A 57,671-nucleotide genomic window follows, 5' to 3' on the forward strand; every position below is an offset into this window, starting at 1 on the left:
ATGGCAAATGTACCAGAGAAAATTCAGACATGGCAAATGGTAACCCCTTTTAGAAAAGACAGGGAAACAGGAGAGGTAACCCCCGGTAAAATTGAAAAGACCGAGATTGATGTGCCGGAACTGAAAGCCGGAGAAGTCCTGGTCCAGGTGGCAGGGTGCGGTGTCTGTCATACGGATCTGGGGTATTATTATGATGGTGTTCCCACAGTGAACAAACCCCCGTTGACACTGGGCCATGAGATTTCAGGCACCGTTGTGGCCGGGGATGAAAAATGGATGGGAAAAGAAGTCATCATTCCGGCGGTTATGCCGTGCAGGAAATGCCTGCTGTGCAAGACCGGAAAAGGAAACCGCTGCCTGGCCCAGAAAATGCCGGGTAACAGCATGGGCATCTATGGCGGATTTTCCAGCCATATCCCTGTTCCCGCCATTGACCTGTGTGAGGTCAAAGATCGGGGAGATATCCCCCTTGAGCACCTGGCCGTTGTGGCAGATGCTGCCACATCTCCGTTCCAGGCCATCCTTCGATCCGGTTTCAAGATGGGCGACAATGCCATTGTCATGGGTATCGGCGGTATTGGCCAGTACCTGGTGCAGGAACTCAAAGCCATGGGTGCCAACACGGTGATTGCCCTGGCCCGTCGCCAGGAACCCCTGGATAAAATGCTGCTGAATGGTGCGGATTATGCGGTGAATATCAAAGATAAATCTTCAAGAGATGTGTCCAAAGAGATCAAGGGCATTCAAAAATCACAAGGCCTTGCCAACACGGACTGGAAGATCTTTGAAGCCACGGGTTCCAAACCCGGCGCTGAACTGGCCCTGTCCCTGTTAAGCTTTACCGGCACACTGGTCATCGTGGGATACGGCGGATATAAGGCTGATTTTGCCTTCAGCCGCCTCATGGCCTTTGATGCGGAAGTCAAGGGAAGCTGGGGATGCCTGCCGGAATATTACCCGCTGGTATTGGGTATGGTCACCAGTAAAAAGATCAACCTGACCGATTATGTCCAGACCAGACCCATGAGTACCATTAATGAGGTGTTTGAAGAAGCACACGCCCAATCACCGGAAAAGAGAATTGTTCTTGTCCCTGATTTCTAACCCCGTATGAGGTGAATATGAAACTTGAAGGAAAAAAAGCCATCGTTACCGGTGGCAGTCGCGGCATCGGAAAAGCCATTGCCCTGATGTATGCAAAAGAGGGTGCAGATGTACTGGTGAACTACCATTCCAATGATGCGGCGGCACGAGAAACCGTAGCAGAAATCGAAGCCCTGGGCCGCAAAGCCGTGGCAGTGGCCGCAGATGTGGCGAATTACACCAGCGCCCAGAACATGGTGGATGAATGTGTGAAACAGCTGGGCGGCGTGGATATTGTCGTCAACAATGCCGGGGTTTCCAAACCCTCCATGCTGCTGAAAATGAAGGAAGAAGACTGGGATGCCATCATTGATATCCATTTGAAAGCCGCCTTTAATACCACCCAGGCAGCCGGTCGGTATATGAAGGAAAAAAAATACGGCAAAATCATTAACGTGATTTCCACCGCCGGTATTTTCGGCACCATCGGCCAGATCAACTATGCCTCTGCAAAAGCCGGTATCATCGGGTTTACAAAATCCGCGTCCCGGGAACTGGGCAGATACAATATCAATGTAAACGTCATCTGTCCGGGAATTACAAAGACAGAAATGACTGGCAAGCTTCAGTCTGATGAAAAACTTCGAAAAATCTATGAAGGCCGCATTCAACTGGGCCGATTTGCAGCACCGGAAGAAATTGCCCCGGCGTTTGTTTTCCTTGCATCGGATGATGCCAGTTATATTACCGGCCAGGTCCTGGGTGTGGACGGCGGATATATCGGTTAACCCAAGTATATGAATAACTCAACTTTCGGAGGTTAGCATAAATGGCCAACCCCGAAAGTTGAGTTAATAAACAACCCATTTAACATGGTAAATTTAAAAACAATAATTAGTAAAGGAGAGTTAAAATGAGTCTTGAGTGGATGCCAAGAGAAAATGAAGTCAAAGATCATGCCTTGCACAGAAACCCCCATTGGGGAACAGAAGCACCCTGCGTAGTGTATGAGAAAAGACCGTTAACAGATCCCCAGGGAAATGTTACGGACAAATTGTTTGTGGCATGGATTACGTTGAACAACCCAAGACAGTTCAACTCTTATACCACAGACATGGTAAAAGGCGTTATTGCCGGATTTGAAAATGCATCTCTTGACAGAAGTGTTGTGGCTGTTGTTTTCACTGGTACAGGTCCCTATGCGTTCTGCACCGGTGGCAACACCAAAGAATATTCAGAATTCTATTCAAAAAGATGTGATGAATATGGTCAGTACATGGAGCTGTTCAACCACATGGTGGATTCCATCCTGGCCTGCAAAAAACCGGTTATTTCCCGGGTGAACGGCATGAGAGTCGCCGGTGGCCAGGAAATCGGTCTGGCATGTGACATTGCCATTTCTTCCGATCTGGCCATTTTCGGTCAGGCAGGACCCAAACATGGTTCCGCCCCTGCCGGCGGTTCCTCAGATTTCCTTCCCTGGTACCTGAGTGCAGAAGATGCCATGTACAACTGCGTATCCTGCGAGATGTGGTCTGCCTATAAAATGAAAGCCAAAGGCATGCTCTCCAAGGTTGTTCCGGTTCTGAAAATTGATGGCGAATGGGTCAGAAATCCCACCGTCATCACGGACACCTATGTCCAGGACGGTGAGATTGTTTACGGTGATTCTAAATCCGGCCAGGCTCTCAAAGACGGCCGTGCCATCCTGAAACAGCACCAGGCCAATGCAGATTTTGAACTGCTTGACAAAGAAGTGAACGCGATTATCTGGAAGTTCGCCAACCTGTTCCCGGGCTGCCTGATTAAATCCATTGACGGTATCCGTCAGAAAAAGAAATTCTTCTGGGATACCATGAAAAATGATCACAGACACTGGCTGGCAGCCAATATGTCCGGTGAAGCCTTCCTTGGATTTGGTGCGTTCAATACCAAGAAAATAACCGGTCAGGATACGGTTGATTTCATCAAATTCCGTCAGAACGTTGCCGATTCCAGACTGTGGAATGATGACATGTTTGCGGAAGTATTGGGCAAACCCAAAGAATAAGATGAGACAATAATTCTGATCATTGATCAGAAGGAATTGATAAACGCGTAAAAATAATTTATGGTTCAAAGCTGATGTCAGGCTTTGAACCATAAATTTATTTGGGGGGATACAATGGAAAGAGCAATGGTATGGTTTAAGTGTGCGGCAGTGCATGACCCTGTCCGTCCGGTGGTGAAGAGACCAGCAGCCATCGGCTGGGAAGCCAAGCACCGCCAGGTGGATCTGGTCATCGAAGGTCCCTTAAAAGGGGAGGAGCTGCTCCGCCGGATGAAGGGGTGGTTTACCGCAGATGTGTATCAGGCCATCGACGTTTTTCAACAGCATGGGAAGCTCAAGGTTCTGGATGAAAAGGACCTGGTTGTGGAAACCCGGGACATGGATCAAATGGAGTCGCTTTCAAATACGTTGCACCAGGTCTTTAATGACCAGGTCTGGATTGAGGTAATCCCCCGCAAAAAGCTTGTTTGATATCCTGAGAAGCGTTCTCAAGGGAGATCCGTGGGTGAGGGGATAACACAAATCAGGACACCGCCCCTCGTGGTCACGGGGAAGGATGCTGCCGAATGATGCCGGATCCATGGCTTTTATGGGGCCATGCAGCTGGGTCAGGGGGCCAGGAACACCTGATCGTTGAAATTTTTCGTCAGGTCCCGGGCCAGTGCCGCGGCCTTATCCTCATCCGGGCATTCAACCATGAGTTCGCCTTTTTTTCCGACCATGAGCCGCCCCTGTTTTTCTACAATATCGGCCACAAGAGCCGGTTCAACCGTCCACCAGCCCCGGGTGCGGTAAAGCAGTTCTTTCCCTTTTAATTTCCGGGGGGTGACAAGATCAATGTCCCGGAACCAGGAGGCCCATCCAATCTGTGCTGGTTCCTTTAAAACCGGGCTGACCGGATCATGATAAATGCGGCATCGGCCAAACAGTCTTAGTCGAATCATTTCAGCACCTCCTGGACCAGGGACAGCAGCTCCGGGTTTCGGTGGACAGGAGAAGCGACATCCGATAATCCGGACGCTTTGAATGCCATGTCCTGGCAGATTTCAAACAGTTCAAGGCCAAGGGCTTCATCCAATCGGACCCCTTTCCCATGGGCCTTGGCGCAGGTGGTTTCAAAGAGGTTGAATCTCAATTCCCGGGCAGCCCGAAGCGTTGGATCAAACACGGATATGTCCGAACGTTTAATCCGTTCGGCATCCAGCGCCTCCATCCGGGAAAAATAGTGTCGGGTCCTTAGAATAACAGGGTCCTGGCCAAACTCATCTTGGGTTTCCATTCTTTTTTCCTGACTCCTTTTGCCTGAATTTACTTACCAATTTATTTAATGGGTGAGCCCCAGCAATTGACGGATATTTTTCGAAAATACCTGGGCCATGTCTTTTTTGGAATACCCGGCTTTCTTGAGCATCCGGTTTTGCAGGTCTATTTCCGGGGCATGGGTAAACCACGGCCAGTCGGTTCCAAAAATGATGTGCTCGGGTCCATGGGCTTTTAGCAAGGATATAAATTGATTCTCATCCAGTACATGGGCGGCATTGGATGTGTCCAGAAACAGATTTTCCATGGGATCAAGATGCGTGCTGACATCTTTGAACGGTGCTGCCAATCCCCCCATGTGGGCACCAATAAAATTAATCTCAGGAAATAGTGTAACCAAATGGGCCAGGCGATCGGGTGTTGTATTATGTTCCGGGTGACTGCCAAAGAAGCCGTCTGCACCGTACAGGGTATCCAGAATGACAAAAAAATCGGCATGACGGGTGATATTGAAGTCGCGGATCAAATCAAACAGTTCAAAGGTCCTGGGATCATCCAGGGCAAATTTCTGGGAAAACGAACACATCTTGATTCCCTTGATGTTTCGTTCCATGAAGGTAACCAGCTCTTTTTTGTTGTCGCTATATCCCGGATGAAGCGTGCCCGCGGTATACAACAGATCAGAGGGTTCAACCATCCTGTAAAAGGATTCGTTCACCCGGCTCACCTCCTGTACCCCCGCAGTGGGAAGAATAAAACACCCCCCGATCCTGTTTGCTCTCAGTTCCTTTTCAAGGAATGCTCTGCCCACCCTGTCTTCTGCTCCATTTGTCTGCAATCCCAACATATCCACCAGTGCCGTTCTTTTTTTAACATTGGAGATGACTTTCGGGTGAAACAAATGGGCGTGACCATCAAATATCATTTTTATTTACCACTCCATAATCTACAGGCTTTTTTACAACCTCTACAAATATTCAAATTTATGTTAGAAATCAAGACATATTCGAAAAACAAAGGGCTTTTTATGGACGTCATGCCTGGTTCCGGCATTTTGTTTGGGCTTGACACCCCTGTAAATCGGTTTTAATAATTAGGGTACGCAACTTTCGGACGTTAGCTTTAATCGACGGGGTCAGGCTTTTTTTATGGTACTTTTTATCACTATTTCATAACCAGACGGGTAAAAAGTGCCATAAAGAAAGCCTGACCCCATATAAAAATGATCAACTACGAAAGTTGAGTAAGGTATTTAAAAGGCGATGGATGTTTGATCCGGGTTTTGCCGGTAGATTATTGGCTTTGAATACGCGCGGCTGGTCAGATGTTGACAGCCTTTTGGATGGTAAAGACAGATGATGTTCAGTCGAATATAAAATATAAATAAATTAACAAGGAGATTGTAAATGCTCAAGCTTGGAGAAAAAGGGGCCATACCCCAAAAGGACAACGAAACCTATGCCATCGCTCCCCATATCCCCTGCGGCGTGGTAACACCTGACCTGTTGAGAAAAATCGCAGATGTGTCTGAAAAATTTAATGCCCAGGCCATTAAAATTACCGGTGCCACCCGCATCGCCATTGTGGGACTCAAGGAAGAAGATATTGACAGTGCCTGGGAGGAATTGGGCCTGGATAAGGGGGCGGCTGTTGGGTTGTGTGTTCGAAGCATCCGGTCGTGTCCCGGCAATACGTTCTGTAAAATCGGCAAACAAGATTCCCTGGGTCTTGGCATGGCCCTTGATAAAAAATATCATGGATTTAAGCTTCCTGGAAAATTTAAAATGGCGGTTTCCGGGTGCCATCTCAGTTGTGCTGAATCCTGGGTCAGGGACATTGGGTTCATCGGGAAAAAAGACGGCTGGACATTGACCATTGGCGGGAACGTGGGTGCCCACCCCCGTATCGGTGAGGAACTGCTAACGGGTCTGGATGATAAAGCCGCTCTGGATGTTGTTGATAAAGTGGTGGCCCATTACCAGGAAAATGCTAAACCCGGGGAGCGCCTTGGAAAAATGATTGACCGTCTGGGACTTGACGGGTTCAAGGCGGCTGTCGGATAAGCGTTTAACTCTTGCCGGCAGACCGGTAAAGTGCATCACCCCGGAGGACAGGTGGCGCGAAGATGATTTTCCAACCGCCTGTCATTCTCAGTCAATTTGGCCCTGGTTTTTATGATCTCCATGTACGCCCGGGGTATATGGCGGTCTTTATAGACAGTAGCACGCTGAACAGGCACCCTGTTTATTTTGATGCGCCATAGAGGGTTTAAAACTTATCGTCAGATTGATCTGGAGGGATCGAACGATGCAGGCAGAATTACCCAGCAACGAAGCAGCACGTCTTGATGCGTTGCGCGATTATCGAATTTTAGATACTTTGCCGGAGGATTGCTACGATGACATCACCCTGCTGGCCTCCGAGATCTGTGGTACGCCCATGGCGGCGGTATCTTTGATTGACAGCACCCGGCAGTGGTTCAAGTCCAGGGTGGGCCTGACGGTTCCGGAAACGGCCCGGGAAAATGCGTTTTGCGCCCACACCATTCTTCAAGCCGATATCAACGTTGTCAACAACGTTCTGGAGGACGAACGGTTTGCGGATAATCCGCTGGTTACCGGAGATCCGTGGATCCGATTCTATGCCGGTGCCCCCCTGGTAACACCAGAGGGCAAGGCCCTGGGCACACTCTGTGTTATCGATCAAATCCAGCGAACCCTCACTGACATGCAGATCAACGCTCTGAGAGCCTTGTCCCGTCAGGTCATGGCACAGCTGGAGCTACGCCGGTACATCAAACTGCAGGCAAAAAACCAGCGGACGCTGAACGACTATCAAAAAAAGCTGGAGCAAATGAACGCACTGTTTCAGAAGCAGAGCGTTACCGACGATGTCACAGGGTTTCATAACACGCGTTTTCTTCATCAATACCTTAACCAGTGCCTGGGTCCTGTCTCTGCTGAGTTAGAAAAGTTGACCCTGGTGTTTTTCGATATGGATAACTTCAAGCAGGTGGTGGATCGGCACGGGCATCTGCTTGGCGCAAAGGTATTAAAGGAAGTGGCAGAAGTCGTCCATTCATATCTTGACACCGGGGATCAAATCGTCCGGTATGGCGGAGACGAGTACATCGTGATCCTTCCCGGTCAGGGCGCTGAAAAAGCCCTGCCAAAGGTCGAGGCCATCAGGAAAGGCATCAGTTCCAACAGTTACCTTCAGCACGAAGAGATCCATCTCAGGGTATCGGCCTCCTTTGGAATGGCCACATTTCCCGATGATGCCAGGGACAAAAAGCAACTCCTCATGGCGGCAGATCAGTGTCTGTTTTATAGCAAAAAAGGGGGGAAGAACCGAATTACTACCTGGAGATAGATAATTTATCGGGTTGGATCCATCTAAGCGGGCCACATACAGTCCGGCAAATTGACGCTGGAAGTTTAAGATAAAAAACAAGGAGTTGGCATAACCATGAAAACTATCGGCATAATCGGGGGGCTTGGTCCAGAATCAACCCGTGATTATTACAAAGAAATAATCGATGCATTCACTGCAAAATATGGTGAAATGATTTACCCGGAAATCATTATATACAGTGTTAACATCAATGAACTGATGAAGATGATAGAGACCCGGAATTGGGCCGGAATGACAGCGTGGCTAGTGGAAAAGATTAAGGCCCTCCATCGAGCAGGCGCGGAATTCGCTGTGATCGCATCTAACACACCGCATATTGTTTTTGATGACATCCGATTAAAATCTCCTATCCCCCTTTTGAGCATTGTTGAAGAGACCTGCAGCAAAGCCCGGGCAATGAATTTAAAAAATCTGGGTTTAATGGGGACGCAACTCACTATGGCGGCGGATTTTTATAAAAAGCCATTTATCGCCAACGGCATCTCTGTTGTGACGCCTTCCAAAGAGGAACAGCAATTCATCCAACATAAGCTGTTTTCAGAAATTGAATTGGGAATATTTAAAGACGCAACAAGAGCGCAATTGCTATCCATCGCAAAAAGAATGAAGGATGAAGATGACATTGATGCATTGATTCTGGGGTGCACGGAACTGCCGTTAATCTTGACTGAAAACACATATGGTATTCCTTTCCTGAATACCACCGCAATCCATTGTGACAGTATTATCAAGTACTGCCTTGAAGCGTAGCTTAAATTGATATGAAAACCAGAGGAGTGCCTTTAAACATGCGCAAATTGGCTTTTGGATACTCGACCCGATGCAATATCCGGTGCGAACACTGTGTGGCTGTGGAAGATCGTGTCGACAGCAGAAAGATGGACCATGACAGGGCAAAAGAGATTATTGTGGAGATGGCCCAGGCAGGGGTTGGTGGCATCAGTTTTTCTGCGGGGGAACCGTTTCTGTATTTCAATGACATTGCAGCCCTGGTTCACCTGTGCCGGCAGATCGGAATATATACGAGAATGGTTACCAATAGTTTTTGGGCAAAAACGGCTGAATCTTCCGACCGGCACGTATCAGAACTGAAAACGAATGGACTTTGTCAATTGCGATTGAGCTACTCAAGGTGGCACCAGAAAAACGTCAGCCGGAACAATGTGCTCAATGCAGCCCGCAGCTGTCAAAAGATCGGGTTAAATTATTTTGTTTCATTTGTTACTGATTTTTCCAAAGCAGATGATCCCTATGAACAGTTTTTGCGGGATCATGGGCTCCTGTTTTTCCCCGAACCCCTGATCTATGCCGGTCGGGCGGCGGCTTTTGATCGAAGGCAGATTTTGACGGATTATCAGTCAAATTGTTGCGATATGAATCCCTATCTAACGCCTGATCTGGATATGTATGCCTGTTGCGATGCCGGGAGCCATTTTCCGGAAACCCAATTTTTTTACCTGGGAAATTTGAACGACCATGGGATGGAACAGCTGTTTGTCAAAACAGAAACCAACCGGTTGCACAATCTCATCAGAACCATGGGGATCACCGCTATCGCATCTTTTAGCGGTATGAAGGCCCGTGACATCATCACCTATAGTAAATGTGAGTTGTGCCGTAAATTGTTCAATTCTCCTGAAACCTTAACACGGTTGCGGGCGGACGTGTCTCAACTGGAAGCCTGGCAGCGATGAGAAGGTCCTGTATGCCTTCAAATGAAATATGGCAACCTATTACTATTTAATCCATATTCAATACCTGGGGTATCGATATCATGGCTGGTTAAAACAACCCGGCTTAAAAACGATTGAGTTCATGATTGAAAAAACAACCGGGTTTGTTCTGGGGCACACTGACTTTAAAATTTTAGGTGCCAGCCGGACAGATGCACGGGTTTCTGCCCATCATTCCGCTTTTGAACTGTTTGTCAATGATCCGTTGAATATCAACCAATTGCTCCTGGACTTTAATCAAAACTTACCCAATGATATCAAAGTCATAAAAATTCAGGCCGTGGACAAACAATTTAATATCCTTCAGGCCCCACGGATCAAAGAATATATATATCTGTTTGCTTTTGGAGAAAAAAGTCATCCCTTTAGTGCCCCCCTGATCTGTTCCTTCCGGGATGATCTTGATATCGATTTGATGAAACAAGGGGCCGCCTTATTTGAGGGACCCCATAATTTTATCAATTATTGTACAAAACCCAAAAAGGGCACAACCTTTGAGAGGGACATACTGGTCAGCAAAATCGAAAAGAATACGATGTTCACGGCCAGTTTTTTTCCGGCGGAAACCTATGCCTTTCACCTCCATTCCCGGGGGTTTTTACGGTATCAGGTCCGGTTAATCATGGGCCAGCTTCTGAGCCTTGGACGGGGGGAGATAGGATTAGCGGACATTCAGGCATCTCTTAAGGGAGATGATCACCAGCCCTTAAGGCACATTGCCCCGTCCTCGGGGCTGGTGTTGAATAAAATTGAGTTTGATTAATCCCTGTTTTTGAAAAAATTCAGCACAAACTTGATGTGCTTTTTCATGGCAGTATGGGATTTGTAGGAATCCCTGGGCTTGATAGCCGCCAAAATGGTTTTGTGCTGATGCAGAATTTTCTGAATAAGGAGTGATACCACCATGAAAGCAAACACCCAGATGTTTATTGAAAAAGCATCCCTGGTTTCTGCCCGGGTTCACCGGGTCAAGGACATGGCATCTGCCCTTTCCTTTTCCATTGACCTTTGCAGGTCGAAATTGCCCTGTGAACCCCAAATGGCCGTGGAACAGATATCAGGGTCCGGGGGAAAAGAGATTTCCCTATCCAGGGAACGTGTCAGGATTATCGCAGCCCCCAACCTGGATGAAAATGATTTTGCACGTCTCGCCCAGGGGTGCGGGAAAACCAAAGATATCCTCTCCATTCGGGAAAACTTAAGGGATTATCCCGGCGGTATTGACATGGGCGTAACCCTGATGGATTTTGGTATCGCTGAAACCGGTACCCTTGTGTTGAATTCCGATTCCGAAGACACGCGGCTGTCCACCATGCTCTGTGAAATTCATGTGGCCATTCTGGAGACATCAAAGATTCGGGAAACAGTCCTTTCCATGGCCGATGAACTCAATGAAATGATCAAACAGCCCTCTTCCTATACGGCATTTATCACCGGTGCCAGCCGGACAGCAGATATCGAACGGGTGCTGGCATTGGGGGTCCACGGTCCTTTGGAACTTGTCATCCTTTTGGTGGAGGCATAACGCATGAGAACAGAAGAAAGCTTAACCGAATATAAATACAGGCTTGATACGGCACTGGAAAACCCATTTTTACGCACTGCCATGGATAATTTTGCTGTGGCCTATAGGGCTTCCAGGGAAACCGCCTTTTCCGGCATGGATGTGGATGCCATGATTCAGGAAGTGGCCCGGATTAAGGCGGCCGCCATTAAAAACAATGAAGCGCTGTTGGCTGAATTTATTAAAAAGGCTAAGAAAACAGGTGTCCACGTGCATCTGGCAGACACGGCCGAGGATGCCAACCGCATTATCGGGGAAATTGCCCGGAATACCGGTTCTAAACGGATCGTCAAATCCAAGTCCATGACCGCGGAAGAGATTCATTTGAACAAATGGTTGGAAAACCTGGGACTTGAGGTCACGGAAACAGATCTGGGGGAATGGATTGTCCAGCTGCGCCATGAAGGACCTTCCCACATGGTCATGCCGGCCATTCATTTGTCCCGGTTCCAGGTGGCAGACCTGTTTACACAAGTGACAGGCAAGGACCAGGCAGCGGAGATTGAACGTCTGGTCAAGGTGGCCAGAAAGCAATTGCGGGAAAAATATGTCCGGGCAGACATGGGCATCACCGGGGCCAATTATGCCGTGGCCGCAACCGGTACCCTGGGCATTGTCACCAATGAGGGCAATGCCCGCCTGGTGTCCACCCTGCCAAGGGTCCATGTGGCCCTGGTGGGCATTGACAAGCTGTTGCCCACCCTGCACAGCGCCCTGTCCATTAACCGGGTCTTACCTAAAAACGCCACAGGCCAGGCCATTACCTCTTATGTGACCTGGATTACCGGCCCGTCTGAATGTAAAACCGTGACAGACAACAAACGGGAGATGCATATCGTGTTTCTGGATAATGGTCGGAAAAAAATTGCCCAGGATCCGGTTTTTGCCCAGGTGCTGCAATGTGTCCGGTGTGGTGCCTGCGCCAATGTCTGCCCGGTTTACCGAATGGTGGGCGGTCACCAGATGGGATACGTCTATATCGGGGCCATCGGTCTGATCACCACCTATTTTTTCCATGGCCGGGAACATGCCCGGAACCTGGTCCAGAACTGTACCAATTGCGGTGCTTGCAAGGCAGTTTGTGCCGGGGGAATTGATCTGCCCAAATTGATCAAGGAAATCCATGCCAGGATTCAGGATGAGGACGGTCATCCGTTAAAGAGTCTGCTATTGGGCAAGGTATTAAAAAATCGGAAGCTTTTCCATACCCTGCTGCGTACGGCAAAACTGGCCCAGAAACCGGTCACCGGTGGCACCCCTTTTCTACGTCATCTGCCCATGATTTTTTCCAAGGAACATAATTTCAGGGTATTGCCGGCCATCACGGAAATCCCTTTCCGGGATCGATTTGAAAAACTGAGTCAGCCCATTAAAACGCCTTCCCATAAAATTGCCCTTTTTTCCGGCTGTGTCCAGGATTTTGTGTATCCGGAGCAGCTGGAAGCGGCCATGAAATTGTTTGCCAGGACCAATGTCCGGGTCAGTTTTCCCATGGGCCAGTCCTGTTGCGGGCTGCCTGCCCTGATGATGGGGGAAAAATCAGCGGCCAGGGATGTGGCCCTCCAGAACCTGGCAGCCTTTGAAAATGAGGATGTGGACTATATTGTCACCCTTTGCGCGTCGTGTGGGTCTCATTTGAAAAACAGCCTGCCCTCTCTGGTCCAGGACTATGCCCCGGACAAGGCCGCTGTTTTTGCTAAAAAAATTATCCCCTTCAGTCAATTCATGAATCAGGTGGTGGGGGTTAAACCCATTGCAGGGAAGGGGCGAAAGACAGCGTTCCATTCTCCCTGCCATCTTTGCCGGGGGCTTGGGGTGAGAAAAGATCCAAAAGAAATGATCAACACGTCAGGAAATCGTTACGTGGAAACCCGGGAAGAGGAAACCTGCTGCGGGTTTGGGGGCAGTTTCTCTGTGAATTTTCCAGCGGTTTCCAATGAAATTTTAACAAAAAAACTTGAAGATGTTCAAACCTCCGGGGCTGACCTTCTGGTCACGGAATGCCCGGGATGTGTCATGCAGCTTCGGGGAGGGGCGTTGAAACAGAACCGGGACATCACGGTGATTCATTTGTCCGAACTTTTTTAATGGGGTATCGGGAAAATGCCTTGATCGGTTTGCACGGTCAGTTCCGGCATGGTCTGGTGGGTGACAAAAATTAAGATCCTTTGAAAATCATGTGGCAGGGGTGACGATTGATTTTGACCTTGCCAAGGGATAATACCTTGATGTAATAAAGAATGGTAATATAATGATATTCTGTTGTGAAAGGAGGCTCCCATAATGAGCGGAACCATCACTTTTTTGGTGGATAACAGGGCGGAAGAATCCTTTATGGCTGAGAATGGTTTCTCAATCCTGATAGAAAAGGAAGGGAAAAGAGTCCTGTTTGATACCGGCCAGAAGGGGGAGACACTGTTTTATAATGCAGAAAAATTAGGCGTTTCTCTGTCTGGACTGGATGCCGTGGTGCTAAGTCATGGGCATTTTGATCACAGTGGGAATCTGGGGGAAATTTTCCGTCTGAATCCATCTGTCGCTTTTTTTTCGCACCCCGCCTGCCGGATAACCCGCTGGTCCCTTCATCCCGGTAAAACACCTCACTCGGTGGGGCTTTCCCGGGAAAATAACGCTGCCATCATGCACCTGCCTCCCCATCAAGTGCATTGGTGTGATACCCCTGCCCAAATACTGCCGGACGTGTGGGTAACCGGTTCCATACCGAGAAAGAGTCGCTTTGAAGATCCCGGGGGGCCGTTCTATCAAGATGAGACCGGACATATACCGGATTTGATTTTAGATGATATGGCGCTTTGGATTGTCGGTGAGAAGGGCCTTACACTCGTTTGTGGGTGTTGTCATTCAGGGATAAAAAATACGATAGATTACATTGATTCTCTTGCTGAAGGCGTTGGCATTCATTCCCTGATAGGGGGCTTTCATCTGTTAAAGGCAACACCTGAAAGACTCACGAAAACCATTTCTTTTTTGAACCAGACAGGCATTAAACGCGTCTTTCCAGCGCACTGCACGGGTGAATCGGCGATGCGGGCATTGCAGGAACAGCTGAAGGCCCAGGTGCAACTGGGGCGTGTTGGAATGGCATCCAGGATCCAGGTGATTTAGATTTAAGACCACAAATCTTATACGTTGAGCTAAATTGCTTGTCTTTTGATCCATCTACTAGGTTGTATTAAAGGCCAGATAGGCCTGTTATTGAACCTTTAATTCGCCTTGTAGATGAACCAAATTCCTGGGCTATTTCTGCTCAACTTATTTCATCTGCGGTCCTGGGCGATGAAAAATTAAAACAGGCTTAAGAGATGGGTTTCATGGCCCCCATGTAGGCCCGCAGTTTTCTGCCAATCCGTTCAACACCAGTGGAGCGGATGGCCTCATTGACATGGATGAGGGTGATATTTTCAACCCCGTTGGTTTCAACCATAAGGCCTTTACCGATCACATCTATATCCAGTTTTTCCATGAAATCGGAAAGCAATGGTGCGGCCTGGTGGTTAAACAGATAACATCCGTATTCAGCGGTGTCGGAGATGACCACATTCATCTCATAGAGTTTTTTCCTTGCAATCAGATTGGCGATCAACGGCAATTCATGAAGGGATTCATAATAGGCGGATTCTTCACCGATACCGGTTGAAACCATGGTGTCAAACGCCAGTTCAACACCGGCTTTGACAAAGGCCACCATGAGAAGGCCGTTGTCAAAATACGCCTGTTCCGGGATGTCCTGATCCGTGGGGATTGATTGTTCAAAAGCCGTCTTGGCGGTTTCCGCCCTCCATTTAAGCAGGTTGGCATCATTATTTGCCCAGTCTTCCATCATGGTTTGGGAAAATTTTCCCGACATGATATCATCCATGTGCTGGTTGTACAGGGGGGTAAGAATGGTTTTTAATTCTTCACTAAGTGTCTGGGCAAGGATTTTTTCGGGGTTGCTCAACCGGTCCATCATATTGGTTACGCCGCCATGTTTCAAGGCTTCAGTAATGGTTTCCCATCCATATTGAACCAGTTTTGAGGCATATTCAGGGGGGGCCCCTTTTTCAATCATTTTGTCATAACACAGCAGGGACCCGGTCTGGAGAACACCACAGAGAATGGTTTGTTCACCCATGAGGTCAGATTTTACTTCCGCTACAAAAGAAGACTGAAGAACCCCGGCCCGGTCTCCCCCGGTGCCGCAGGCATAGGCTTTGGCCAGTTCCATTCCCTCGCCTCTTGGGTCATTTTCCTTGTGAACGGCAATCAGTGTGGGCACGCCGAATCCCCGTTTGTATTCTTCCCGGACTTCTGTACCCGGAGATTTCGGTGCCACCATGATAACGGTGATATCTTTTCTGATGGGCATGCCTTCTTCTACAATATTAAATCCATGGGAATAGGATAAACAGGCATCCTGTTTCATCAGCGGCATGACAGCTTCGATCACAGGGGTGTGCTGTTTGTCCGGGGTCAGGTTGATCAAGAGATCTGCCTGGGGAATCAGTTCGGTATAGGTTCCCACATGAAATCCGTTTTCCGTGGCGTTTTTCCAGGACTGTCGTTTTTCTTCTATTGCGGCATCCCGAAGGGTATAGGAGATGTCCAGGCCGCTGTCCCTCAGGTTTAATCCCTGGTGAAGTCCCTGGGAACCGCAACCGATGATGACGATTTTTTTGCCTTTCAGGGCATCAACGCCGCTGAATTCAGATGCATCCATGAAACGGCACTGGGACAACTCTTCCAATTGTCGTCTCAATGGCAGGGTGTTAAAATAATTTTGGCCCATTATGGTCTCCTTTGCTGATAAAGTTTAAATCGGTTCTAACATTCACTGCTGTATGAATGTCCTATATTTATGATTGCGTCAAATGAATCATTTGCAATGTTATATTTTAAATATTGCAATATACAGGGGTAAAGATGATATTGCAAATATTTTTTATTGATTGATGTAATGTTGCAAAATTTGAAATACGATGGTAGAGGGTGACATATGGATATTCGAAATTTAAGGCTTTTCAGGCACCTTGCCGGGACCTTGCATTTTGCAAGGACCAGCCAGGCCTGTTATATCACGCCATCAGCATTGACACGGGTGATCCAGCGGATTGAAGCAGAGCTGGGGCAACCGCTTTTTATCCGGGACAACCGGTCTGTGGCGTTGACATTGGCCGGGATGGCATTTAAAAAATATGCCGATGATGTGCTGCAAAGATGGCATCAGCTCCATGACGAATTGACGGCTGATGATGTCCTCCAGGGAGAATTGTCATTGTATTGCTCTGTGACAGCAGCCTATGGCATCCTCCCCCGCATTATGGCAACCTATCGAAAGACCCATCCTGACGTTCGTATCCGTCTTGAAACCGGAGATGCTGCCAAAGCCCTGGTCAAACTGTCTCACCAGGATGCCGATGTGGCCATTGCCGCCCTGCCCGACACCCTGCCCAGGGATCTGGTCTTTCACACGCTGTCCCGGACGCCGCTGGTCTTTATTGCCCCCCTGCAATATCCGGATATCGTTATCCACACAACAGACGGTATCATTGACTGGGAACAGACCCCGTTAATCATTCCGGATCACGGATTGAGTCGGGATCGTATTGATCAGTGGTTTGCAACGGAACATTTTATTCCCAATATTTATTCCCAGGTGGCCGGTCACGAGGCCATCATTGTAATGATCAGCCTTGGCTGCGGCATTGGACTGGTTCCCAGAATGGTGCTGGAAAAAAGTCCTTTTTTAAACCAGGTAACGGTTCTGGAAAGCGCCCCGGAACTGCCGCCCTTTGTCATTGGGCTTTGCACCCGGAAAAAAAACCTGGCCAATCCCAGGGTCCAGGCATTATGGCGAATGGCCAGTGAACAATGACCCCTGTTTTACCCATACAACAGCATCTTCCCGAAATAAAAAAAGCCCTTGAAACGTCCCGGCGTGCTGTGGTTCAGGCACCGCCAGGTGCCGGTAAAACCACCCATGTGCCCCTGGCCCTTCTGGAAGAACCCTGGCTGAAAACGAAAAAAATTATTCTTCTGGAGCCCCGGCGCCTGGCCGCCAGATCCTGTGCCGCTTATATGGCTGGCCTTCTGGCTGAAAAGATCGGGCAGACCATTGGGTACCAGGTTCGCCTGGACAGGCGGGTGGGTCCGAATACCCGGATTGAAGTGGTTACCGAAGGTGTTTTTCTCCGGAAAATCCAGTCCGATCCCTTTCTGGAAGGCGTTGGGCTGGTGATATTTGATGAATTCCATGAAAGGAATCTTCCCAGTGATCTTGGGCTTGCCCTGTGTTGGGAGTCGTTTGACGCATTGCGCGATGATTTGCGCATTCTTGTCATGTCGGCCACAATGGATGTGACAGCGGTTTCAATCCTCATGGAGAATGCCCCCAGGATTCTTTCCAGGGGAAAAAGCTTTCCTGTGGAAACCATTTATAGCCCGGGACCGGAAAAAAGGCAGAACCGGCGCATTCCCATTGAAATGGCGTGTGCATCGGTTATCCGGCGAGCGCTGTCAGAAACCCGGGGGGATATACTGGTTTTTTTGCCCGGTGTTCGGGAAATTAAGCGGCTGATGTTCATTCTGGAGGAAACCCTGGATTCAGGGTACCGTGTTTTTCCTTTATATGGAAACCTGTCTCAAAAAGAACAGACCCGGGTGTTTTGTCCCTCCCTTCCGGGGGAACGAAAAATTGTGCTGGCCACCGCCATTGCCGAGACGTCCATCACCATTGAAGGCATTCGGGTGGTCATTGATTCGGGCCTGATGCGGGTGCCTGAATTTTCCCCCCAGACAGGAATGAGCCGTCTGGTCACAGTGCCGGTTTCAAAGGCGGCGGCTGACCAGAGAAGGGGGCGGGCAGGTCGAACCGCATCGGGGCGGTGTTACCGGTTATGGTCCCTGTATGACCAGGGATTGCTGAACGCGTTTACGCGACCTGAAATTTTAAGTGTTGAACTCACCGGGTTTGCCTTGGAACTGGCAGTCTGGGGGGTATCAGACCCGTGTCAATTAAAATGGCTTGACCCGCCGGAAGAAACACCATTTGAACAGGCCACCACCCTGCTTAAAACCCTGGGTGCCCTTGATAAACAGGGACGGATTACCCTTCATGGGAAGAAAATGGCCTCCGGCGGCCTGCATCCCCGGCTTGCCCATATGATCATCAAAGGGGAGGAAACAGGTCAGGGACTGCTGGCCTGCAGACTGGCAGCTTTTCTCAACGAGCGGGATGTTGTCCAATTTGACCGAACACCGGTGGATCCGGATATCCGGCTTCGCCTGGAGCTGATTGAACGGATGATCCAGAAGCAACCGATATGGCAAAAAGGCATCCAGGTACATAAAGAGATTCTTCGCCGGATCATTAAAACCGAAAAAAAACTGGTACGTCATTTTGGGATTACACCTGAACCACCAGACACTGAAATGGCCGGTAGAGTTCTGGCTTATGCCTATCCCGACCGGATTGCCAGGCGACGAAATCGGGATAACACCTTTTTAATGACATCGGGAAAAGGGGCCTTTTTTACAGAAACAAACACGGTCTCCCAATGCGATTATATTGTGGCCCTTCATCTGGACGGCAATCCGAGAAACGCAAAGATTTTTCTTGCTGCCCCATATTCACAGCAGGACCTTGAGCAGGATTTCAGTCAGGCGCTTCAAACCCTTCAGACCATAAAATGGGATAAAAAAACCGGCACGGTACAGGCAAACGAAGACACCCGTCTGGGGGCCCTGGTAATTGACCGGAAGCGCTTACCGGCCATTGATCCGGAAAAGGCCTGCGGCATCCTGATTCGGGAAATTCAACGAGCAGGGCTTGCGTTGCTGCCCTGGACGAATAAACTGGTAAGCCTGAAAACCCGTGCTGTATTTTTGAAAAATACCGGTGGGTTTCCCGGCTTGCCCGATCTTTCCGATACCGCCCTTGAAGCCGGAATGGAAACCTGGTTGACACCGTTTCTCCCCGGCATTTTTTCCTTAAAACACCTGGAAAAAATTGACCTTGAAACTGCTTTTTTATCCCTGCTGACCTGGGCGCAGCAGCAGACCATAGAGAAGAATGCCCCCCCCCATATCCGGGTGCCCAGTGGGTCTAAACAGCCCTTGATCTATAGCGGTGAAAAGGGCCTGCTTCCCTCACCAATCCTTGAAGTCCGGCTCCAGGAAATGTTTGGCCTGACCGCAACACCGCAAATTGCGGGTATCCCGGTTACGCTTCATCTGCTGTCGCCTGCGGGACGACCGGTTCAGATCACAACAGATCTTGAAAGTTTCTGGAAGAATACGTATCAGCAAGTGAAAAAAGACCTGATGGGTCGGTATCCGAAACATTTCTGGCCGGATGATCCCCTTTGTGCCGGACCGACAAACCGTGTGAAATCAAAGGCCCGGCCATAAAGGGATTCTCTTCTTGCACTCACCCCCTAAACAGTCTACTAATAAGACAAAAACGAGACATAAAAAGGCCTTTTAAAAATGATTAAACAATTTTAATGAAGGGGAAGATAATGTGTTATGGAAATTAAATTTTGTACTGCCTGTGGTGCACCCACGGCATTGAAAATTCCGACGGATGATGATCATGTCCGTTCCGTCTGCACGAATTGCGGCCTGGTTCATTATAACAATCCCAAGATGGTGGTGGGAACTATCCCGGAATTGAACGGACAGGTTTTGTTGTGCAAAAGAAATATTGAACCCCGGAAAGGCAAATGGACCCTTCCGGCCGGATACCTTGAAAACGGGGAGTCGGTTCAGGATGGTGCCGGCCGGGAAACCCTTGAGGAAACAAGGGCCAGGGTTCGGATAGTCGAGCCGTATCGCCTGTTTAATATTGTGTTTGTGGATCAAATCTATCTCATGTTCAGGGCGGATTTGACGTCTGATACATTCGGACCCACCAAGGAAAGTACCGAGGTCCGGTTGTTCGGGGAAAAAGATGTCCCCTGGGATGATATTGCCTTTGAAGTGATCAAACAAACCCTTGAACATTATTTCCAGGATAGGAAAAAAGGCACATTTCCATTTAAGATTTTTGACCTTCAGTGATTTCCAACAGGCTATTCCCGGGGGTCTTTTTCCGTGTAAATATTCCAATAGTCAGCTTTTTCTTCACACATCCCTTGACAACACGCGGGTTTCTATCTTACTTCTATCTGGATTACGGGTATGAACACCGTTATTTGAAGGAATTTCAGTAGTATTGAAGAAGGGATGCCGGCAGCGGGAGCAGCAGGGGAATGATGATGGATATCTTTTGTTGATGAGAACACGGGTTGAAATGGGGTGGACGATTCCTCCCCTTCTAAAGTGCAGCCTCCGGGCCAAGCTTGGCTTTCTTATGGGGGGTGTCGCCCTGCTGACATTGTTCATGGTGTCTACGGCACTTATTGTAAACGAAAAATATAATGCCCGGAAAAATCTTGTTCGGGAACTGCAGTCCATGGCAGATCTTGTTGCCTTGAACAGTAGTGTTGCCATGGTGTTTCACGATGAGCAGGCGGCCCGGGAAACCCTGGCTTCCCTGGCAGCAAAACCGGAAATTATGGCGGCCGTCCTTTATGATGACACCGGAACCGTTTACAGCCGATACAGCTGGGGAACCATTGATGGTGCCACGGTTATATCTGATTTGAGACAGGTTCATACCCGTCCGGAAAACACCCTGAAGCAAGTAAAAACTTTCGGTGGGCTGAGTTATCTGCTGGAGGGCCGTCTCCATGTGATCCAGCCGGTGATGGACAAGGGAAATTTTATGGGGGCCATCCACCTGGTTGACAATATGCAGCAGGTCAAACAACGGCTGAATACCTATTACCAGGTGGTGGCTGCTATTATTTTGATTACACTGATGGTGGTGGCGTTTTTGTCTTCCAGAATGCAAACGTTGATAACAGACCCACTGTTTGACGTCATTGATTCCATGAGTCAGGTGATAGACCTCAAAAATTACAAGGTTCGGGTCAAAAAGCCGCGGGAAGATGAATTCGGGATACTGGTGGATCATTTTAATAAAATGATTGAAGAAATTCAAACCCGGGATGAAGAATTAAACACATATAATGCCGACCTTGAAAAAATGGTTAAAAAAAGAACACAAGATCTTTCCCAGGCCCCAGGCCTTCTCCAGGACGGTTTGGCAACAGAGGATTCCCCGGGTGACGGGCGGCCCGATTCAACCGTGATTGATCCCACGGCCATTCAAACGATTAAGGCCCTTCAAATGGAAGGCGAGCCCAATATTTTATCCAGCGTTATAACCACATACCTGACGGGGGTGGAATCTAAAATATCCCAGTTGCGGGATACGGGATCCTGTCATACCCTTCTGGATCTGCAGGCATTTGCCCACAGCCTCAAATCATCCAGTGCGAATGTGGGTGCTGTTGTTTTGTCTGAACTATGCAAATCCCTTGAAATGACATGCAGGAATAATACACTGGACGATTCAGATGTTTATATTAAAGCGATTGAGTGTGAATTTGTAAACGTTAAATCTGCTTTGGAAGAGGAAATCAGCCGGTTATGATATACACCGACAAACGAAGACAAACCCCATTGGCATTGATTGTGGACGATGACGCGTCTTTAAGGATGGTAATGGTTGCTGCATTGAAAAAATTCGGTCTTGATGCCATTGAAGCGGATAGCGGCAGCAGCGGTATTGAAGTGTTTAAATCCGAAAACCCCGATATTGTCCTCCTGGATGTGGTCATGCCAGAGATGGATGGGTTTGAAGTCTGCAAATTAATCCGCCAATCCCCCGGGGGGACCTATACGCAGATTCTTATGGTCACCGGGCTTGAAGATACTGAATCAACAAAAAAGGCGTTTGACGTGGGGGCGAACGGGTTTGTCACAAAGCCGTTAAGCCTTGTCATGCTCGGGTATCGGGTTCAGTACATGCTGCGGGCGGGCCATGCCTTCAGAGAATTGGATATCAGCAAACGTCGCCTGGCCAAAACCCAGGAACTGGCCAGAATTGGCAACTGGCAGGTTGATTTGAGGAGCAGTGAATTCTATTGTTCACCGGAAGCCCTCAGTCTGCTGGAACTGAGCAGTACTGATAATTACATGGTTCTGGATGCGTTTATCCGTTCCATCCTGGATCAGGATAAACGTCGGGTAAAAAACGCTCTGGGAAAGGCACTCCAGACAAAAAAAGGCACCACCCTGGAATATCAAATTCGCGATATTGAGGGGTCTCAAAGATATATACTCAACAAATCAGAGATTGTTTTTGATGCCCAGGCACAACCCATATTAATGCTGGGTATTGTCCAGGATATATCCCCGTTGAAAAAAGCAGAAAAGGAAATTCGTTTTCTCGCTTTTTATGACGGCTTGACCGGCCTGGCCAACCGCATGCTGTTCATGGACCGGCTGGATCAGGCCATAGTATCGGCCAAGCGCAACAAAAAATATTTTGCCTTATTGTTTCTGGACCTGGATAATTTTAAACAGATTAATGATACCCTGGGCCATCATATCGGTGACCTGCTGCTTAAAAAGGTGGCTGAAAGTATAACAAAATCGATACGGAGAAGTGATTCAGCAACACGATTGGTAAAAGAGGGGGAACCCGATTCTTTAATCGCCCGGCTTGGCGGCGATGAATTTACCATTCTGGTGACCGATCTTAAAGATCCGGAATATGCCGCCTTGATTGCTGAGCGGCTGATCAAGGTCATCCCTGTGGTTTATGATTTGGCTGGCAATGATGTGTCCATCACTACCAGCATTGGGATCAGTGTTTTTCCAACGGATGGCAACAAGGCTGACACCCTCCTGAAAAATGCGGATACAGCCATGTACCATGCAAAAAAGGGAGGAAAAAATACCTACCAGTTTTTCATGGATTCCATGAACAAGGCAGCGCTTGAGCGTTTTTCTATGGACAGGGATATCAAAAAGGCCCTGCAGAACAATGAGTTTGTGCTATATTACCAACCGCAAGTAAACCTGTCGGATCGGAAAATTGTGGGGGCAGAGGCCTTGATTCGATGGCATCACCCCCTTCGGGGCATGATCCCGCCGGATAAATTCATCCCCATTGCAGAAGAATCCGGCATCATCATTGAAATAAATCGATGGGTGTTTCTCACGGCGTGCCAACAGGCAAAACAATGGTTCAAACAGGGGCTATGCCCCATCAGAATGGCGATTAATTTGTCCGGGTATAAGCTGGCCAGCCAGAAAATAATTGAGACCATTGAAACGGTTCTTCAGCAAACAAAGTTTGCTGCCCAAAATATTGAAATCGAAATTACCGAAAATGTTCTCATGCAGGATACCAAGGCAACCGTGTCAACCCTGAGCAAAATAAAGGACCTGGAGTTGAAAATTGCTTTAGATGACTTTGGTACAGGATATTCCTCCTTGAGTTATTTGACGTCATTCCCTGTGGATACCATAAAAATCGATCGGTCGTTTGTCATGGACTGTACGTCGAAAAGCAATAATCTTGTGATTATCAAGGCCATCATTGCAATGGGGCACAGCCTGGGTAAAAAGATTGTTGCCGAGGGAATTGAAACTGAAGAACAATATCATTTGATGAAAGACCTGGGCTGCGATGAGTGCCAGGGATATTATTTCAGTCGTCCGGTTCCCCCGGATGAATTTATAAAACTCCTTACCCGGGGGTCTTTTTAACCTCTGAGGTTATAAGATGTCCGGTAAAATATCAAACCTGTCAAAGGGTGGCATGATACAGGCACCGGAAAAATAGGATTTTCCAAGTTCAAGCAGCTGTTTTGACAGGTAAATCCCCTCTTTTACAGGGTCCTTGGTATGTTTCATCTGTTGCCGTAAGGGGTCGGGAACAGCAATGCCGTTCACCTTGTCATGAAGAAATACAGCATGTTTATAGGACAATAACGGAAGGATGCCCATGATGACAGGCACTTTCAGGTGTTTTGTGGCACGATGGATCGCTTGAGCGGTTTGTTCATCATATATTGGCTGGGTGACAATAAACCGACAGCCGGCTGCCACTTTTTTTTCCAGTCTTTTGGCTTCATGTTCCAGTCCATTGACTTCAGGTCTGAAATCAAGTACTGCGCCGGTATTGAGGTCAGCATCTCTGGCCATGGAAATGAGCTGAAAGACATTTAAATCGCCGACGGTTGATGTGGGGTCCTGGGCTCTGGCGGCTGACGGATCGCCGGTTACGGCGATAACCGTATCAATACCCAGGGCTTTGGCACCCCAGAGTTCACTTTGTAATCCCAGGCGGTTGTGGTCCCTTATGGTACAATGCAGGATGGCCGGTTTTTGGGTGGCTTTTTGTACCAGGTGGGTGAATACCATGGCTGACATTTTGGGTTTGGCCACCGGGTTTGATGCCACACTGAAGGCGTGAAACCCGAGACTGGAAAGGCGGCACAGTTTTTCCAAAATTCCGGTGGGGTCATTGCCTGCTGGCGGCACCACTTCAATGGTGATAATAAAATCAGTATCATCGGAAAAAAGAAACGGCATATGTTCTCCCTTGATCAATTTGTTTGGTTCACGATCCTTAATATGGCGCGAAATATCAACTGAAGTTTAATATGCAACAGGATAAAAAGCAAATCAATACCTTGGTATTTGAAAAAAAACTTGCCCTGGTTAATCGGGTAATGGTATGCTTGCATTTATTGTAGAGACAGTTCCTGATGCGTATTCTCAATGTCTGCAAATAAACATAAAATTCGGGTTGCAATGGACGATTCAAACCCCAGGTTAGGAATAACCACAGGAGGTCGGTGTGAAATTAAGCTATCGCTTGCGTCTTTTGATTGTGTTGATCAGCCTGGGGGTGTTGACCGGGGGGGGGCTTTTATTGAAACACTTGCTGCTGCCGGACTCTTTTGGCGTTTACGGCCCCTACCGGGCAAATGCCATTGCCGAAGCAGCCCTTGTTCCCATTCGCCATGGGACCAATGCCAGTTGTTTTAAGTGCCATGCCTATGAAGCCGGTATTCATAAAACAGGTCGCCATCAGACCATCTCCTGTGAATTTTGTCATGGCACATATATGGATCATGTAGAGAACGGCCGGAAGATCGGAACCCTTCCTGTTAAACGTGAAAAGCAGATCACCACCCTGTGCCTCCGATGCCATAATACGGAAATAAAGGCAAGGAGTGAACTCGTCATTAAAACCGTTGCCATGCCCAACCACCTGGCAGACCAGAACGTCAAACTCACCCACAATTGCAATCAATGCCATCATGTTCATGCGCCGTTGAAATATATTATCCGGGCAAAACAGATGACCCGATGGACGGAGGCAGGCAGATGAAAATCTTAGATCCCTCCCCGAAAATGAATCGGCGATCTTTCGTCAAAAACGTATTAAATGGCACCATTGCCGGTTCTTTGTACCTGGTCTGGCCCATGGGCGGTGACAGTCTGGAAATCCCGGAACAGATTCCTGGCATCCGGGACACCGCCTATGATATCCATAACCAGGCGTTTGTGTTTATCGTGGATATTACCCGGTGTATCGGCTGCGGGTCCTGCTGTGTAGCGGACAAAAGGGAATACAATGTACCCGATGGGAACTACCGGACCTGGGTTGAGCGGTATGTAAAGGGATTCAGCGACCAGATCTATGTGGACTGCCCCAATGGGGGGCTGGATGGATACCAGCATCCCAGAACAGATATTGATGAGGACATAAGAGACACCTTTTTTGTGCCCAAGCTGTGCAATATGTGCAGGGAAGCTCCCTGTGTCCAGGTGTGTCCGGTGGGGGCCACCTTTATTTCTCCGGACGGATTTGTCCTGGTGGACGAAAAACGGTGTGTGGGCTGTGCCTATTGCATCCAGGCCTGTCCCTATTCTGTCCGGTTTTTGAACCCGGTTACCCGGGTGGTGGAAAAATGCACCTGGTGCTATCACCGGGTCAGAAAAGGGTTGCTGCCGGCCTGTGTAGAGGTCTGTCCCACCGGTGCCAGGAAATTTGGTTCCATGCGGGATGACACCTCGGAAGTCTATAACATTCTGAAGGGTCCCGGTGTTTTGACCGTATTGAAAAAAGAAATGGGGACCTGGCCGGCCCTTTATTACAAGGGTGCCAGAAGGGAGGTGGTTTGATGGATGCTGTCAATGGCACGGCAACGATGCTGATATCGAATTATGTCTTCCCCAATGATTTACATGTTCACTGGAGCATGATGATCGTATTGTACCCCTATATTACAGGACTTGTTGACGGGGCCTTTATCATTGCTGCCCTCTACTATCTGTTTGATATCAAAAGTCTTAAACCCCTGGCCCGGTTTTCCCTTTTGTTTGCCCTGGCATTCCTGTGTTGTGCCACCTTGCCGCTGTTGCTCCATTTGGGCCGGCCCGAGCGAAATCTCAACATGCTGTTAACCCCCAGTCCCAGTTCGGCCATGGCAGGGTTTGGATATATCTATGCCGTGTCCATGGGGGTTCTGGTGTTTATCGTGTTGTTTGTCTATCGTCCGGATCTGGTGGTATTAAGAGACACTTCCAAAGGATTGCTCAAGCTGCTGTACCGGGCCATAACCTTTGACAGCCGGGATCTTTCAACTTATTCCCTGGCGCTTGACCGGAAGATCATCCGGTTTCTGGTGGGCATCGGTATTCCCATTGCCGCTGTGCTTCACGGGTATGTGGGCTTTATCTTTGGTGGTGTTAAAGCCATTCCCACCTGGTCAACCCCCCTGATGCCGGTGATTTTTCTCTTTTCCGCCTGTTTATCGGGAATCTCTGCCATTATTCTGGCCTATATCGTCATCCGAAAAATAACCGGCCGGTCCATTGATTCGGACTGCATCAAGACGTGTATCAAGACATTGACCCTTTTTTTCATCCTTGCCTTTGCGTTTGAGATGCTGGAGGTATTTTCCCATTCATATTTGAAATCCGGGTATCACCACATGGTGGAGGGCCTTTTAAACGGTCCCCTGGCCAGCTCCTTCTGGTTGTGGCAGGTTAAAATCTGTTCGGTAATCCCGCTGGTCATTCTGGGGGTGATGGCTTTTTTTCGTATGGGACGGGCGATGTATCATTTTTGGGCAGCGGTTGTCTCGGCGATTCTTTTGCTGCAGGTGTTGATCATGCGGTGGAATGTTGTCATCGGTGGTCAGCTCATGAGCAAGAGTGCAAGGGGGTATACCGAGTTTCATCCCCAATGGTTTGACAAAGAAGGCATTCTTGCCGTGATCATTGTCATGGCCATCCCGTTTATGATTCTTTTTGTATTGAGTCGGATTTTTCCTTTCTGGACACCCGATAATGAAACGACCGTAACGTAACCCTTAATCAATATACCGTTAAATCCCGGAAAGGAGGTGTTGCCGTCAATCGACGCGGTCGCGCAAAAAGTGAAAATGGAATCATTTGCAGTTTAATTTATATTTTGGGAGGAAAGCCATATGATAATTTTAAGGTCATTACTTGTTTTTGTGATGATGGTTGTTTTTGTCCCGGGGATGGCGTTTGCGTTGACCCAGGAATCCTTTGATGTAAAAAACAAAAAGAACCAGGAAATGAACAAAAAGTGCATCACCTGTCATTTAAAAGAAAATGCGTCCCTGGTCCGGCAATGGGAAAATTCAGCCCATGCAGCTGCCAAAGACGGGCAGATCGGGTGTTTTACCTGTCATGCTGCAAATGTGGGGGAAGAAATGGGGTACACCCATGAAGGTGCCTTTATCAAAGCCATTCTTTCACCCAATGACTGTGCCATGTGTCATGAACCCGAGGCCAGGGAAATGGCCCAGTCGCATCATGCCACTGCCGGTGAAATCATGGCATCCCTTGATAATATGTTGGCAGAAGTGGTGGGGGGGATGCCCTCGAATAAGGCAAACATGGCCAGCGGCTGCTGGCAGTGCCACGGCTCCATCGTATCGTTGAAAAAGGATAAGGACGGAAACGCCCTGAGATCCAAAACAGATGCCCCTCAAATGGATTATAATACCTGGCCCAATTCCGGTATCGGGAGAATTAATCCCGACGGCAGCAAGGGGGCCTGTAATGCCTGTCATTCCAAACATTCTTTTTCTGCATCCAGGGCAAGACAGCCTGAAAATTGCGGGAAATGCCATTTGGGGCCGGATCATCCCCAAAAAGAGATCTATGAAGAATCCAAACACGGGATTGCCTATTTTACGGCTGAGCGGGGAAATTCTCCTGACGGCATGAATATCCTGAAAGACGGGTCCTGGGTGTTAGGGGATGATTATTATACCGCCCCCACCTGCTCCACTTGCCACATGGGGTCCTTTATTAAACTCAATGGTGCGGTGGCTAAAAACAGCCATAATGTGGGAGACAGGATTTCGTGGAACTTAAGGGCCCCTGTTTCTTCAAAATTGAACCGGGTGATATTTACAGACGGTACGGGCACGGATATTACCGGAGATATAGCACCCCGCCCCGGACAGACAGCCACGGCAAAAAGTTATTCCAGGGAAGGCGATAAGCTAAAGAAAATCGTTTCTGAAAAAACCATCCAGAGTGTTATGTCCTGGAAACAGAGGCGATCGAACATGAAGGAGGTTTGCAAGTCCTGTCATGGCATCAACCAGGCTGATAATTTTTATCGGCAGCTGGATGATGTGGTGATGCTGTACAATGAAAAATTCGCCAAACCCGGTGTGGAACTGGTGAACATGCTAAAAGAAGACGGGATCTGGGAAAATTCGGGTTTCCAGCATCGAATCGGGTATACCTGGTTTGAAATCTGGCACCATGAAGGCCGGAGGGCCAGGATGGCTGCTGCCATGTTTGCACCGGATTACACTCACTGGCATGGGATGTATGAAATTTCCAGAAATTTTTACCATGAGTTTTTACCGGAAGTCCAGGAAATGGCGGATCATGCTGATAAGGGGGAGCGATACCGGACCTATATCAAAGCGCTTATGGCCAAACCGGAACATTTATGGATAAAAACCGGTGGCAGTGCTGAAACCATGCAGTTGATCGAAGAAGAAAATAAATTAAGATATAACCAGTAAAAAAAATGTCTCCGGCAGGACAGCATTGCCTGCTGTCCTGCCGGAATAGTTTGGACATCTCCCTATGCCTGAAAAAAATATAAAGGGGTGTATTCTCCTGTCCCTGCTGCTTTGTCTGATGTCGGTCAGACTTTATGCCAATGACCTGGCCCCTCTTTTTGAGCGGGTTGAAGCATTGAATATTCAGCGGCAGGGATATGTTTTAGGGGCGGTTTTGAATCCCGAACAACTCAAAACAGCCTCGGCCAATCCAATGGATGCAGCTGCACCGGATACCGTTAAATTCAAAGATCAAAACCTGGTTGTGGTGGCCCAGAAATCAACCCACCGGATTCTTATCCTTTATGAAGAATTTGAAACCTTAACACAGCCGGAAATTCAAGACCTCATCGGTGACCTGTATCTGCAGTTTGATGACCCAACGGTCCTGGCCCATGACCGGGTGGTTTACTGGGCCTATGGAGAAAAAGGAAAAATTACCGCCAGAGAATTTGATACCGCAGGACATGACAAGCGAACCCTTAAAATCCTGGCAACCGTGAAATGTATCAGTGACATCAACATCATGGAAAAGGGTAAAGATCCCTCATCAGGTCATGTCTATTATATTATCAGTTCAGATCCGATTCTAAGGCTTTTTAAAGATAAAAAGGCTTAATTTTCCTCGCGAATCGCCTTGCAGACCTGGGCCACAAGCCATACCATGTTGTCAATACTGTCAAGTTCAGCATACTCGTCAATGCTGTGGGAATTGGCTCCCACAATGCCCATCCCGTCAATGGTGGGGGTGCCGCAGGCAGACGTGTAATTGCCGTCAGAACATCCCCCGGTTGAAATCGCTTCCAGGGGCAGCCCGATTTTTTCTCCTGTGGATCGGACCAGATCCCACAGTTGGCGGGTAGCCTTCCCCGTTTCCATGGGCGGCCGATCGATCCGGCCCTGAACACGGATGGTTGATCCCTCTATACAGGGGGTTTTGCCCAGGGTATGAAAAAATTCTTCAACACGGTTTTTTTCTTCCTGTTTTAAGATTCGCACATCAACAGAGGCCGTGGCCCTGTCGGGAATAATATTGACCTTATCACCACCGGTGATGACCGTCACCTGGGCCGATGTCCCCATATCATTTTGATTTAACCGGTTTATCTTGACGATCTGGTGGGCCAGTTCCACAACGGCGTTGATCCCTTTTTCAGGGTCAGCACCGGCATGGGCTTCCCGGCCGTTTACACAGACGTGAAACCAGCCGCCGCCTTTTCGTTGAAGGACGAACCGATATCCGGGCCGGCAGGGTTCAAAAACAAAGGTTCGAAGGCTTTTTTTTGCCGTTGACTGGATCCATTTTTTGGAGGCGTGGGAGCCGGTTTCTTCATCCCCATTAAACGCCACACACACGGAGAGCGCGCCGAGAATACCTTCATGTTTAAGGGTTTCAAGAACATGCAGCACCACAAGCAACCCGCCTTTCATGTCACAGACACCCGGTCCGAATGCCCTGCCATCTTTGATTGAAAACGGTCGTTTTGCCACTTCTCCCGGGGGAAATACCGTGTCCATGTGCCCTAGAAACATGATATCAAATGGGGATGTTCCCTTTTTATGCGCTGCATAGAGGCAGGGAATTTTATTGTCCCCTAAAAATAGCACCTGGGAATTCAGACCGATGTGGGAAAACCGGGTGTCAAAAAATCGGGCCACGCTTTCAATGCCGGGTTTGTTATCACTGCTGCTGTCAATGTTCACAATGGTTTGAAAATCAGCTAAAAATTGGTCGTGCCGGGAGGCAATATAGGGTTTCATCTGTTACGCCTTCTGTTAAAACGGATTTCAGCCAGAGATGCCATAGAAAAAATACAGGATAAACATGACCACGCCAATGAATAGAAATGTCATACCGGTACCGGCTCTGACATAATCCATGACCTTGTAACCGCCGGGCCTCATGATCAGGGCATTCACCTGGTGGGTGGGAAGAATAAACGTGTTTGATGCCGCAATGGCAACCAGCAATGCAGCCATTCTGGGGTCTGCATGGCATTGGACAGCCAAATTCATGGCCAGGGGAATCATGAGCACGGTTGCACCAACATTGGAGATCATCAGGGTAAAAAAAGAGGTTAAACAGCCAATGAGCAGAAACAAGACCAGGGGGGTGAGTGCCCCCTGCAGGAGATTGGCAATGGCGGTGGATAAATAATGGGCCGCCCCGGTTTTTTCAAAGGCCAGACCCAGGGGGATCAGACCGGCCAGCAGAAAAACCGTCATCCAGTCAACCCCTTGATAGGCCTCATCAATGGTTAAAACTCGGGTGAGAATCATACCGATGGCCCCGGTGAGCAGGGCGATGGACAATTGGACGTTCAGCCCCAGTGCCAGAAAAAGGGCCAGGGCAAGGCAGCCAATAGCAAACCCTGCTTTTTCAGGGTGCATGAGTTCCCCCTGGATATGCTCTGTAAAGGCCAGATTTTTTTTGTGCTGGAGTAAATGAAATTTTTCCAACTCCCCAAACAGGAGAAAGGCATCCCCGGGTTGAATTTTGGTTGCCGAGATATTTTCAAGCAGCACCTTGTTCTTTTGGAAAAGCGCGATGGGATTGACCTGGTATCGTTTTCTGAAATAGATCTGGTGCAAGGTCTTTCCCACCAGTTCGGATCTGGGTGTGACAATGGCTTCGGTGATGCAGGCGTTGTCAGGAGATAACACCTCGCTCATGTGGTTAAGTTCATCACACAGTTCCCAGCCCATGGTCTCGGCCAGATGACGAATATGTTCATTGTTGCTGATAATGCCCACGATATCACCGGGTTCAATAATATCGGATCTTGAGGGAACGGCGACTTTATACCAGCCATCGCCTGCGCCCTGTTTGCAGATGCAGATGACGGTGGAATGGAATTTCGGTCGTATTTCCAATTCATCCAGCCGTTTTGTGATAAAGGTGGCAGGGATATTCAGTTCATAGGCATTATGGATTTCCTGACCATAGGTACATTCAAGGTCGTAGTCGAGGAAGCATTGGTCCTTATCCTCAGGGATAACCTTCGGTAAAACAAACCTTCCAAAGATAATAAAATAAAAAATAGCGGTAATGACAAGGGCAATACCGATGGGGGTGACACTGAAAAGTCCAAAGGCCTCAAAGGGTTTGTCTCCTAAAACGCCAGGATTGTTTGACCACCACGCCGCCATCAGGTCATTTAAAAGGATGAGGGGGCTCGACCCTACCAGGGTAAGGCATCCGCCGATAACGGCACAAAATCCCATGGGGATGAGAATCTTTGAAATGGGCACATTCAGTTGCCGGCAGATCCGGTTGGTTGCCGGTAAAAACAGAGCGGCAGCACCAATATTCTGCATGAAACCGGAAATGAAGGCAACCGTTCCTGAAATCAGGGCCATGATGCGAACCTCACTTTTTCCGGCAAACTTGATGATATGCCGGGCAAAAATATTCATGACACCTGTTTTATCAAGGCCGTCTCCGATAATAATGACGGCAATGATGGAAACAACCGCATTGGAACTTAAGCCGCTGATGGCCTGGGACGGTTCGATGATGCCGGATAATGGCAGCAGCACCATCATTAAAAGCCCCACCATATCAACCCGCACCACTTCAAAAACAAACAGCAGGATCACAAAAATCAAAAACCCGAATACGATTATCATATCCGATGTTATGTCAGGAGATGGAATCATTTTTCCTCGCAATACGATTTGTATGGAGAGTGTATTCAACATTACCCGAATAGTCAAGAATCTTGCTGCTGAAAAAGCAGCATCCTTTTTCAAATATTTTTAATGTTTGAAAAAGGAATTCGTGTTAGTATGACGATTAAATACCAACCTTTTTCCCAAGGATGTATATATGAAAAAATTAGGTGAACTCCTTATGGGCAGTGATCCCTTTGAAGAAATCTTAATGGGGAACGAGGCGGTTGTCAGGGCAATGATAGAAACCGGGACAAAAGTGGTCGCCTCCTATCCTGGTTCGCCGACCCCTGAGATCGCAACGGCTATTCTAAGCATTCCCGAAGATCGCCGACCCTTTTATTTTGAATTTTCAGTCAATGAAAAAGTGGCCACGGAAGTGGCTTTTGGCGCCGCATTAAATGGCAATCTTTCCTGCGTTTTTTTTAAAAGCGTTGGCCTGAATGTTGCCCTTGATACCTTTGTCCAGTTGTCACTGATGAATATCATCGGCGGGATGGTTGTGGTTCTGGGAGATGACCCGGGTGCCAATTCCTCCCAGAATGAGCAGGACAATCGAAATGTTTATAAAATGGCCCGGGTAACGGTTTTTGAACCGGCTTCCCCCCGGGAGGCGTATGAATATTATAAATATGCCGCCGCCCTTGCAAAAAAAGAAAAAACCGTTGTGGTCCTGAGGATGACCACCCATGTCTGCCATGCGCGGCAAAAGGTTACCTTTGATACATATGAAGAAAGGATGCCTTACAAAACTGATTTTAATAGGGAAAATGGCCCGTATATCCCCTTGACCACCATGGCCCTGGATATGAAACGGCAATCCATTCAAAAAATGCATCGAGCCGGACATTTTATTAAGGATGTGGGGCTGAATACGGCATTGATTTCAAACAACAGCCGGGGCAAAGGCATCATCACCTCCGGGTTGACCTATTTGTCCGTTCTTGATGGGCTCGAGCAAGCCCTTTACACCCCGGATATCCTGAAGCTGGGGGCTATAAATCCCATTGAGAAGGACATCCTGCTTTCATTCTTAACCGCCCATGACCAGATCCTGATCCTGGAGGAACTGGACGATATCCTTGAAATTCAGATAAAAGCCCTGGCCTATGATGCCGGGCTGAGCATAAAATTGATGGGGAAAACTCAGGATGAGGATTATGTGGGTGAGTACACCCCGGATAAGGTAGCGGGCATATTTGCAAGGATCTGGCCGGATATGATGACTCAAGCGCCAAAAGCCGCTGTCCTGCCAATGGAAGTCCCTACAAGGCCCGCCCAGATGTGTCCTGGCTGTGGTCACAGGAGTGCCTTTTTTGCCATAAAAAAAGCCCTGGGAGAGGAAGATGTTACGGTAGCCGATATTGGTTGTCACACGCTGGGGTACCTGCCACCGTATGACATGGGAGAGATTTTAATGTGCATGGGGGCGTCTCCCGGCATGGCATCCGGGTTATCCTTGTATAATGACAAAAAAAGAGTCGTGGCATTTTTAGGGGACTCGACCTTTTTTCATGCCGGCCTGCCAGGCTTGATCAACACCTTGTTCAACCATCACAATATCACCTTGATTATCATGGAAAACGGTACCACGGCCATGACCGGTCACCAGGATCATGCCGGCAGTGAAATTCCCATTGAAGGCTTTTTAAAGGGGCTTGGCATTGAGAGCATCCGCTCGTGTGATACCTATAGCCAGTCTAAATTAACAGACCTTGTAAAGACATCCCTGAATATAAACGGCATCAGTGTCGTCATTGCCAGACACCCTTGTATGCTCAAGTTCACACGGCACCAGCGGAAAAAATCCGGGTTTGTTCAACAGCATATCACCATTGACTCTGGAACCTGTAGCAAAATCCACGACTGTGTGGAGCGGTTCGGCTGTCCCACATTCATTCGAAACCCGGATGAGAGTGTGGGGATTAATCTGGATCTTTGTATCGGAGACGGATCATGCACACCGTCATGCCCGGAACAGGCCATTGGTTTTGAAAAAGGAGCAAAATGAAATCCTATAATATTCATATCACCGGTGTTGGGGGCCAGGGCATTGGATTGTTAAGCCAGGCCGTGTTGAGGGGGATAGATCATGCCGGGATCAACGTCATTGCCGTGGACACCCACGGACTTGCCCAGCGCGGGGGGGTGGTTGTTTCCATGATTCGATGTGGTGAAAAAATCCATTCCCCAATGATCATGAAACACAGTGCTGACCTGGTTCTGGGATTGGAAATCCATGAAGCCCTGCGGGGACTTGAGGTGGCCTTGAAGACGGGGGGTACCCTGGTCTACCTGGATGTGTCCTGGCAGCCGCTTCCCGTTCGTCTTGGCCTGAACACTGAAATTACAGCCAGAGAGATTCAGACGGCCTGTGAGATTGCGGATGCAACCGAGATAAAAGTGAATACACGTTTCCTGGAAGATTCAAGAATGCAGAACATGGCCCTTTTGGGGTCTCTTGCAAAACAACGGCTTATTCCCGGCGTAACAAAAGAACATTATGATATGGCCCTGGAAGATTTGCTGACAGGGGAAATGTTAAAAAAAAACAGGGCGATTTTTGAGGGGTATGCATCATAAACAATCGGGGTTTTCCGGCTTGGCTTTCTTGATCCCTCGCTGGATGCTTTCAATCAGTGTCTGTTTATCATAAGGCTTCTGGATAAACGCATCCACCTCATATTTCGCCAGGATTGTTTTAGAATTTTCTTCTAACAATCCCGTACAGAGGATGACAGGGATATCGCGCCGGATTTTTTTTATTTTTGACGCCAGCACATCACCGGTCATTTCAGGCATGGTCAGGTCGGTGATCACCATATCGAACCGTTCAGGTTCCTTACTGAAAACTACCAGCGCCTGTTTTCCGGACGTTGTAGCAACGATGTCATATCCCAGATGCGTCAAGACCATCTTGACGCCCATGGCAATGGCCGCCTCATCATCCACAAAAAGGACAGCAGCATTCCCAGGGGGTATGGCCGGGGGGGGGGATTCCTTTGCCCTGATGTCGGGTTCAAAAAAACACGGGACAAGCAGCTTAAACGTCGTGCCCTGGCCCAAATGACTGTCCACCAGGATGGCACCGCCATGATTTTTGATGATGCCGTGGGTAACAAAGAGTCCCAACCCGGTCCCTTCCCCGAGTTTTTTAGTGGTAAAATACGGATCGAAAATTTTCTGGATATTCGCCGGTAGTATCCCCTGTCCTGTATCGCTGATCATAATTTGGGCATACTTTCCAGGGGGGATGCCATTTGTCAATTTGCATTGCTCTGGGTTCAGGTCCGTCATATCCAGCTTTATTGTCAGAACACCGCTTTGGTTGCCCATTGCATGGACCGCATTGGTACAGACATTCATAAGGACCTGGTGCATCTGGACCGGATCTGCAAAGACGATACAGGGTTGAACGCTCATCTGTTCCCGGATATTAATTGTCGAAGGCAATGAGGCTCTCATCATGTTAACCACATCCCGGATCACAAGGTCAATCATGACCGGTTCTTTTATCTGTTCGGTCTTCCGGCTGAACATCATAATTTGCTTGACTAAATCTCTGGCTTGATAGGCAGATTGTAAAATCTGGCCCAGGCTGTGTTTCATATATTTTATGTCAGGAAACTTCTGCATCTCCAGCAATTGTGTATAGGCAATAATGCTGGTAAGGATATTGTTAAAGTCGTGGGCAATTCCGCTGGACAGGGTGCCCAGGGCTTCCATTTTCTGGGCTTGCCTGAGGTGTTTTTCCAGGGTTATTTCTTTTTGTTCACAGGCTTTTCGCTCTGCTATTTCCCGCTGGAGTTGCCGGTTGGCAGTTTCAAGCTTTTTCGTACGGTCTTTTACCCGGGCTTCAAGCGCTTTTTTTGCCATTTCCAAGGCATTTTCAGCCTTTTTTTGCTCGCTATTGTCAATGACAATGGTTCGATATTGTTCCGGATCTCCCTGTTCATCAAAACGGATCGTGCTTTCCAGATGCACATCAAAGGGTAGGCCCTTCTTTTTCTGCATGCGCAGGTCACAAGTTTGTCGTGTTTTTAAGTCGGACAGATTTCGCATATGCTGGTAATAGATATCCTGATCTTGGAAAATAATATAGTCAGACAATGGCTGGTTTATCAGATGCTTCCTTTCCATTGACAGCATTTCTGCAAAGGTTAGATTGGATTTGAGGATCATACCTTTTAAACTGAGGGTGACGTATCCTTGTGGCGCAAAATCATAGAGTTCGGCATAAAGGATCTGGGATTCCATCAGCTCCTGTTGGGAACGCTGCAGTTCCTCGTTCTGCAGTTCCAGTTCAATCTGAAGGGTCTGGAGCTCATGAATTAATGTCAGTGGATTTTCAAAAACAGCTGGTGCGACTGCGACATTCTTTTTTATCATCAATTCTTCAGCCTGCCTGCGTAATTGATTGAACTTTTCCTGGGCAGTTTGATTTTTTTTCATAGCAATACCTTTTTTATGAGGAAAGGCATAGAGCCTGTTTTAAAGGATCATTCATTTTTTGTGGCCTGGAAAGGCTGTCAATTCCTCCTTTCAATGGTGACGATACCATTGATGGCATCTTTTTCATCTCTAAGTGCTGCCGCCATCAGCCAGATGGTTATCGTTTTGCCGTCTTTGGTTTTACGCTGGGTTTCAAGGCTTTGGAAGAGGTTGCCGGTGAAGGCATTTTCCATAAACGCCAGGGATTCCTGATGGTTTTCCCTGGGCATCATATCAAGGATGTTCATTTTCAAGGCCTCCTGTTCAGTATACCCATATAATTTTTGAGCGCCCTTATTCCAGAAGGTAATGGTTCCGTCATTATCCTGAATGATGACAGCGTCCTTTGAATCCATGATAACTGCCAGGCGTTGGGTGGTCAAACGGAATTGTTTGAATTCAGTGATGTCTTCAAAGGTAATCACAACCCCATCAATAACATTGTGCATGGTGCGGTAGGGCATCATCCGGGTTCGAAAAAATGTGTTGTTTCTGCTTGCCACTTCCAATTCCTGGGTTATCAGATCTTTTAGTACCTGCTGTGCATGTTCAAAGATATTAAAGTCCTTGAATTCAGTGGCAAAATGCTTGATGGGCCGGCCAATGTCTGCACTGCTTAACGGAATCAACCGGGTTATCCGGTTGGTAAACCGTCTGACATTCAGGTCGATATCAAGAAAGATCGTGCCGATTTCAGTGGAGTCCAGCAGGTTTTTCATGTCATCATTGGCATCTGACAACTCATCAATTCTGCTTTGAAGTTCCGCATTTACGGTGGCGGATTCTTCGTTAAGAGACTGAAGTTCTTCTTTTGAGGTCTCCAGCTCCTCATTGGTGGATTGCAGTTCTTCGTTAGTTGATTGCAGTTCCTCATTAGTGGATTTGAGCGCTTCGTTGGCGGTCTCCAGCTCTTCGATAGTGGTCTGTAAATTTTCTTTGGTAAATTGCAGTTCCTGTTTCAGCTGAGTCACGTTTTCGGTTTGTTTCGATTTTTTGGGTATGATCTGGTTTTTCACGGGTGTTGTGTCATTAAAAATGATCATGAGCATGCCGCTGACAGCGCCATACGCCAGGACCGGTTTCACCGTTAAATTGACTTTTATCCCCCCGCCATTGTCCTGGATATCTATTCCATTATAGCTGAATTCCTGTTTAAGGGCGGAGACCTTACGGATGGCAGCAGATAGAACCGGTTTAAGGCCGGGTCTTGCCATTTCTAAAATATTGATGCTGGTCTTGCCGATGGACGGCTCCAGGTATTTGCCGGTGCGGCCATGGGTATACACGATATTTGATTTTTCATCGATGATGGCACAGGGAGGCGTGCCACTTTGCTTGAGAATGGTTTCCACCAGCATAAAACTATTGATATTTTCAGCTTTTCTGACAGTTTCAATGGTTTGTGCCGCTGCTGTGTGTTCATGGGGTGGTAGAACCGGAAAATCCAATATGGGTCTGGTGATTGACAAGGTGGACTGGCGTTTGAATAATCGCCATTTTTTATCCTGGATTTTAAACAGAGTTGTATTCTGACCAATGGATTCTGATGACCCTAAAAATAAGATCCCATGGGGTTTCAGGCTGTAATGAAACACGGGCAGTAATTTTTTTTGTAGTTCCGGTCCCAGATAGATCAGAAGATTCCGGCAGCTGAGGACATCCAGTTTAGTAAACGGCGGGTCCTTAATCAAATTCTGGGGCGCAAATACCAGCATTTCCCGGATGGTTTTCTTTACTCTGAAATGGTTTTCTTCTCTGGTGAAAAACCGTTTCAACCGTTCAGGATTAACATCTGCTGAAATACTCAATGGGTAGAGACCGGACCTGGCAATATTGATGGCCTCTTCATCAATATCTGTGGCAAAGATCTGAACATCAACCTGCCGATACTGTTTTTCCATGCATTCCTGTAAAAGAATCGCAATGGAATACGCCTCTTCGCCTGTGCTGCATCCGGCCACCCAGATTCTGACCATATCATCTTCTGATGTATCCGCAATTAGATGGAATAAAAAGTTATTTTTGAGGATATCAAACGCTTCCGGATCTCTGAAAAAACTGGTCACGCCGATGAGAAGATCCTTAAACAGGACATATACCTCACGCTTACGCGTCTGGAGATAGGTGACATAATCCTGAACATTATCAATCTGATGCACATGCATTCGTCTTTCAATCCGCCGGATAATGGTGGTTTTTTTGTAAAGGGAGAAGTCATGCTTTGTGTGGGCCCGAAGAAGGATGAAAATTTTTGGCAGGGCCTTTTGAAATTGATCCTTATTATTACAGATCCTACCCGTTGGTTCAACAAGGGCATGCCGGGTATATTTAATCAGCTGTTCCGGCATCTTGTCCACGGGCATCACATAATCCACCAGCCCGGTGGCAATGGCACTGCGGGGCATACCGGCATATTTGGCAGACTCCTCGTCCTGCACCATGACCAGGCCCAGTTGACCCTTGATCTGTTTTAATCCCAGGCTGCCGTCGCTGCCGGTTCCCGAGAGGATGATACAGATAGCGTTGGCACCCTGGTCCTGGGCCAGAGATTTGAAAAAATTGTCAATGGGAAGATTGAATCCCCGGGGTTGGGGCAGGTCCATGAGGTGCAGAACCCCGTTTAAAATGGCCACATCCTTGTTGGGGGGAATGGCATATACGCTGTTGGGCTTCATTTTTAAACCATCTGTTATCACCGTGACGGTCATCTCCGTCTTTTTTTGAATCAGCTCCGGCAGGATACTGACATGGGTGGGGTCCAGATGCGATATCAGGATAAAGGCCATGCCGCTGTTGGAAGGCATGGATGTGAAAAATGATTCAAACGCCTCCAGACCGCCGGCAGAAGCGCCAATTCCAACGATGGGGAATTTTGTTTTGATCCTGGCCGACTGGGGGACGTCCTTTTTTGTCATTGAAAATCTCCCTGATTTTAAAAGTAGCAGATGCCTTATTGCCGTTTTATTCCCCATTTTTTAAACATGAGAACACGTTAATTTTTAAGCGGCACCATATTCCTCAAGATAGGTTTCAATTTTTGTCAGTATAGCATCATCAAGGATGACCTTGCCCTTGATTTTTTTATTGTAAAGGTAGGCTTTGATGTCGGTGATGGTGACAATGGCGTGGATGGGAATATCAAGGATCTGTTCAAGTTCCTTTAATGCATTTTTGTCTGTTTTCCCACGTTCCTGGCGGTTTACACTGATGATAATACCGCAGACCTTTGGGGTGTTACAGGCCGTTAACACGTCAAGGGATTCCCGGATGGCTTTGCCCGAGGTAATCACATCATCTACTAAAATCAGCCGGGTATCGGATGTCAGGGGCATACCCACCACAAGGCTTTTATCTGCATAGGTTTTGGCTTCTTTTCGATTAAACACATACCCTTTATCCATGCCCATGCCGGCCAGGGCCTGGGCTGCGGAAATACATAAGGGGATTCCCTTGTAAGCCGGGCCATAGATGCCGTCGAAGGTGTCGGCATAGTGCTCACGGATGGCTTTGGCATAAAACATGCCCAGAGTCTTTATTTTAGAACCGGTGTCGAACATGCCGGTATTGATAAAATAGGGGGCAATCCTGCCGCTTTTCAATTCAAAGTCACCAAACTTTAAGGCATCACAGTCTATTAAAAAATCAATAAATTCTTCTTTATAACTCATTTACAACCATCCTTTAGCCATCATTATGATTTGCATCGCCAGGAAAAATACTCGGTAAGATCCACGGCTTTGCCTGATTTTAACAGGGCCCGGGTATTAAAGTCCCGCATCTGTCGAAGGGCGTCTGTGTTAAAGACCGGTCCGTCCCTGCAGACCACCTGCTTGCCGCAGACACAGGCCCCGCAAACCCCGAACCCACATCTCATATACCGTTCCAGCGACACCTGGCAGGGGATATGGTGGTGTTCGCAGAGGGTGAAAACATGGTACATCATGATTTCAGGTCCGCAGGTATAGACACAGTCAAAGTGCTTGCCCGATGCAATTTCCTTTTCAAGGAGGTCGGTTACAAGGCCTTTGTGGCCGAAACTGCCGTCATCCGTACAAAATTGCCGCTGGATGTTAAACCGTTCCGGGTACAGGAGAAACGCTTTGGATTTTGCCCCATGAATAATGGTTGTGTTTTTATTGAGGGTTTCCACCAAAGTGGCCAGGGGCGCCATACCAAATCCGCCGGCAACAACTGCGACGGTTTCGTCCGGTTTAATGTCAAACCCCTTTCCAAAAGGCCCCCGGATACCCACCAGATCCCCTTTGTCCAGGGTAACGGCCTTTTGGGAAAAGATTCCCTTGGCTTCAATGGTGATGGCAAATCTCTTGTCTGAATGATAGGAAAGGGTATAGGGTTTTTCATCAATGCCCGGAATCCAGACCATGATAAACTGACCGGGCGCAAACGGCAGGGCATATTGAAAAAACAGGGTGGCAAATTCCCGGCTTTCCATTTTTTTTTCTTCAACCCTGAGCATGATATGCTTCTGATCGGTCATGGGTATCGTCATTTTTTTTCCTTATGGGCTGCCCCTTTAATCTCTTTTAAACTTAACTGATGGGTTGACAGCCAGTCGTCCATCTCATCTGCAACCTGTTGAAACACGTCTATTCCCCTGTACCGGACCGCGCTGCCGATTCCCACCAGGCTTGCCCCGGCCATAATGATTTCTATGGCATCTTCTCCCGTGGTAATGCCACCAAGCCCGATGATGGGGATGTTGACCGCTTTGTAAATATCAAACACACACCGGACGGCAATGGGTTTTATCATGGGACCGGACAGTCCGCCTTTTTTAAAGGCCAGCACCGGCATTCGGGACTCAATATCAATGACCATACCAGGACCCGCTGTGTTGATGGCGCAGATGACGTCGGCACCGGCACCTTCACAGGCTTTGGCAATGTCTGCGATATCCGGGGCCTGGGGGGTCAGTTTGACAATGAGCGGGACATTAATGACGCTTTTAACGGCAGAGACAACATCATGGGAGGACTGCCGATTGATCCCGAATATCATGCCGTGCTGTTCAGAATTGGGACAGGAAATATTGATTTCGATAAAATCCGGTTTTTTTGAGCATACAAATTCGGCCACCATCTGGTATTCCCTGACAGACCCGCCATAGACGCTGGCAATTAACGGAAAGTCTCTTTGCTCAAGATTTTTCCATTCATTTTCCATGTTTAAATATCCTGGAGACGGCAGGCCCACAGCATTGATCATCCCGTGACCCAGATCCAGCACCGTGGGGTTTTTATGACCATCTCTGGGGGCTGGACCGATGGATTTCATGGTCACAAGGCCGCAGCCGTTTTCATACACCCTTTCAAGAATATCCTTGCTGTTTCCAAGAATTCCGGAAGCCAGCACCGTGGGATTTTTCAATGTTTTTCCAAGAAACTGGAGGGTCATCATGTCTGTCCATTCTATAAAAATTTATCTTTACTGGCAATTCTTACCATATTATGGCAATTTGAAACAATGAAGATTTAAAATTATTTACTCAACTTTCGGAGTTGGCCATTTTTACATGGGGTCAGGCTTTCTTTATGGCACTTTTTACCCGTCTGGTTATGAAATAGTGATAAAAAGCACAATAAAAAAAGCCTGACCCCGTCGATTAAACTAAAGTCCAAAAGTTGAGTTATTTAATATGGCTTTTCCCGAAAAGGAAGACAATACCATACGAACCCCTTACCGTCAGATCCCACAGATCTGATATGTATTACAGGAGCTTCCTGATGAATATAGAAAAGACAACCCTGCTTTATTTCAGTCCCACGTCAACCACCCGGATCATTCTCGAAGAAATTGCACGGGGAATGGGCAAAGAAGCATTGGCTGTCATTGATATTACAAAACCGGAAATGCGAACCCAGCCGGCACCCGAGTTTGGAAATGATCTGGTCCTCATGGGGGCCCCTGTCTATGGGGGGCGACTGCCGAAAGATGCTGCCGAGTATTTTAAAACCGTTCGGGCATCCGGTTCTTTGGCAGTCCTGGTCGTGTTATACGGCAACCGGGAGTTTGAAGACGCCCTCTTGGAATTAAAAGACATTGCCGTGGCGGATGGGTTTTCCCCATTGGCTGCCGGCGCGTTTATTGGAGAGCATTCTTTTTCCAACAATGAATTTTTGATCGCCGCCAACAGGCCGGATGAAGATGACCTTGAAAAAGCCTTTTCGTTTGGAAAACAGATTGCCCGGTTACTGGACCATGTTCAAACACTCACAGATTTTTCTTGTGTTGATGTCCCGGGTAATTTTCCCTACAAAGACGGCATGTCCATGGGCCCTTTTTCGTTCATTGAGATCACGGATGACTGTGACAATTGTGGCATCTGTGTCACTGCATGCCCTGAAAATGCCATTGATGAAACCCGCACCTATTCAACCCTTGAGGACCTGTGTATCTATTGCTGTGCCTGTATTAAAGCCTGTCCCCAGCAGGCCAGAATCCTGAAAGACGGTCCCATCAAGGATAAAGCAAAATGGCTTTTTGAAACGTGTGCCCGGCGCAAAGAACCCCAGATCTTTCTGGCAGAAAACTAAAGAATGGAGCAAAGCAAAACGGAAGAGACCGATCTGAAAAAGTATCCTCACTCGGTGAAAGCTGATCTCTTTTCCCGGTCAACAGGTGTCACCCCCGGCAATGGATCTCGAATGCCGGATTGAACTTGAACACGGGCAATATCCGGCTTGCTCACTTTCCCTGCATCATTGATGACACGCAATTGAAATTGATAGACACCTGCTTTTAATCCATCGATCCGGAGAGTTGACGTCCTTGTTTCAAAGGGTTTGTTATACTCAAGTATCAACGGGTTACTCCAACAGGGTCCATTCATATTTGACGACACGGCCGGGTGCGACATCGCTGGAGCGTTTGCCGTTCAGAAAAAAACTCTGGCCGGGTTGGACTGTCTTGGGAGCATCCATTACAGCAGTGGGCAATATGGTATCCCTTACAATGACTTCAACCACATCAGGTAAACTGACATTCCCTGAATCATCTTCCACGACCAATTGAAATGAATGTCGCCCGGGTGACAACGTTGGTTTCTCCGGGTTTTGGGTAACCTCAATGGTTGCGACTTCTGTTGTTATTATTTCTCCAGGTTTAAAATCTGCCATGTTTATGTCTCCCGTTAATCAAATAAAGACCACCGATACCGCACGACACTCCGTCCTTGGAACGCCATGGAATCTGATCCATCCAGGTTAAAACTTTTACCATATTCTGTGTTTATATCCATACCGGCATCCGCCACCGGGGCCAATATCGGATTTGTCTGGGCGTCCAACCGCCAGAGTTTTGCACCAATTGTCAAGGGGTTATCCATAGTATTAAACAATCGGATGATGCTTTTGTCATGTAATTCATAGTAAAAATCAATGCCGTTTCCTTTGTTGGAAATCATGCCGCCGGGCAATCTGTTTTGCAGCTGCACCAACAAAGCATCTGAACCCAGGCCGTGGGGAATATTGACGTCACTGGCTGCTTCCAGCGATAGCCAGCCGGAATCAAAATCAGGGGTAATTGCCGAAACAACAGGATCGCCATCGTAACGCCATCGGCCCTCAATATCTTCAAAGAACCGACCACTGTGGGCCGCATGAATTGGCGGTATATACCATTCTCCTTTTTGAATAATATCATAACCGCCTTCTCTTGGTCGGATTTGGGCCACGGCAATTTCATGGGGTATTTCTGTCTCGGTGTCATCATACAAAACAAATTGATACCCATTTTCAATCCTCATGGGTTGTCCGTTATTTTCTTGTGTAACGGTTGGGACATATTTAACGGAAAGAAACAACGCATCATCTGCCAATGAGATGGGTATGGTTGTGGCCGCTGGATGAATGACAGGCCTTGAAAATTGATCAAACGCCAACCCTTTTCCAACCCGGATGGTTTTATGGTCACCGGCACTGACACGAAACCCCCAACTCACGCCAGTTTTACCTAAAACAGTGCGCAAATAGTGTTGGTTTTGCAATAGATTTTCCTGCAAAAATTCCAGGTCTTCTTGCCGTACTCGCTGGCCATCATAAAAAAGTAGTTTTGCCTGTTCGTTCATTGTGTTATCCATTGTTCAGTAAGCCATTTCCTGCTGGTAACGGGCGATAACATTTTGAAATGTGATGCTGCCCGACGCGTGGGCGGTAATTTGTAAGTCCAGTCCGACACTATTGTTTTCCGGTGCGACAACAGGTCCCTTACTCACACCGGTTTCAGCATCAAGATAGGAAAATGTGAGTGTATTCATCTCTTCCGGGAGATCAGCGTCCACTGTTGTTCCCGCGATGGTTAAAGAGACCACCCGGGCATTTTCTCCTACTGCGGGTTTCCTGTATTGCCGGAATGAAATTGCCAGATTACCGCTGTTGTAAGGAAATTTCTTATACCCGGCACTATTTCGATTAAACAAAACCGCTTTTTCCGTTGAATCGCTATCAAGAACCACGGATAGTCGGCCCTTTTTTGATTTGATCACAAACCAGAGATTTTTACCTGCCACAACCGACAGGGGTTTTGAAAACATCACATCCACCCAGCCGGCGTCATCATTGGCAGCAAAGGTGACACTTTCTTCAACAATCGGTATATTATCCGGTTGTCCTTGTTTGTCGGTTTGTATCTCAATTAGGATGGCACTTTTTTCCTTATTGGCTGAAACAAATAATCCAAGCCCGTACAGCTCCGTTGTTTCGGTTATGGAAAGACATTGTGCGATATTTAGATCTGAACACACACTGGCGGATATCTTATCCGGCACATCCAGGGTGTTTCTTGGAAATGACCGCCAGTCAGGAAATTCAGGGATCACATCAAGACTGATACGGTGTATTTGCCAGCTATTTGGAGTGCTAGCCGGAAATTTGAGGGGTAGATGTTGTACCCCCTGCCGATCAAAGCTGATGGATTGGCGATGGGAATCCCCCCATTTCGCTTTTCCTTCCCGGTCGTAAACAAGCTGAAAATCACCCAGCGCAATTTTCCCGGGGGCATCCATTGTTATCATTAACGGGAAGTTTTCAACATCTTCTGCCCCTGCTGCCCTGATCTCGTCAAGATACGCATTGAGTTCGTCGGAAAATTCCGGAAGGGGTGTCTCTTCCTTTAATTCACCGGCATAGGTATGGAAAGGGGGCCTGTTACCAACGGCTACGCGCGTATTTAACGGCAGTGTACTGCTGATAATAAACAGTTTGTCCAGCACCTCATCGGTTCTATCCATTTCTTCGCCGGGTGGATTTATTACCGGGTTTTCAAACTGTATAAACAATTTAGCGGTTTCTACCGCTGTAAAACTGACGTTATCGACACCCGGGTCGGCTAAGGTTAGTTTTTCGTTATAAGGGAAAAGGGGCTTGCTCCCAAATTCAATGCCCATCCAGGGCAGCACCATGACAATGGGTGGCAGTTTTCCGTCTACCTCTGCCACCGCAAGAGCTTTAACCTTTCGGATGCCGCCAAAATCCAGTATAAACGCTTTTGATGATTCGCCTGCTGACGTAACAACGGCCTCACCTCCGGCAGCCGGGGTTTCATATTCTATGGCACTTGCAGAGACTGATGTACCTGAAAAATGTCTCAAATTACCGTCGTGGGCAGAGCCGATCAAAGAACCGTTAACAATACGAACCCTTGCATTTCTGGGGATGTGGTGTTCAATTAACTGGGTGGTATTCCCTGACTGAGCATCCAAATTATAATTAATATAATTTTCCCACCCCCAATGTGTCTGCCAGCTTACGGCGCTGTATTCGGTCGCTGTAACGGAGATGTCTAAATCGTGACGGGTATCTACCACGGTCTCACCATTGCTTAAATGTTATAGATAAATGTCAAATCTTTATGGACGGCTGCCAGTGTTTCATCCGTGGCATTTGATGCAACGATTTCTTTTTCCACTGCATATTTTTTTACGGTATCTTTTTGTGTTGCACTCATGTCCGTATACGCTTTGTTTTCTGCTAACACCTTTTTCATCTCCACGTCTGACTGAATATCATCCGTGATCACTTTTACATCAGCGGTTTTATATTTTCCTTTTATGGCATCACTCAACGCTGCTATATCTCCCACAGGAATTGAATCTTTTGACATAAACGTAAGAATAACAGGTGTCCCCAAAGGAACTTGTTCGCCAGCCCTGGGAAATTGATCCACAACAACCAAACGGGTTGGATTGATTTTTTCCGCGTCAACATACTTGGATAGATCGATTTTTTTCTGCAGCTCAGATGTATCCCGCAGGGCCATTTTCAATGTTCTGGAATCAACATTTGTCGCCAGCAATGATTGACGGGACAAATTATTATTTGTTGTCAGTGCCATTTTAATTTACCTCATTTTATTTTGATGAAATTGTCTTTGTTTCACCCAACACCAAACCCAAATTTTCCAGGGCAACCCTGGCCTCATTGAGACTCAGACCCTTAAGGTCCGGCACTTTTTCCCGCTGTTCCACGGCTGCTTTAGCTGACACCAGAAGTGCGACAGGTCCACCGACGGTATGGTTAAGACCTGCTTCAGGAACCTGATTTAAAACTTTGACGTCAGCGCCTGATTCTTTTATATCTGCTTGAGTCAATTCTTTGCCGTGACTATCGATAATTCTATTCAACAAAAATCCCGCCTCTTTTATTGCACTATTGGCAGCAACCAGGCTAAGCCCAAAATAATTGGCAACTGACTTTTGCTGTAGGGTTTTCGTCATTTCAATCTTGGTAACGACGGGTGCGTTACCTTCCGGCACAACTAGTTCTCTTGTTTCACCGGCATAGCCGTCAGCTTCAACAAACAATTTATAGTTGCCGTGGGAGATATCCCTAACAATGTATTTTTTAATATCAGCTCCGGCATAGGTCGCGATAACAGGGGGGTTTTTTTCTGATGTGAGGGTTATCTGTGCATTCTTTATGACATGATTATCCCCATCATCTATCACCGCAATGGTCAATTGACTCGCGGATTGATTGTATGCCTCATATAATTTTTTAATTGAAACAATGACATTATTCCATGCTTCAGAAGTGATCGGATCACCGGGTGTTGCAGTGATTAGTGGCGGATGTGTGATTGCCATTTTTTACTCCTTGTTATACTGTTTGTCGGGTGGTTGGCTTGTTCACCCCTTTATTCACAAAACCGTGCCATCAAAAAATATTCCTTTTCCTGTCAGCGCAGTGGTTTCTCGTAAAACACTATGGTTGATGATCCAGTCATCGGAATAATAGGCCACATTTACTCGAATCCCTGCCCCTCTAAAGCGCTCCAGACCCGCACGGATCCAGGCGGTTAAATCAACAGACTCCAGATATTCATCCAATGCCGTCAAATCATCCGGTATTAAAATGGTTACAGCATATAATTCGTGCTCCTCCCATAAGAGTTCTACCTTGCCGGAAGCAGGCAACGCATTCAGTTCAACCACATCTGTGGGAAGGGAAAAAACACATCGGTTAAATGCATCCCCATCAAATACGCCCTCTTTCACTGAAAATTGCCAGGTACTATCACCCAATGGTATCCGGGGCATTTTAAGTTCAATTAACGGCAGGATGACCGGTCTGGGAAATTTACGGTGCAGTGCCCCTTCCGGCGCCACAACCACAAACAGATCATCCGGTGTGACCACCACTTTTTCTTCATCAAATAAGGCGCCTTCAAACGTGTAACACCGGTCCGTAACATCTAATCCGTTTAAGTATGCCTTTCCCTCCCGGGTAAACAATAAGGTTTGGCCTTCCATTATTGTTCCGTTAAAGCCGATTCCCTGGTGGGTGGTGAGGTTAATGATTTGAGGAAAAACGGTTCGGTTTTGTATACCAACAATTTTGATGGCGATCCGGGTATCAAAAAATCCGTTTTTCGTGATGGGAAACCGTTCCCTCTGGCGCCGGTCTTTGATCGCACTGGATTTTTCCATAACCGGATTTTCCACCAGATAAAGATACCCTGATCGATCAACCAGGGTTTCATCTGCCATGGTTTTATACTTTACAGCCAGGCGGTGTATAAATCCGCCCCGATAGGTGTCATCTATCCAGATATCATCATCAGGATGTTCTAATGCAGGCGTATTCTCTTCGGTAAAAAGTGTTTCTGCGGCAAGCAAAATACATGTCCCTTCCAATAAAGACCAAATGGTACCGCACCCGTCGGCAAACACCTTGACGGTTCGCTGAACTAAGGTCCGGAGAACAGATAGATACGCTTTGTAACCGGTGTGATCCCGGGGACCAAACACGTGTGATAGATAAAAATTCTGTACGATTGCAAAATCAGCGGACGTCAATCCCAACAGAGCCGACAGACGGTGCAAATCCGCCGCGTGTCGTGCCAGGAACAACCGATGGGACCGTAAAATATCCGCCATCCTGCGCTCACATTCATCCAGATTCCCTCCGAGAACAGCACTGATCTCGCCCATTACCTTTCCGGTATGGTCCGTCCGCATAAACGCGGGGAAATGCTTGAGAATACTTACGTCTCTGCCCATAATCAGGTTTTCTTTTCTTCTGTTGTTATTTTTCTCAACACAGCCTGTTCTTCCGGAGATAACATCATGGTTTCATCCAATTCTTTGATCATCAGGCCGGCCTGCTCATATTCCACGGTCCAGTGCTGATCCGCTTCGGTCAGAGTAAACACGTCGCTGGGCTGCAATTGTGCCTGTATACCGGATGAATCAATGGTGGCGGGAGCGGTTGAAAAATAGCTTACCAGTTTTTGTTTTATCTCCAGTTCCGCTGCAGCCAGTGTGTTTGCCACTTTTAAGCCCAGGGAAAATCGAAAATCAAAATACACTGGCGCACCAACAAACAGCACTTGAATATCCGTTTGCTTGTCCAGAAATACTGCCCGTTGTCCATCCGGAACGATCAGGTTTCTTCTACCCTTCTGGGTGACATCCTCTGATGGATAAAGGTCCAGCACAATATCCCGTATGCCGCCCTGGGCCATAATAGTGACAATTAATTGATTGAAAATAATGGCACCCCCAATCGGTGTGCTATCTACATGGTCAAAGACTGCAGTAACAATTGAATTTTTTAAACGGGTCTTTTCATCCGCGGTTAAACGGGTGTTTTCCGGATAAATCAGGATATTACAGTTGATCGGCAGCCTGAAATCATCACCGGCCATGGAAGAACTCATGCTAACCTCAAACGCGCTTTCTTCTCTTAAGTCTTCATCAGACACGGCCACACGGTTATCAATTGAAATCGTATTTTGCAGATTATGCTCAAAGCGAACCCCTGCGGGGCGGCTTGCCAGCAATGCGTTATCAACATTAGCAGCTAACGCTGCGTCGGGCTCTCGAGCAATAAAGAGTTTCACTAACCCTGGATGACCCTGAAAGTCTTCAACCAGCTTTATGTCATTCTCTTTTAACCCGGCCCCGGAAGTGATGGCATTAACAATAGCGCCTTTGGTTGCCCGGCCGGCTCGTTCCATCACACTTTTTGCCCGCAACCGTAATTCTTGATCTGATTCTTTTTCACCACTGAATAAAGTGGGCGCATCATTCGTTACAGCGGTGATGCCATGAATGGCTTTATTGATGATATTAATGGCGCTGGCTGCCACAACACCCGTGGCACCTGCAACCTCTGATCTTACCGTGGCTTCCACCGAGAGCTGTCCTTTCCGCAAGGTACGGTCACTGGTTGTAACAAAACTGACCGGAGGATTCAGGTTTGTTGATAATTTTGTATCCGCCGGAATATAAATATCTCCCGGGGCGGCTGATTCACGGTATAATCTGACTGTGCCGCCGGCATAATCGCCGCCTTTGCGCGTTAACCCCAGCAGGGCGACAACCTGATCCAGGGCAGTGCCGTTTGCGGTATCGATAAATCCGGATTGATATACCATTTCCAATTGTTTTTCAAGAACCGCTAATTCCCGGCTGAAGGCTTCGGCAAGGGTGCGCGTCAGGCTGCCAACATTTCTATCTGTGAGTAAGGCGTTGTCGCTCTCATGATGATAATAACTGACAAAAAATTCCGACCCTTCGTCCGGCCAGATAGCGTTTGCCCCAGGCAATAATGCATCTTCCGTATCCGTGAGAAATTTTATCTTGCCTTTTGTTGTAAACTGCCAGTCTCGCCCCGGTATAAAAACGAGAAAAGCTTCAGACGATTGTCCCAAAACTTTAATGGTGTTGACCTTTACCTCACTAAACGACCGGGACAGACTGTAACCGGGTGTTTTGGGAAAAAATTGATGCACCTCCCGGGTTTCTCCACCGGTCAAGCCGGTGAGAAGCTGATCAACCAGTGCAACATACGGCTCTGCAATATAATTCATGTTTGTACCTCGAAATAAAACGGCAGAACAAAATTAATGACCTGGTTGATCATTCCCAGTTTAATGTCCAGGGCAATATCCACCCGGGATGGATCCAGGCGACGATCATACCGAATGTCAGCCCTTAATATTTTTTCGATGCGCGGTTCTTTTGCCAGCGCTTGTAATATATACAATTTAACCAGGCGGCGATTATGTTCCGTGTTTGGCTCACCAATCAGTTCATTGTGCCGGGACCCATAATCGGGATGCCCAAGTGACGTCATTTCTCCATAACCGGTTTTTAAACGATGAATAATGGCCTGGGTTATGTTGTCAACACCTAAAGCCAAGGCCAGATCTCTCTCTTTTTTTCCCCGTCTTGTAACCTGTGCAGTATCAAAATCGACATCTTCATACCGGCCATCTTTAATGCGGTAAACAGCCCTTAAGTCGGTACCGAATTTTTTGATTACGTCTTTTGATAAATTAGTATCCATACCTTACCTGAATATCGTGTTGCTGATTGTTGAAAAACCCCGGGTTGCCCCTCCTGTTTTAACGGGTGGTATCAACCGGACATGTCATTCAAATAGGGTGCTGCCGGCGGCCCTATCACCTGCACAATCCCTGGCCCGGTGGGACAAAAATCTCCCATTCTGATCACCGGTAAATTATCAATTGTTATTCCCTTTGCCAAGGGGGCACCAATCGGTAAAACATAGGGCACGCCCGTTACCGAGTGTATAAATTGGCAGCTGGACCCTTGCACCGCCAAGGGCATTCCCCCGGCAGTTGCAGTGACCTGGGTAACGGCGATGATTACACCCATGTCCGGTGCGCCGGCCATTCCCGGGGATAGCAGGAGTGCACAACCAATTGTAACCGGCATTCCAGGCATTTTTCCATTTCCTTAACTGGCGCTAAAACTCGTCATTCCAGCAATGGTAACCATTGCACCTTTTAAGGTTCCGTCTGCGCCGCCTTCAACCTTGACCGAAGCCCCGGCTTTCAATGTTCCATTCATACTGCCTTCAGCCAGCAGATCTGCCCCGGCTTTTATTTGTGCATTTCCGCCGGACTCCAGTATGAGATCACCGCCGGCTTCAATGGAAATATTTCCGTCCGCCTTGAGGCGAATGTCTTTTTTGCCGGTTAATTCAAGGGTTCCATCGTTTTTCATCATTAATGTTGAATCACCAATGACAATCGTCGCTTCATCGTCAACAATTGTAATTGAATTATTATTGGGAAACACCGCTGAAAATCGACGGATATCCGTCTCTTCCGAATCCCGGGTTTCAAAATGCCACTCGTTGGGTTTTGCCACTGGCGGTCTGTCCACATCGTTATACACGCTACCCGTAATCACCGGATGGTGAAGATCTCCGCCTATAAATTGAACAATGACAAGATCCCCTATTCTGGGAAGTGCCACTGAACCAATCCGCTGGGTGGCAACGCTCACCCGGGGGAGTGAAATCCCTGAATCTCGCAGTATGACACTGACCTGGTAGTTGTTTTTATCCGCATCTGATTCATGGGAAAATACCTCGGTTACCTCACCCAGCTCTGTTATGTGCAAACTGGAGAGCGCTTCTTTGACAATCGCCTGTATGATGCCGTAAAGATCCTGACCTGTGTATGCCGGCATAGACATTATGCTTGCCCCCATAAATGAATTGTACTTCGAAACCCCCGAATACCGTCCAGGGCATGATCAACCCCGCTGATTTCATAATATCCGTTGGTATGACCATCCGGCATGTCTTTTAACTCAACAACCTGGCCGGGGTTTGCGTCAGGTTGTCCCATGACCATGATTTTTCCTTTAATCCCCCGCCGCTCAATATCCCGTTGATAGGATTTGGCTGCGGTTTCCGCTGCTTCTTTAGTGGTACATAAGGCACTGGAAAAACGGCGCGCATTTCCTTCTCCAGCCGTGGCAGCAAGATCCCGGGAAGACTTAACAAACCAGGTGCCGGCGTCAGTACCTTCCTGGCTTGTGGGTGACTCAGGGATGATCTGGATCGATGAAATGGCCGGTCTGGTTTGCGTTATTCTTGCATCCATCAAATTGATGCCGTACTGATACGTGTAATCTGCTGTGAACGCTTCTCGTTTTGTAAAATTGATCTTTCCCTTTTCATCGGTAAACACATCAACCCCGCATATTCTTGCCAGCGTGTGTAAGTGTTCAAATAATGAAACACTGCCATCTGCTAAATATTTTGAAAGCTGGATGCCGGCATCAATGGTTCCGGTATCAATGCCAGCTCGATCGGCCAGGGCTTTAACAACATCTCCTGCTGTTTGATCAATAAAGGTTTCATCAATTCTGGTTTGTACCAGCGCTTTTTGCGACCCATGGGCGACACCCTGCACCTCATTTAAGGTGTATTCAAGGGACTGAATGGCACCGGTAAACACTGTTGCACCCCTATCACCCCACCCCATATCCAGTGAAACTGACGCATCATTGCCAATATCCAACCCGGCATTCAAGGCCATGGCAAACCGTAACTCATCGGTACGACCCGATAATCGACGACTGACCCTTATGGCACGCAAAGGACTGACACTGACGGTCATGCCGTCAATGGTGAGTTGTGCGTATGGTTTTAATTTGTTTGCCATAACCTATGCTTCATTGTCCGAGGTATAATAATCCATTGCTTTTAAAACACCATGTCCTTCATATAAAAAGGGAATCGTGAGCAAATTATTGGCCTCATACACATCAGCAAATAATCCGGTCACATGGGTATGCAGATGATTGTATGCACTGATACCGGTATCACCGGCTTCCATGACCTGCTCACCCTGGGTGATAAATTCCCAGGAGATATCCGCATCCGTCCAGGGACTTGTTTTATTCGGCCGTGATAACCGCGATGAAAATACACGCTGGATAAATCCCTGCATACCATGACCATAAGAGCAGCAGGTCGCTGTCAACGCTTCATAGCCCTTAGCCGCGATATAGACCCCACCGGTAGTGTTGTAGACAGTGTCTGCAGGTGGTAAAAAGGTGGTACCTACCGGATAAGAGGTGGCTGTACCATGATTGGCTGCTGTGATATCCGGGGCAAAAACCAGGTTGGGACTGTCGTCAAATGTCTTGCCGGCCATGGCCCTGTCCTGATGTTTGTCAATAAATGCAAACGATGTCCCGGAAGGTCGGGCCGCACTTTCCCTGGGTATCGGAGTCGACCCATCCGGCAGTGCCGGGAAAACCACATCCAGCGGAATGTCTGTGTCTGTAAATGGATATTTCTGCAATGTGCCCGATGATGGTGCAGGGTCTGCATAGTTACGTCTCCCGGTGTAGGGAGAATAAACCTGGGGGTATTGTATCAGGTTATCCGGTACAGCCTCACCCGGCGCTATTTCCATAACATGGACAATCTCAATATAGTTCCAGTCACTGGTATCATGATCCGCAATGGTGTCCCTGGATCTTCTGACGATACCGCTGCGGGAACACAAGACCGGCTCCCCCTCTTTGTGGGAAAAGTCATAGGCGTAAGTTTGTTTGCCTTCTGGAAAATGACTCCAGATTCCCATGGGATTTTGTACACACTGCATGTCACGGCCACGGGTCCAGGGCAATTTATAGGTTGAATGTTCCAGGGCGGGAAATCCCATGTAGGTTCTTTCCACCCCGGTATCATCCAGGCAGTAAGTGCCGTCATTTGTATTGCCATTGGTAAAGAAATACAACATCAGATAATTATCTATGGGCCGGCCAAACAGCCCCAGCAACCCTGGAAAGATTGACGTAGTGACTTCAGAGGCCCCCCATAGGTCGGAAAAAAACAGCCCTTTAATGCATCGTTCACGGAAAGGCAGCATGCCGAAGCGCACATTATGACTGAACCATTCGCCGGCAAGCAGTCGTGATGCAATGCCGCCAAACAAATATTCACTGACCCAGGTGATGGCGCCGCCACCGAGAAACGTATACCAGAATTGTTTTGCCGGACCACCGCCGACAAACCCGTAATTTTTCTTGTCTGTGTGGGAGAGGATGCCGGGAAGCATCATGCTCATGAGTTCACCAAAAAAATAACAGGTACCGGCAAAACAATTGTTATTCCGGTTATGCCATGCTGTTTCTTTTTCTTCCTCACTTAAGTCTGTGGCCGAGGAACGCCATTGCGCTGCCTGTTCCGGGTCATTATTCAACAGGGTCACCAAAGACAAAATGGTTTCACGCAGGGTCCAGCTATACCGTCGATAGGTATAGACTTCTCCATAGTCACCCAGCATATTGATGATCACATAGGGATCATTGCCCCAGGACCACCGTCCTTCATGACTTTCAAAGCCACCCAGGGTGGTAATCACCGGCAGGCCCAACCATTGTGACCAACGGGGAAAATCAATTTTTCCGGCGCCATTGATAACGGCTTCCATAAAATTCCACATGATATTAGCCGCATTACTGGCCACATCCCCTTTTTCAATTGAAACAAGATGGGGAATACATTCAAGTGCCGGGGTGATCCAGGCCGTATGAAAGGCCAAGGCTTCCATGGTTTCACGGGATACATGTTTATAGGTGAACCCTCGCAATTCCGGGTTTTCATAAATATTCACCGCTTCTGCGGTGTTGTCACAATAGGACACATTTTTGCCCGCAACCCAGGAGGCGTACCAGGCGGTCACTTCATTGCCACCGGCGCCACTGGTTCCGGCAGCAGTTTCACGGAATAGCATGCTTTCGTCCGGGGTCCTTGCGGCATACCAGCCAGGGCTTTCATTTCTGCTGGAACCACTATCGCCAGAATGTGTTCCGGCTGCCGCCTGCAATTGTTGAACAATGCATTGGGCAATATTGGCAAGCGGTTCTACAATTTCCTCACCGGCATCAAAAAATGTTTTGATAGTTGTTATTGTTTCATCAATGGAATTACTTTTCCAGATATGCTCAACCGCATTGATCAGCAATTGTTTTTCAATACCGGGAAGTTTCATTTCATCCATTACAAAACCGCGCAGGCGATCCACACGATAACTGAAATCCAGCAGGGCAATGGCTTGGGCATCCCGGGCGCCATTCTTGTAGTCTTGACGTAATACCATTACTACGGTGTCAAACATGTCACGGATCAGGGTGTGTATGGTATTCCCGGAGACGTCCAGGTCATCGACTGCCAGATCCCATACATCAGCGACAAATATTTTTATCTTCTCCAGCGTCAGACCGTCTAATATTGATTGTATGATATCGATAATTTTTGGAATGGTGTCAAAGATATCGGTATCCAACCCATTTATCAGGGTGCTGATGGTTGTTTCCATGGGTGAAAATAAGTTGCGGGCTTTGCCAAAAGCCAATCGCGCGTTTTCTTCCCGAAGGACAAGAAATCCCCGCAGCTTAGAAACCATAACCGGCAATATTTTTTCTCCAATTTTCCGGCCCAGCCGAGGGTTTTGAATAAAGACCCGGGTCAGATCTGCAATGAACTGGATTTCATGTTCACCGACAGTATCTGTCGTTGCTTCAAAGGCATCGGGTTTTGCTAAAACGGCAGATAAACTCATATCGGCACCGCCTGCATCATGCCTTGATAAGCGGTATCGACTTTATTCAGCTCAATATCCAACTCTTCGGCCAGACCATCCATTCTTTCCAACAATACCGCGATGGGATCGGTTAAATCGAAAAGCGTTAATATGGGTTCGATTTTCTCATCAAACGCGGGCTGAACAACTTCAGAAATGAGCGTGTCCGGATTTAACGCCCCAAGTTTTAATAGTGTCTCAGCATAGGTATGATCAATTGCTTGTACTTCAGCGTGTGGCAATACTTGCTCGACATCAATTAACGCCAGGGTATTGTCCAGTAACGTCTGCAAGGATTCCCGCAAGGGTTTGGGATTGATATCATTAAATTTTTGTTTGACAGCAGTAAAAACATCCTTGAGTTCCTGCTCAAGAAAATCCAGGTTTAAATTCCTGATACGGTCTACCATGCCCGCCAGTATGGTCTGAATCTCTCCCAATGATCCCGGCCCTTCCACGATATCTGAAAACAGATCGTCCATGGCATC

51 protein-coding genes (1 of these 51 running past the window's edge) are annotated in these 57,671 nt (G+C 47.7%); 25 read left to right on the forward strand and 26 right to left on the reverse strand.

The genetic code is table 11. The annotated features are described in order from the left end of the window. The 4 genes from had to Q1Q15_RS01800 all read left to right on the forward strand — a co-directional run. Nucleotides 1–1,104: 6-hydroxycyclohex-1-ene-1-carbonyl-CoA dehydrogenase (gene had / locus Q1Q15_RS01785; RefSeq protein ID WP_300455800.1), on the forward strand; the 1,104-nt coding region annotated here is incomplete at its 5' end. Nucleotides 1,105–1,121: 17 nt separating this feature from the next. Then, the gene (locus Q1Q15_RS01790) at nt 1,122–1,871 is read left to right on the forward strand and encodes a 3-oxoacyl-ACP reductase family protein (protein WP_300455803.1); all 750 of its coding nucleotides are present in this window, start codon (nt 1,122–1,124) and stop codon (nt 1,869–1,871) included. Nucleotides 1,872–1,996: 125 nt separating this feature from the next. Continuing rightward, nucleotides 1,997–3,133 carry a 6-oxocyclohex-1-ene-1-carbonyl-CoA hydratase gene (gene oah / locus Q1Q15_RS01795; RefSeq protein ID WP_300455806.1) on the forward strand — a complete coding sequence of 379 codons (1,137 nt, stop codon included), beginning with the start codon at nt 1,997–1,999 and terminating at the stop codon, nt 3,131–3,133. 114 nt (nt 3,134–3,247) lie between these two features. Continuing rightward, nucleotides 3,248–3,604 (forward strand): hypothetical protein, encoded by a 357-nt coding sequence (locus Q1Q15_RS01800; protein ID WP_300455809.1) that lies wholly within the window; start codon nt 3,248–3,250, stop codon nt 3,602–3,604. A 137-nt stretch (nt 3,605–3,741) separates the two neighbouring features. Here Q1Q15_RS01800 and Q1Q15_RS01805 read toward each other — a convergent pair whose 3' ends face one another. Genes Q1Q15_RS01805 through Q1Q15_RS01815 form a run of 3 tightly spaced genes read right to left on the reverse strand, consistent with a single transcriptional unit; the run spans nt 3,742 to nt 5,318 of the window. Then, nucleotides 3,742–4,077: a hypothetical protein gene (locus Q1Q15_RS01805; protein ID WP_300455812.1), complete on the reverse strand. Its 336-nt coding sequence runs from the start codon at nt 4,075–4,077 to the stop codon at nt 3,742–3,744. Then, nucleotides 4,074–4,412: a hypothetical protein gene (locus Q1Q15_RS01810; RefSeq protein ID WP_300455815.1), complete on the reverse strand. Its 339-nt coding sequence runs from the start codon at nt 4,410–4,412 to the stop codon at nt 4,074–4,076. The genes Q1Q15_RS01805 and Q1Q15_RS01810 overlap by 4 nt, the downstream gene beginning before the upstream one ends. Before the next feature lie 45 nt (nt 4,413–4,457). After that, on the reverse strand, nt 4,458–5,318 hold the full coding sequence (locus Q1Q15_RS01815; protein ID WP_300455818.1) for an amidohydrolase family protein: 861 nt from the start codon (nt 5,316–5,318) through the stop codon (nt 4,458–4,460). Nucleotides 5,319–5,799: 481 nt separating this feature from the next. Between Q1Q15_RS01815 and Q1Q15_RS01820 the strand changes: the two genes are divergently transcribed. The 8 genes from Q1Q15_RS01820 (at nt 5,800) to Q1Q15_RS01855 (ending at nt 14,230) form a co-directional block, all read left to right on the forward strand. Beyond that, entirely contained in the window at nt 5,800–6,456 is a 657-nt protein-coding gene (locus Q1Q15_RS01820) for an NAD(P)/FAD-dependent oxidoreductase (RefSeq protein WP_300455821.1), read from the forward strand. Nucleotides 6,457–6,700: 244 nt separating this feature from the next. Further along, nucleotides 6,701–7,765, forward strand: coding sequence for a sensor domain-containing diguanylate cyclase (locus Q1Q15_RS01825; RefSeq protein ID WP_300455824.1), 1,065 nt, complete (start codon nt 6,701–6,703; stop codon nt 7,763–7,765). A 96-nt stretch (nt 7,766–7,861) separates the two neighbouring features. Then, the gene (locus Q1Q15_RS01830) at nt 7,862–8,557 is read left to right on the forward strand and encodes an amino acid racemase (RefSeq protein WP_300455827.1); all 696 of its coding nucleotides are present in this window, start codon (nt 7,862–7,864) and stop codon (nt 8,555–8,557) included. Between the two features lie 38 nt (nt 8,558–8,595). Beyond that, nucleotides 8,596–9,501 carry a radical SAM protein gene (locus Q1Q15_RS01835; protein ID WP_300455830.1) on the forward strand — a complete coding sequence of 302 codons (906 nt, stop codon included), beginning with the start codon at nt 8,596–8,598 and terminating at the stop codon, nt 9,499–9,501. Nucleotides 9,502–9,529: 28 nt separating this feature from the next. Then, the gene (locus Q1Q15_RS01840) at nt 9,530–10,303 is read left to right on the forward strand and encodes a tRNA pseudouridine synthase A (RefSeq protein ID WP_300455833.1); all 774 of its coding nucleotides are present in this window, start codon (nt 9,530–9,532) and stop codon (nt 10,301–10,303) included. Nucleotides 10,304–10,444: 141 nt separating this feature from the next. Continuing rightward, nucleotides 10,445–11,065 (forward strand): lactate utilization protein, encoded by a 621-nt coding sequence (locus Q1Q15_RS01845; protein ID WP_300455836.1) that lies wholly within the window; start codon nt 10,445–10,447, stop codon nt 11,063–11,065. Between the two features lie 3 nt (nt 11,066–11,068). Then, the gene (gene ldhH / locus Q1Q15_RS01850; RefSeq protein ID WP_300455838.1) at nt 11,069–13,192 is read left to right on the forward strand and encodes an L-lactate dehydrogenase (quinone) large subunit LdhH; all 2,124 of its coding nucleotides are present in this window, start codon (nt 11,069–11,071) and stop codon (nt 13,190–13,192) included. 195 nt (nt 13,193–13,387) lie between these two features. Beyond that, nucleotides 13,388–14,230 (forward strand): MBL fold metallo-hydrolase, encoded by an 843-nt coding sequence (locus Q1Q15_RS01855; protein ID WP_300455841.1) that lies wholly within the window; start codon nt 13,388–13,390, stop codon nt 14,228–14,230. A 190-nt stretch (nt 14,231–14,420) separates the two neighbouring features. On the opposite strand, the gene ilvC is transcribed toward Q1Q15_RS01855, so the two are convergent. After that, entirely contained in the window at nt 14,421–15,893 is a 1,473-nt protein-coding gene (ilvC, locus tag Q1Q15_RS01860) for a ketol-acid reductoisomerase (RefSeq protein WP_300455844.1), read from the reverse strand. A 207-nt stretch (nt 15,894–16,100) separates the two neighbouring features. On the opposite strand from ilvC, the gene ilvY reads away from it, so the two are divergent. The 5 genes from ilvY to Q1Q15_RS01885 all read left to right on the forward strand — a co-directional run bounded on the left by ilvY (nt 16,101) and on the right by Q1Q15_RS01885 (nt 23,770). Continuing rightward, the gene (ilvY, locus tag Q1Q15_RS01865) at nt 16,101–16,979 is read left to right on the forward strand and encodes an HTH-type transcriptional activator IlvY (protein ID WP_300455847.1); all 879 of its coding nucleotides are present in this window, start codon (nt 16,101–16,103) and stop codon (nt 16,977–16,979) included. Next, a complete protein-coding gene (hrpB, locus tag Q1Q15_RS01870; protein WP_300455850.1) occupies nt 16,976–19,513 on the forward strand; it encodes an ATP-dependent helicase HrpB in 2,538 nt (845 codons plus the stop codon). The genes ilvY and hrpB overlap by 4 nt, the downstream gene beginning before the upstream one ends. Nucleotides 19,514–19,630: 117 nt before the next feature. Continuing rightward, nucleotides 19,631–20,164 carry an NUDIX hydrolase gene (locus Q1Q15_RS01875; protein WP_300455852.1) on the forward strand — a complete coding sequence of 178 codons (534 nt, stop codon included), beginning with the start codon at nt 19,631–19,633 and terminating at the stop codon, nt 20,162–20,164. A gap of 154 nt (nt 20,165–20,318) precedes the next feature. Then, complete coding sequence (locus tag Q1Q15_RS01880; protein WP_300455855.1) at nt 20,319–21,644, forward strand: CHASE sensor domain-containing protein; 1,326 nt, start codon at nt 20,319–20,321, stop codon at nt 21,642–21,644. Continuing rightward, the gene (locus tag Q1Q15_RS01885; protein WP_300455858.1) at nt 21,641–23,770 is read left to right on the forward strand and encodes an EAL domain-containing protein; all 2,130 of its coding nucleotides are present in this window, start codon (nt 21,641–21,643) and stop codon (nt 23,768–23,770) included. Before Q1Q15_RS01880 ends, Q1Q15_RS01885 begins: the two co-directional genes overlap by 4 nt. Before the next feature lie 9 nt (nt 23,771–23,779). Here Q1Q15_RS01885 and Q1Q15_RS01890 read toward each other — a convergent pair whose 3' ends face one another. Beyond that, entirely contained in the window at nt 23,780–24,598 is an 819-nt protein-coding gene (locus Q1Q15_RS01890; RefSeq protein WP_300455861.1) for a methylenetetrahydrofolate reductase, read from the reverse strand. A gap of 268 nt (nt 24,599–24,866) precedes the next feature. On the opposite strand from Q1Q15_RS01890, the gene Q1Q15_RS01895 reads away from it, so the two are divergent. The 5 genes from Q1Q15_RS01895 to Q1Q15_RS01915 all read left to right on the forward strand — a co-directional run bounded on the left by Q1Q15_RS01895 (nt 24,867) and on the right by Q1Q15_RS01915 (nt 29,758). Then, nucleotides 24,867–25,403 (forward strand): hypothetical protein, encoded by a 537-nt coding sequence (locus Q1Q15_RS01895; protein ID WP_300455864.1) that lies wholly within the window; start codon nt 24,867–24,869, stop codon nt 25,401–25,403. After that, nucleotides 25,400–26,200, forward strand: coding sequence for a 4Fe-4S dicluster domain-containing protein (locus tag Q1Q15_RS01900; protein ID WP_300455867.1), 801 nt, complete (start codon nt 25,400–25,402; stop codon nt 26,198–26,200). Before Q1Q15_RS01895 ends, Q1Q15_RS01900 begins: the two co-directional genes overlap by 4 nt. Beyond that, nucleotides 26,200–27,390 carry an NrfD/PsrC family molybdoenzyme membrane anchor subunit gene (nrfD, locus tag Q1Q15_RS01905; protein WP_300455869.1) on the forward strand — a complete coding sequence of 397 codons (1,191 nt, stop codon included), beginning with the start codon at nt 26,200–26,202 and terminating at the stop codon, nt 27,388–27,390. Before Q1Q15_RS01900 ends, nrfD begins: the two co-directional genes overlap by 1 nt. 120 nt (nt 27,391–27,510) lie before the next feature. After that, complete coding sequence (locus Q1Q15_RS01910) at nt 27,511–29,100, forward strand: multiheme c-type cytochrome (protein ID WP_300455872.1); 1,590 nt, start codon at nt 27,511–27,513, stop codon at nt 29,098–29,100. A 64-nt stretch (nt 29,101–29,164) separates the two neighbouring features. Beyond that, nucleotides 29,165–29,758 carry a hypothetical protein gene (locus tag Q1Q15_RS01915; RefSeq protein ID WP_300455875.1) on the forward strand — a complete coding sequence of 198 codons (594 nt, stop codon included), beginning with the start codon at nt 29,165–29,167 and terminating at the stop codon, nt 29,756–29,758. Here the strand turns inward: Q1Q15_RS01915 and Q1Q15_RS01920 are convergent. Both Q1Q15_RS01920 and Q1Q15_RS01925 read right to left on the reverse strand, forming a co-directional pair. After that, nucleotides 29,755–30,900: a M20 family metallopeptidase gene (locus tag Q1Q15_RS01920; protein ID WP_300455877.1), complete on the reverse strand. Its 1,146-nt coding sequence runs from the start codon at nt 30,898–30,900 to the stop codon at nt 29,755–29,757. The genes Q1Q15_RS01915 and Q1Q15_RS01920 overlap by 4 nt on opposite strands. A 27-nt stretch (nt 30,901–30,927) precedes the next feature. Next, nucleotides 30,928–32,799, reverse strand: a complete 1,872-nt coding sequence (locus tag Q1Q15_RS01925; protein ID WP_300455880.1) for an SLC13 family permease — start codon at nt 32,797–32,799, stop codon at nt 30,928–30,930. Nucleotides 32,800–32,968: 169 nt separating this feature from the next. On the opposite strand from Q1Q15_RS01925, the gene Q1Q15_RS01930 reads away from it, so the two are divergent. Beyond that, complete coding sequence (locus Q1Q15_RS01930; RefSeq protein ID WP_300455883.1) at nt 32,969–34,822, forward strand: thiamine pyrophosphate-dependent enzyme; 1,854 nt, start codon at nt 32,969–32,971, stop codon at nt 34,820–34,822. Further along, complete coding sequence (locus tag Q1Q15_RS01935) at nt 34,819–35,394, forward strand: 2-oxoacid:acceptor oxidoreductase family protein (RefSeq protein WP_300455886.1); 576 nt, start codon at nt 34,819–34,821, stop codon at nt 35,392–35,394. Before Q1Q15_RS01930 ends, Q1Q15_RS01935 begins: the two co-directional genes overlap by 4 nt. Here Q1Q15_RS01935 and Q1Q15_RS01940 read toward each other — a convergent pair. The 5 genes from Q1Q15_RS01940 to Q1Q15_RS01960 all read right to left on the reverse strand — a co-directional run bounded on the left by Q1Q15_RS01940 (nt 35,389) and on the right by Q1Q15_RS01960 (nt 42,720). Continuing rightward, a complete protein-coding gene (locus Q1Q15_RS01940; protein ID WP_300455889.1) occupies nt 35,389–37,263 on the reverse strand; it encodes a PAS domain-containing sensor histidine kinase in 1,875 nt (624 codons plus the stop codon). The two genes, Q1Q15_RS01935 and Q1Q15_RS01940, sit on opposite strands and share 6 nt — an antisense overlap. A gap of 77 nt (nt 37,264–37,340) precedes the next feature. Beyond that, the gene (locus Q1Q15_RS01945) at nt 37,341–40,217 is read right to left on the reverse strand and encodes a CheR family methyltransferase (RefSeq protein ID WP_300455892.1); all 2,877 of its coding nucleotides are present in this window, start codon (nt 40,215–40,217) and stop codon (nt 37,341–37,343) included. 84 nt (nt 40,218–40,301) lie between these two features. Further along, nucleotides 40,302–40,970: an orotate phosphoribosyltransferase gene (gene pyrE / locus Q1Q15_RS01950; protein WP_300455895.1), complete on the reverse strand. Its 669-nt coding sequence runs from the start codon at nt 40,968–40,970 to the stop codon at nt 40,302–40,304. A gap of 23 nt (nt 40,971–40,993) precedes the next feature. Next, the gene (locus Q1Q15_RS01955) at nt 40,994–41,812 is read right to left on the reverse strand and encodes a dihydroorotate dehydrogenase electron transfer subunit (protein WP_300455898.1); all 819 of its coding nucleotides are present in this window, start codon (nt 41,810–41,812) and stop codon (nt 40,994–40,996) included. Then, the gene (locus Q1Q15_RS01960; RefSeq protein ID WP_300455901.1) at nt 41,809–42,720 is read right to left on the reverse strand and encodes a dihydroorotate dehydrogenase; all 912 of its coding nucleotides are present in this window, start codon (nt 42,718–42,720) and stop codon (nt 41,809–41,811) included. The genes Q1Q15_RS01955 and Q1Q15_RS01960 overlap by 4 nt, the downstream gene beginning before the upstream one ends. Before the next feature lie 326 nt (nt 42,721–43,046). Here Q1Q15_RS01960 and Q1Q15_RS01965 point away from each other — a divergent pair, with 326 nt between their 5' ends. Next, nucleotides 43,047–43,856, forward strand: a complete 810-nt coding sequence (locus tag Q1Q15_RS01965; protein ID WP_300455904.1) for a 4Fe-4S binding protein — start codon at nt 43,047–43,049, stop codon at nt 43,854–43,856. A gap of 47 nt (nt 43,857–43,903) precedes the next feature. Here Q1Q15_RS01965 and Q1Q15_RS01970 read toward each other — a convergent pair whose 3' ends face one another. The 14 genes from Q1Q15_RS01970 to Q1Q15_RS02035 all read right to left on the reverse strand — a co-directional run. Beyond that, a complete protein-coding gene (locus Q1Q15_RS01970; RefSeq protein ID WP_300455907.1) occupies nt 43,904–44,125 on the reverse strand; it encodes a hypothetical protein in 222 nt (73 codons plus the stop codon). A 4-nt stretch (nt 44,126–44,129) separates the two neighbouring features. Beyond that, nucleotides 44,130–44,438, reverse strand: a complete 309-nt coding sequence (locus tag Q1Q15_RS01975) for a hypothetical protein (protein ID WP_300455909.1) — start codon at nt 44,436–44,438, stop codon at nt 44,130–44,132. A 14-nt stretch (nt 44,439–44,452) separates the two neighbouring features. Further along, entirely contained in the window at nt 44,453–45,400 is a 948-nt protein-coding gene (locus Q1Q15_RS01980) for a hypothetical protein (protein ID WP_300455912.1), read from the reverse strand. Between the two features lie 3 nt (nt 45,401–45,403). Continuing rightward, nucleotides 45,404–47,125, reverse strand: a complete 1,722-nt coding sequence (locus Q1Q15_RS01985) for a hypothetical protein (RefSeq protein WP_300455915.1) — start codon at nt 47,123–47,125, stop codon at nt 45,404–45,406. Between the two features lie 14 nt (nt 47,126–47,139). Beyond that, entirely contained in the window at nt 47,140–47,652 is a 513-nt protein-coding gene (locus Q1Q15_RS01990; RefSeq protein ID WP_300455918.1) for a hypothetical protein, read from the reverse strand. 16 nt (nt 47,653–47,668) lie between these two features. After that, nucleotides 47,669–48,403, reverse strand: coding sequence for a hypothetical protein (locus tag Q1Q15_RS01995; protein WP_300455920.1), 735 nt, complete (start codon nt 48,401–48,403; stop codon nt 47,669–47,671). A 54-nt stretch (nt 48,404–48,457) separates the two neighbouring features. After that, complete coding sequence (locus Q1Q15_RS02000; protein WP_300455923.1) at nt 48,458–49,819, reverse strand: hypothetical protein; 1,362 nt, start codon at nt 49,817–49,819, stop codon at nt 48,458–48,460. A 2-nt stretch (nt 49,820–49,821) separates the two neighbouring features. Next, complete coding sequence (locus tag Q1Q15_RS02005; RefSeq protein ID WP_300455926.1) at nt 49,822–51,633, reverse strand: baseplate J/gp47 family protein; 1,812 nt, start codon at nt 51,631–51,633, stop codon at nt 49,822–49,824. Continuing rightward, on the reverse strand, nt 51,630–52,112 hold the full coding sequence (locus Q1Q15_RS02010) for a hypothetical protein (RefSeq protein ID WP_300455929.1): 483 nt from the start codon (nt 52,110–52,112) through the stop codon (nt 51,630–51,632). Before Q1Q15_RS02010 ends, Q1Q15_RS02005 begins: the two co-directional genes overlap by 4 nt. Nucleotides 52,113–52,183: 71 nt before the next feature. Next, the gene (locus Q1Q15_RS02015; protein WP_300455932.1) at nt 52,184–52,504 is read right to left on the reverse strand and encodes a hypothetical protein; all 321 of its coding nucleotides are present in this window, start codon (nt 52,502–52,504) and stop codon (nt 52,184–52,186) included. A 21-nt stretch (nt 52,505–52,525) separates the two neighbouring features. Next, the gene (locus Q1Q15_RS02020; protein WP_300455934.1) at nt 52,526–53,266 is read right to left on the reverse strand and encodes a phage baseplate assembly protein V; all 741 of its coding nucleotides are present in this window, start codon (nt 53,264–53,266) and stop codon (nt 52,526–52,528) included. A 5-nt stretch (nt 53,267–53,271) separates the two neighbouring features. Beyond that, nucleotides 53,272–54,249: a hypothetical protein gene (locus tag Q1Q15_RS02025; protein ID WP_300455937.1), complete on the reverse strand. Its 978-nt coding sequence runs from the start codon at nt 54,247–54,249 to the stop codon at nt 53,272–53,274. A gap of 3 nt (nt 54,250–54,252) precedes the next feature. Beyond that, nucleotides 54,253–57,162: a hypothetical protein gene (locus Q1Q15_RS02030; protein ID WP_300455940.1), complete on the reverse strand. Its 2,910-nt coding sequence runs from the start codon at nt 57,160–57,162 to the stop codon at nt 54,253–54,255. Continuing rightward, nucleotides 57,159–57,671: the end of a hypothetical protein gene (locus tag Q1Q15_RS02035; protein ID WP_300455944.1), read on the reverse strand. 3,018 nt of this gene lie beyond the right edge of the window; the window shows 513 of its 3,531 coding nt (coding positions 3,019–3,531); the start codon falls outside the window, past its right edge; its stop codon occupies nt 57,159–57,161. Before Q1Q15_RS02035 ends, Q1Q15_RS02030 begins: the two co-directional genes overlap by 4 nt.

The sequence above is a fragment of the Desulfobacula sp. genome, assembly GCF_030145145.1.
Classification (GTDB): domain Bacteria; phylum Desulfobacterota; class Desulfobacteria; order Desulfobacterales; family Desulfobacteraceae; genus Desulfobacula.

Bases quoted from the DNA above. Each gene is read 5' to 3' on its own strand.
- ilvY (WP_300455847.1), top strand. From the start codon at position 16,101: ATGGATATTCGAAATTTAAGGCTTTTCAGGCACCTTGCCGGGACCTTG.
- Q1Q15_RS01940 (WP_300455889.1), bottom strand. From the start codon at position 37,263: ATGAAAAAAAATCAAACTGCCCAGGAAAAGTTCAATCAATTACGCAGG.
- Q1Q15_RS01875 (WP_300455852.1), top strand. From the start codon at position 19,631: ATGGAAATTAAATTTTGTACTGCCTGTGGTGCACCCACGGCATTGAAA.
- Q1Q15_RS02030 (WP_300455940.1), bottom strand. From the start codon at position 57,162: ATGAGTTTATCTGCCGTTTTAGCAAAACCCGATGCCTTTGAAGCAACG.
- Q1Q15_RS01925 (WP_300455880.1), bottom strand. From the start codon at position 32,799: ATGATTCCATCTCCTGACATAACATCGGATATGATAATCGTATTCGGG.
- Q1Q15_RS02015 (WP_300455932.1), bottom strand. From the start codon at position 52,504: ATGCCGGTTACAATTGGTTGTGCACTCCTGCTATCCCCGGGAATGGCC.
- Q1Q15_RS01945 (WP_300455892.1), bottom strand. From the start codon at position 40,217: ATGACAAAAAAGGACGTCCCCCAGTCGGCCAGGATCAAAACAAAATTC.
- Q1Q15_RS02020 (WP_300455934.1), bottom strand. From the start codon at position 53,266: ATGCCGGCATACACAGGTCAGGATCTTTACGGCATCATACAGGCGATT.
- Q1Q15_RS01805 (WP_300455812.1), bottom strand. From the start codon at position 4,077: ATGATTCGACTAAGACTGTTTGGCCGATGCCGCATTTATCATGATCCG.
- hrpB (WP_300455850.1), top strand. From the start codon at position 16,976: ATGACCCCTGTTTTACCCATACAACAGCATCTTCCCGAAATAAAAAAA.
- ldhH (WP_300455838.1), top strand. From the start codon at position 11,069: ATGAGAACAGAAGAAAGCTTAACCGAATATAAATACAGGCTTGATACG.
- Q1Q15_RS01835 (WP_300455830.1), top strand. From the start codon at position 8,596: ATGCGCAAATTGGCTTTTGGATACTCGACCCGATGCAATATCCGGTGC.
- Q1Q15_RS01830 (WP_300455827.1), top strand. From the start codon at position 7,862: ATGAAAACTATCGGCATAATCGGGGGGCTTGGTCCAGAATCAACCCGT.
- Q1Q15_RS01840 (WP_300455833.1), top strand. From the start codon at position 9,530: ATGGCAACCTATTACTATTTAATCCATATTCAATACCTGGGGTATCGA.
- Q1Q15_RS01955 (WP_300455898.1), bottom strand. From the start codon at position 41,812: ATGACGATACCCATGACCGATCAGAAGCATATCATGCTCAGGGTTGAA.
- Q1Q15_RS01915 (WP_300455875.1), top strand. From the start codon at position 29,165: ATGCCTGAAAAAAATATAAAGGGGTGTATTCTCCTGTCCCTGCTGCTT.
- Q1Q15_RS01815 (WP_300455818.1), bottom strand. From the start codon at position 5,318: ATGATATTTGATGGTCACGCCCATTTGTTTCACCCGAAAGTCATCTCC.
- Q1Q15_RS02010 (WP_300455929.1), bottom strand. From the start codon at position 52,112: ATGGATACTAATTTATCAAAAGACGTAATCAAAAAATTCGGTACCGAC.
- Q1Q15_RS01800 (WP_300455809.1), top strand. From the start codon at position 3,248: ATGGAAAGAGCAATGGTATGGTTTAAGTGTGCGGCAGTGCATGACCCT.
- Q1Q15_RS01855 (WP_300455841.1), top strand. From the start codon at position 13,388: ATGAGCGGAACCATCACTTTTTTGGTGGATAACAGGGCGGAAGAATCC.
- Q1Q15_RS01980 (WP_300455912.1), bottom strand. From the start codon at position 45,400: ATGGATAACACAATGAACGAACAGGCAAAACTACTTTTTTATGATGGC.
- Q1Q15_RS01790 (WP_300455803.1), top strand. From the start codon at position 1,122: ATGAAACTTGAAGGAAAAAAAGCCATCGTTACCGGTGGCAGTCGCGGC.
- Q1Q15_RS01975 (WP_300455909.1), bottom strand. From the start codon at position 44,438: ATGGCAGATTTTAAACCTGGAGAAATAATAACAACAGAAGTCGCAACC.
- Q1Q15_RS02005 (WP_300455926.1), bottom strand. From the start codon at position 51,633: ATGAATTATATTGCAGAGCCGTATGTTGCACTGGTTGATCAGCTTCTC.
- Q1Q15_RS01825 (WP_300455824.1), top strand. From the start codon at position 6,701: ATGCAGGCAGAATTACCCAGCAACGAAGCAGCACGTCTTGATGCGTTG.
- Q1Q15_RS01890 (WP_300455861.1), bottom strand. From the start codon at position 24,598: ATGCCGTTTCTTTTTTCCGATGATACTGATTTTATTATCACCATTGAA.
- nrfD (WP_300455869.1), top strand. From the start codon at position 26,200: ATGGATGCTGTCAATGGCACGGCAACGATGCTGATATCGAATTATGTC.
- Q1Q15_RS01920 (WP_300455877.1), bottom strand. From the start codon at position 30,900: ATGAAACCCTATATTGCCTCCCGGCACGACCAATTTTTAGCTGATTTT.
- Q1Q15_RS01845 (WP_300455836.1), top strand. From the start codon at position 10,445: ATGAAAGCAAACACCCAGATGTTTATTGAAAAAGCATCCCTGGTTTCT.
- Q1Q15_RS01885 (WP_300455858.1), top strand. From the start codon at position 21,641: ATGATATACACCGACAAACGAAGACAAACCCCATTGGCATTGATTGTG.
- pyrE (WP_300455895.1), bottom strand. From the start codon at position 40,970: ATGAGTTATAAAGAAGAATTTATTGATTTTTTAATAGACTGTGATGCC.
- Q1Q15_RS01995 (WP_300455920.1), bottom strand. From the start codon at position 48,403: ATGGCAATCACACATCCGCCACTAATCACTGCAACACCCGGTGATCCG.
- Q1Q15_RS01900 (WP_300455867.1), top strand. From the start codon at position 25,400: ATGAAAATCTTAGATCCCTCCCCGAAAATGAATCGGCGATCTTTCGTC.
- ilvC (WP_300455844.1), bottom strand. From the start codon at position 15,893: ATGGGCCAAAATTATTTTAACACCCTGCCATTGAGACGACAATTGGAA.
- Q1Q15_RS01960 (WP_300455901.1), bottom strand. From the start codon at position 42,720: ATGATGACCCTCCAGTTTCTTGGAAAAACATTGAAAAATCCCACGGTG.
- Q1Q15_RS01990 (WP_300455918.1), bottom strand. From the start codon at position 47,652: ATGGCACTGACAACAAATAATAATTTGTCCCGTCAATCATTGCTGGCG.
- Q1Q15_RS01820 (WP_300455821.1), top strand. From the start codon at position 5,800: ATGCTCAAGCTTGGAGAAAAAGGGGCCATACCCCAAAAGGACAACGAA.
- Q1Q15_RS01930 (WP_300455883.1), top strand. From the start codon at position 32,969: ATGAAAAAATTAGGTGAACTCCTTATGGGCAGTGATCCCTTTGAAGAA.
- Q1Q15_RS01965 (WP_300455904.1), top strand. From the start codon at position 43,047: ATGAATATAGAAAAGACAACCCTGCTTTATTTCAGTCCCACGTCAACC.
- Q1Q15_RS01810 (WP_300455815.1), bottom strand. From the start codon at position 4,412: ATGGAAACCCAAGATGAGTTTGGCCAGGACCCTGTTATTCTAAGGACC.
- Q1Q15_RS02000 (WP_300455923.1), bottom strand. From the start codon at position 49,819: ATGGGCAGAGACGTAAGTATTCTCAAGCATTTCCCCGCGTTTATGCGG.
- Q1Q15_RS01935 (WP_300455886.1), top strand. From the start codon at position 34,819: ATGAAATCCTATAATATTCATATCACCGGTGTTGGGGGCCAGGGCATT.
- oah (WP_300455806.1), top strand. From the start codon at position 1,997: ATGAGTCTTGAGTGGATGCCAAGAGAAAATGAAGTCAAAGATCATGCC.
- Q1Q15_RS02025 (WP_300455937.1), bottom strand. From the start codon at position 54,249: ATGGCAAACAAATTAAAACCATACGCACAACTCACCATTGACGGCATG.
- Q1Q15_RS01910 (WP_300455872.1), top strand. From the start codon at position 27,511: ATGATAATTTTAAGGTCATTACTTGTTTTTGTGATGATGGTTGTTTTT.